The 57671-nt window shown below is 60.3% G+C and carries 44 protein-coding genes and 2 pseudogenes (2 of these 46 running past the window's edge); 23 read left to right on the top strand and 23 right to left on the bottom strand.

The genetic code is table 11. The features are described from left to right. On the top strand, positions 1–379 hold the 3' portion of the coding sequence (gene ahpC, locus AABM54_RS14380) for an alkyl hydroperoxide reductase subunit C (protein WP_347900659.1). 185 nt of this gene lie to the left of the window's left edge; 379 of the gene's 564 nt are visible here — the last part of the coding sequence; the start codon falls outside the window, past its left edge; its stop codon occupies positions 377–379. Between the two features lie 119 nt (positions 380–498). Continuing rightward, on the top strand, positions 499–2061 hold the full coding sequence (gene ahpF / locus AABM54_RS14375) for an alkyl hydroperoxide reductase subunit F (protein ID WP_347900658.1): 1563 nt from the start codon (positions 499–501) through the stop codon (positions 2059–2061). A 168-nt stretch (positions 2062–2229) separates the two neighbouring features. On the opposite strand, the gene gloA is transcribed toward ahpF, so the two are convergent. Then, the gene (gloA, locus tag AABM54_RS14370; RefSeq protein ID WP_347900657.1) at positions 2230–2751 is read right to left on the bottom strand and encodes a lactoylglutathione lyase; all 522 of its coding nucleotides are present in this window, start codon (positions 2749–2751) and stop codon (positions 2230–2232) included. Positions 2752–2947: 196 nt separating this feature from the next. Between gloA and AABM54_RS14365 the strand changes: the two genes are divergently transcribed. Continuing rightward, complete coding sequence (locus AABM54_RS14365) at positions 2948–3469, top strand: DUF4946 domain-containing protein (RefSeq protein ID WP_347900656.1); 522 nt, start codon at positions 2948–2950, stop codon at positions 3467–3469. Between the two features lie 222 nt (positions 3470–3691). Here the strand turns inward: AABM54_RS14365 and AABM54_RS14360 are convergent, their stop codons facing one another. The 3 genes and pseudogenes from AABM54_RS14360 to AABM54_RS14350 form a co-directional block, all read right to left on the bottom strand. Further along, positions 3692–4054, bottom strand: a complete 363-nt coding sequence (locus tag AABM54_RS14360; RefSeq protein WP_347900654.1) for a histone-like nucleoid-structuring protein, MvaT/MvaU family — start codon at positions 4052–4054, stop codon at positions 3692–3694. A 246-nt stretch (positions 4055–4300) separates the two neighbouring features. Next, positions 4301–5840: pseudogene (locus tag AABM54_RS14355) on the bottom strand (EAL domain-containing protein). Between the two features lie 114 nt (positions 5841–5954). Then, entirely contained in the window at positions 5955–6827 is an 873-nt protein-coding gene (locus tag AABM54_RS14350) for a LysR family transcriptional regulator (protein WP_347900653.1), read from the bottom strand. A 78-nt stretch (positions 6828–6905) separates the two neighbouring features. Here AABM54_RS14350 and AABM54_RS14345 point away from each other — a divergent pair, with 78 nt between their 5' ends. Together AABM54_RS14345 and hppD are read left to right on the top strand one after the other, a co-directional pair. Further along, a complete protein-coding gene (locus AABM54_RS14345) occupies positions 6906–7850 on the top strand; it encodes a DMT family transporter (protein WP_347900652.1) in 945 nt (314 codons plus the stop codon). A gap of 261 nt (positions 7851–8111) precedes the next feature. Continuing rightward, the gene (gene hppD / locus AABM54_RS14340; RefSeq protein ID WP_347900651.1) at positions 8112–9188 is read left to right on the top strand and encodes a 4-hydroxyphenylpyruvate dioxygenase; all 1077 of its coding nucleotides are present in this window, start codon (positions 8112–8114) and stop codon (positions 9186–9188) included. A 63-nt stretch (positions 9189–9251) separates the two neighbouring features. Here hppD and rarD read toward each other — a convergent pair whose 3' ends face one another. The 3 genes from rarD to AABM54_RS14325 form a co-directional block, all read right to left on the bottom strand. After that, a complete protein-coding gene (gene rarD / locus AABM54_RS14335) occupies positions 9252–10139 on the bottom strand; it encodes an EamA family transporter RarD (protein ID WP_347900649.1) in 888 nt (295 codons plus the stop codon). Between the two features lie 115 nt (positions 10140–10254). Next, positions 10255–11268: an aldo/keto reductase gene (locus tag AABM54_RS14330; protein ID WP_347900648.1), complete on the bottom strand. Its 1014-nt coding sequence runs from the start codon at positions 11266–11268 to the stop codon at positions 10255–10257. 84 nt (positions 11269–11352) lie between these two features. Beyond that, positions 11353–12252, bottom strand: coding sequence for a LysR family transcriptional regulator (locus AABM54_RS14325; protein ID WP_347900647.1), 900 nt, complete (start codon positions 12250–12252; stop codon positions 11353–11355). A 169-nt stretch (positions 12253–12421) separates the two neighbouring features. On the opposite strand from AABM54_RS14325, the gene AABM54_RS14320 reads away from it, so the two are divergent. Beyond that, entirely contained in the window at positions 12422–12850 is a 429-nt protein-coding gene (locus AABM54_RS14320) for a hypothetical protein (RefSeq protein ID WP_347900646.1), read from the top strand. A 4-nt stretch (positions 12851–12854) separates the two neighbouring features. Here the strand turns inward: AABM54_RS14320 and AABM54_RS14315 are convergent, their stop codons facing one another. Next, entirely contained in the window at positions 12855–14168 is a 1314-nt protein-coding gene (locus AABM54_RS14315; protein WP_347900645.1) for an MFS transporter, read from the bottom strand. Positions 14169–14337: 169 nt separating this feature from the next. On the opposite strand from AABM54_RS14315, the gene AABM54_RS14310 reads away from it, so the two are divergent. From AABM54_RS14310 to AABM54_RS14285, 6 genes are all read left to right on the top strand, one after another. Further along, a complete protein-coding gene (locus tag AABM54_RS14310) occupies positions 14338–15459 on the top strand; it encodes a sugar diacid recognition domain-containing protein (protein ID WP_347900644.1) in 1122 nt (373 codons plus the stop codon). 151 nt (positions 15460–15610) lie between these two features. Continuing rightward, entirely contained in the window at positions 15611–16753 is a 1143-nt protein-coding gene (locus AABM54_RS14305) for a glycerate kinase (protein ID WP_347900643.1), read from the top strand. A 218-nt stretch (positions 16754–16971) separates the two neighbouring features. Continuing rightward, positions 16972–18597, top strand: a complete 1626-nt coding sequence (locus AABM54_RS14300) for a methyl-accepting chemotaxis protein (protein WP_347900642.1) — start codon at positions 16972–16974, stop codon at positions 18595–18597. A 40-nt stretch (positions 18598–18637) separates the two neighbouring features. After that, a complete protein-coding gene (locus AABM54_RS14295) occupies positions 18638–19825 on the top strand; it encodes an aminotransferase class I/II-fold pyridoxal phosphate-dependent enzyme (RefSeq protein WP_347900641.1) in 1188 nt (395 codons plus the stop codon). Between the two features lie 238 nt (positions 19826–20063). Then, positions 20064–21116: a YCF48-related protein gene (locus AABM54_RS14290; protein ID WP_347900639.1), complete on the top strand. Its 1053-nt coding sequence runs from the start codon at positions 20064–20066 to the stop codon at positions 21114–21116. A gap of 15 nt (positions 21117–21131) precedes the next feature. Then, positions 21132–23516: an RND family transporter gene (locus AABM54_RS14285; protein ID WP_347900638.1), complete on the top strand. Its 2385-nt coding sequence runs from the start codon at positions 21132–21134 to the stop codon at positions 23514–23516. Positions 23517–23582: 66 nt separating this feature from the next. Here the strand turns inward: AABM54_RS14285 and AABM54_RS14280 are convergent, their stop codons facing one another. Next, entirely contained in the window at positions 23583–28430 is a 4848-nt protein-coding gene (locus AABM54_RS14280) for a DUF6543 domain-containing protein (RefSeq protein ID WP_347900637.1), read from the bottom strand. 198 nt (positions 28431–28628) lie between these two features. Between AABM54_RS14280 and AABM54_RS14275 the strand changes: the two genes are divergently transcribed. The 6 genes from AABM54_RS14275 to AABM54_RS14250 all read left to right on the top strand — a co-directional run bounded on the left by AABM54_RS14275 (position 28629) and on the right by AABM54_RS14250 (position 31339). After that, the gene (locus AABM54_RS14275) at positions 28629–28922 is read left to right on the top strand and encodes a DUF5629 family protein (protein WP_347900635.1); all 294 of its coding nucleotides are present in this window, start codon (positions 28629–28631) and stop codon (positions 28920–28922) included. Then, positions 28915–30084 carry a lactonase family protein gene (locus tag AABM54_RS14270; RefSeq protein WP_347900633.1) on the top strand — a complete coding sequence of 390 codons (1170 nt, stop codon included), beginning with the start codon at positions 28915–28917 and terminating at the stop codon, positions 30082–30084. Before AABM54_RS14275 ends, AABM54_RS14270 begins: the two co-directional genes overlap by 8 nt. 158 nt (positions 30085–30242) lie before the next feature. Beyond that, a complete protein-coding gene (locus tag AABM54_RS14265; RefSeq protein WP_347900632.1) occupies positions 30243–30422 on the top strand; it encodes a hypothetical protein in 180 nt (59 codons plus the stop codon). A gap of 209 nt (positions 30423–30631) precedes the next feature. After that, a complete protein-coding gene (locus AABM54_RS14260) occupies positions 30632–30757 on the top strand; it encodes a hypothetical protein (protein WP_347900631.1) in 126 nt (41 codons plus the stop codon). Between the two features lie 115 nt (positions 30758–30872). Continuing rightward, positions 30873–31085 (top strand): hypothetical protein, encoded by a 213-nt coding sequence (locus tag AABM54_RS14255; RefSeq protein WP_347900629.1) that lies wholly within the window; start codon positions 30873–30875, stop codon positions 31083–31085. Continuing rightward, on the top strand, positions 31082–31339 hold the full coding sequence (locus AABM54_RS14250) for a hypothetical protein (RefSeq protein WP_347900628.1): 258 nt from the start codon (positions 31082–31084) through the stop codon (positions 31337–31339). Before AABM54_RS14255 ends, AABM54_RS14250 begins: the two co-directional genes overlap by 4 nt. Here AABM54_RS14250 and AABM54_RS14245 read toward each other — a convergent pair whose 3' ends face one another. The 3 genes and pseudogenes from AABM54_RS14245 to AABM54_RS14235 all read right to left on the bottom strand — a co-directional run bounded on the left by AABM54_RS14245 (position 31340) and on the right by AABM54_RS14235 (position 36822). Then, positions 31340–31942, bottom strand: coding sequence for a glutathione S-transferase (locus AABM54_RS14245; RefSeq protein ID WP_347900627.1), 603 nt, complete (start codon positions 31940–31942; stop codon positions 31340–31342). It abuts the gene before it with no gap. After that, a pseudogene (locus AABM54_RS14240) lies at positions 31939–35581 on the bottom strand (AAA family ATPase). The gene AABM54_RS14245 and the pseudogene AABM54_RS14240 overlap by 4 nt, the downstream one beginning before the upstream one ends. Next, positions 35578–36822: an exonuclease SbcCD subunit D C-terminal domain-containing protein gene (locus tag AABM54_RS14235; RefSeq protein ID WP_347900626.1), complete on the bottom strand. Its 1245-nt coding sequence runs from the start codon at positions 36820–36822 to the stop codon at positions 35578–35580. The pseudogene AABM54_RS14240 and the gene AABM54_RS14235 overlap by 4 nt, the downstream one beginning before the upstream one ends. Before the next feature lie 212 nt (positions 36823–37034). On the opposite strand from AABM54_RS14235, the gene AABM54_RS14230 reads away from it, so the two are divergent. After that, on the top strand, positions 37035–39809 hold the full coding sequence (locus AABM54_RS14230) for an RHS repeat-associated core domain-containing protein (protein WP_347900624.1): 2775 nt from the start codon (positions 37035–37037) through the stop codon (positions 39807–39809). An 18-nt stretch (positions 39810–39827) separates the two neighbouring features. Here AABM54_RS14230 and AABM54_RS14225 read toward each other — a convergent pair whose 3' ends face one another. From AABM54_RS14225 to AABM54_RS14195, 7 genes are all read right to left on the bottom strand, one after another. Next, positions 39828–41465 carry a BatD family protein gene (locus AABM54_RS14225; protein WP_347900623.1) on the bottom strand — a complete coding sequence of 546 codons (1638 nt, stop codon included), beginning with the start codon at positions 41463–41465 and terminating at the stop codon, positions 39828–39830. After that, positions 41462–43201, bottom strand: coding sequence for a tetratricopeptide repeat protein (locus tag AABM54_RS14220; protein WP_347900622.1), 1740 nt, complete (start codon positions 43199–43201; stop codon positions 41462–41464). Before AABM54_RS14220 ends, AABM54_RS14225 begins: the two co-directional genes overlap by 4 nt. After that, positions 43198–44283, bottom strand: coding sequence for a VWA domain-containing protein (locus tag AABM54_RS14215; protein ID WP_347900620.1), 1086 nt, complete (start codon positions 44281–44283; stop codon positions 43198–43200). The genes AABM54_RS14220 and AABM54_RS14215 overlap by 4 nt, the downstream gene beginning before the upstream one ends. Further along, on the bottom strand, positions 44276–44770 hold the full coding sequence (locus AABM54_RS14210) for a DUF4381 domain-containing protein (protein WP_347900619.1): 495 nt from the start codon (positions 44768–44770) through the stop codon (positions 44276–44278). Before AABM54_RS14210 ends, AABM54_RS14215 begins: the two co-directional genes overlap by 8 nt. Continuing rightward, complete coding sequence (locus AABM54_RS14205; protein WP_347900617.1) at positions 44767–45711, bottom strand: DUF58 domain-containing protein; 945 nt, start codon at positions 45709–45711, stop codon at positions 44767–44769. Before AABM54_RS14205 ends, AABM54_RS14210 begins: the two co-directional genes overlap by 4 nt. Before the next feature lie 5 nt (positions 45712–45716). After that, entirely contained in the window at positions 45717–46676 is a 960-nt protein-coding gene (locus AABM54_RS14200) for a MoxR family ATPase (protein WP_007925774.1), read from the bottom strand. Between the two features lie 304 nt (positions 46677–46980). Next, positions 46981–47334 carry a hypothetical protein gene (locus tag AABM54_RS14195; protein WP_347900616.1) on the bottom strand — a complete coding sequence of 118 codons (354 nt, stop codon included), beginning with the start codon at positions 47332–47334 and terminating at the stop codon, positions 46981–46983. Positions 47335–47835: 501 nt separating this feature from the next. Between AABM54_RS14195 and AABM54_RS14190 the strand changes: the two genes are divergently transcribed. Continuing rightward, complete coding sequence (locus tag AABM54_RS14190) at positions 47836–52695, top strand: NAD-glutamate dehydrogenase (protein WP_347900615.1); 4860 nt, start codon at positions 47836–47838, stop codon at positions 52693–52695. A gap of 96 nt (positions 52696–52791) precedes the next feature. On the opposite strand, the gene AABM54_RS14185 is transcribed toward AABM54_RS14190, so the two are convergent. The 3 genes from AABM54_RS14185 to AABM54_RS14175 form a co-directional block, all read right to left on the bottom strand. Beyond that, entirely contained in the window at positions 52792–53220 is a 429-nt protein-coding gene (locus AABM54_RS14185) for a cupin domain-containing protein (protein WP_347900614.1), read from the bottom strand. A gap of 89 nt (positions 53221–53309) precedes the next feature. Next, positions 53310–54740, bottom strand: coding sequence for a PLP-dependent aminotransferase family protein (locus AABM54_RS14180; protein ID WP_347900613.1), 1431 nt, complete (start codon positions 54738–54740; stop codon positions 53310–53312). A gap of 154 nt (positions 54741–54894) precedes the next feature. Beyond that, positions 54895–55209 (bottom strand): hypothetical protein, encoded by a 315-nt coding sequence (locus AABM54_RS14175; protein WP_347900612.1) that lies wholly within the window; start codon positions 55207–55209, stop codon positions 54895–54897. Between the two features lie 226 nt (positions 55210–55435). Between AABM54_RS14175 and AABM54_RS14170 the strand changes: the two genes are divergently transcribed. From AABM54_RS14170 to AABM54_RS14160, 3 genes are read left to right on the top strand one after another with little or no spacing between them, the layout of a single operon-like run. Next, entirely contained in the window at positions 55436–56080 is a 645-nt protein-coding gene (locus tag AABM54_RS14170) for an STN domain-containing protein (protein WP_347900610.1), read from the top strand. Continuing rightward, the gene (locus AABM54_RS14165; RefSeq protein ID WP_347900608.1) at positions 56077–56625 is read left to right on the top strand and encodes an RNA polymerase sigma factor; all 549 of its coding nucleotides are present in this window, start codon (positions 56077–56079) and stop codon (positions 56623–56625) included. The genes AABM54_RS14170 and AABM54_RS14165 overlap by 4 nt, the downstream gene beginning before the upstream one ends. Before the next feature lie 34 nt (positions 56626–56659). After that, entirely contained in the window at positions 56660–57610 is a 951-nt protein-coding gene (locus AABM54_RS14160; protein ID WP_347900607.1) for a FecR family protein, read from the top strand. Between the two features lie 16 nt (positions 57611–57626). Here the strand turns inward: AABM54_RS14160 and AABM54_RS14155 are convergent, their stop codons facing one another. Then, positions 57627–57671 carry the end of a type II secretion system protein GspJ gene (locus tag AABM54_RS14155; RefSeq protein WP_347900606.1) on the bottom strand. It continues 567 nt past the right edge of the window, so 45 of the gene's 612 nt are visible here — the last part of the coding sequence; its start codon lies beyond the right edge, outside the window; its stop codon occupies positions 57627–57629.

Below are 57671 nucleotides of genomic sequence, written 5' to 3'. Positions count from 1 at the left end.
GAAGCTGGGCGTTGAAGTCTACAGCGTGTCGACCGACACCCACTTTGCTCACGCGGCATGGCACAACACTTCGCCTGCGATCGGCAAAATCCAGTACACCATGATCGGCGACCCGACCCACGTCATCTCCCGCAACTTCGACGTGCTGATCGAAGAAGTCGGCCTGGCTGACCGTGGCACCTTCGTGATCAACCCTGAAGGCCAGATCAAAATCGTCGAGCTGAACGACGGTGGCGTGGGCCGCGATGCGAACGAACTGCTGCGCAAAATCAAAGCCGCTCAGTACGTCGCTGCTCACCCGGGCGAAGTCTGCCCAGCCAAGTGGAAAGAAGGCGAGGCCACTCTGGCACCGTCTCTGGACCTGGTCGGCAAGATCTAAGTCTGTGAAGTACATCAGGGCGGATTACCGCACCTAAGTAAGCTGCACCGCCCTCAAAAACGCCCGGGCGAGATTCGCTCGGGCGTTTTTTTTACGATCAAAAAAAGGAAATCGCCCGTATGTTGGACGCCAATCTTAAAGCTCAGTTGAAGTCATACCTGGAACGGGTCACCCAGCCGATCGAGATCGTCGCCTCCCTCGACGACGGTGCGAAATCCCAGGAAATGCTCGCGCTACTCAAAGACGTTGCCAGTCTTTCCCATCAAATAACGTTGCTCGACAACGGAACGGATGCGCGCAAGCCATCGTTCTCGTTGAACCGCCCGGGAAGTGATATCAGCCTGCGTTTCGCCGGTATTCCCATGGGCCACGAATTCACTTCGCTGGTGTTGGCCTTGCTGCAAGTCGGCGGTCACCCTTCGAAGGCCAGTCATGAGGTGATTGAGCAGATCCGCTCGCTCAAAGGCGAGTTCAACTTCGAGACGTACTTCTCGCTGTCGTGCCAGAACTGCCCGGACGTGGTCCAGGCGCTGAACCTGATGGCGGTGCTTAACCCGAACATTCGCCACGTTGCCATCGACGGTGCGTTGTTCCAGGCTGAGGTCGAAGATCGCAAGATCATGGCCGTGCCGAGTGTTTACCTTAATGGCGTCAACTTCGGCCAGGGCCGCATGGGCCTGGAAGAAATCATCGCCAAGATCGACACCAGCGCCATTGAGCGCCAGGCCGAGAAAATCAACGCCAAGGACGCCTTTGACGTGCTGGTTGTGGGTGGTGGTCCAGCCGGTGCCTCGGCAGCGATTTATGCGGCCCGCAAAGGCATTCGTACCGGCGTTGCGGCCGAGCGTTTTGGTGGTCAGGTGTTGGACACCATGGCCATCGAGAACTTCATTTCCGTGCAGGAAACCGAAGGGCCGAAACTGGCGGTCGCGCTGGAAGAGCACGTCAAGCAATACGACGTCGACATCATGAACCTGCAACGCGCCGATAAGCTGGTGCCGGGTAAAAACGGCGAGCTGCACGAAATCAGGTTCGCCAGTGGTGCTTCGCTCAAGGCCAGGACCGTGATTCTCGCGACCGGCGCCCGCTGGCGCGAAATGAACGTGCCCGGTGAGCAGGAATACCGCAACAAAGGCGTGGCGTACTGCCCGCACTGCGACGGTCCGTTGTTCAAGGGCAAGCGTGTAGCCGTGATCGGCGGTGGTAACTCGGGTGTCGAGGCGGCCATTGATCTGGCGGGCATCGTCAAGCACGTGACGCTGCTGGAGTTTGATGTGCAGTTGCGCGCCGATGCGGTGTTGCAACGCAAGTTGCACAGTTTGCCGAACGTCACCGTCATCACTAATGCCCAGACCACTGAAGTGACGGGCGATGGCCAGAAGGTCAACGGTTTGCGCTACAAGGATCGTCAGTCGGGTGAAGTGCTGAATGTCGAGCTGGAAGGGATCTTCGTACAGATCGGTTTGCTGCCGAACACGGACTGGCTCAAAGGCACCATCGAGTTGTCACCACGTGGCGAGATCATCGTCGATTCGCGGGGCGAGACGTCAATGCCAGGCGTGTTCGCTGCCGGTGACGTGACCACGGTACCGTACAAGCAGATCGTGATTGCGGTGGGTGAGGGAGCCAAGGCATCGCTGAGTGCTTTCGACCACCTGATTCGCACCTCTGCGCCGGCTTGAGTGATCGATAGCGCAAAAAACAAAACCCCATGAGTCATCATGGGGTTTTTCATTTGTGGCAACGGCTGGTGTAGCCGCGAAGCTTGCTCGCGATCAGCGATGACGGGGCGATCAGGTAGTCGACGGTGTGCCTGTCGTGGGCAAGCCTTGCTCCTGCAAAGGCGGGAGTTACATCGGCGTCGGTTGAATGATCTCGACCCAGTAAGCATCCGGGTCCTTGATGAAGGCCAGGCTCTTCATGCGGCCGTCGTTCAGGCGCTTCTGGAAATCGCAGCCCAGCGCTTCGAAACGCTCGCACGCTGCACGGATATCCGGCACCGAAATGCAGATATGACCGAAGCCACGCGGGTCGGTGTTGCCATTGTGGTAGGCGAAGTCCGGATCGTTCTCGGTGCCGTGGTTGTGGGTCAGTTCGAGAATTCCGGGAATCGACTTCATCCACTCGGTGCGTGCCGCGGCGTCGGCCGGGATCTGGTTTTTGTCGGCCAGTGCCAGGAAGTACAGGCTGAACTCGGCTTCCGGGAAGTCGCGTTTTTCAACCAGGCTGAATCCCAGGATGCGGGTGTAGAAGTCCAGGGACTTGGTGATGTCCTTGACCCGCAACATGGTGTGGTTGAAGACGAAGTTCTGAGTCGAGGTGTCGGGCTTGGCGGTAACGCCGGGGAACGTGTTCAGATCGTGCAGGCTCATGGGCCCTCCAGAGAATAAGTGGGGCAAACGGTGCTCGCGCTGGCGAGCAGTCCCTTGGCTTGCGATTGATGGCGCTTCCTTGCAATGCGCCCATGATACGCAAGCGTTTGCGTCGAGCCAAAGCAAAAGCGTGGCTATTGCCTGACCGAGTGGCCGGGTTCAGACTTTGCTTCTTGTCTTGTGAGTAGTGACTGCAATGATCCGACCCCATCAAACCGCATTCGTGTTGCTCTGCCTGCTGATCGGAGCCACTGGCGCCCAGGCCGCCGACCCGGTCGTCACTTGGCCAGACGGATGGGAAATTGAAGCGCTGGCGCAAGAGGAGCCCGCACAGGTCTTGCGGCAACGTGCCGTGAAAAATGATCAAAGTGGCACGCCGGTCATGGTGATGGAGTTGACCACGACTCAGGTTGAAGCCGGGCATCAGGTCAATTTGCAGGGCGTGTTACTGGAAATGCGCAAGTCGGTGCAAAAAGACTTTGCAGCCAGCGGCTATCAAAGTGTTTGCAACAAGATCCATCCCGGCACGCTGGGTAGACTCGCGGCCCTTGAAACCACTTGCACGATCACACAGAACGGTCGCCACATACTGTCTCAAACGTTGGTTGCCGCGATTGATGCGGACAAGGCGTATGTATTTTCCTGTGCGGGGCAGGCAGAGGCTTACATCGCGAGTCAGAGTGAAGTGCAGAGCACGCGAAACAGTTTGAAACTATAGCTCGGCAGCTGTTAGATCTTGAAGCGAGCCTTGGCCTTATGTGTCGGCTATCCAAAGGCATTAAGTCAAAAGTTATGATGCCGATGGTGGCTTGGCGGTGATGCGGCTGGCAAGTGGTAGTTGGCGGCTGTTTGCCGCGAGAACGCCGAATATCGTCGCGTCAGATGTTTCTCATATACAAAAAAAGCCCTGCGGATGCAGGGCTTTCTTGTGCGGCACTGTTTAAGCGCGCAGCCAGGAATCAACGGTGCTGGCACCGTACTGTTCTTTCCAGGCTTTCAGGCCACGGTGATTGCCACCTTTGGTTTCAATCAGTTCGCCGGTATGCGGGTTCTGATAAACCTTGACCACGCGAGCGCGGCGGGTCTTGGGTGCAGCGGTCTGCTGCAGGCCGGACTTAAGGTTTGGATCAAGGATGGCGATGATGTCGCGCAGGCCTTTACCGTAGGTCTTCATCAGGCCCTGGAGCTTTTCTTCGAACTCGATTTCTTTCTTGAGCCCGGCGTCATTCTTCAGGGATTCCAGCTGTGCGAGCTGTTCTTGAAGGCGCTTTTCAGCGGCACGAAATTCAGCGAGTCTGGACAATGTCTTTACTCCAATAGTGTATTTGGCTGATACCAACCGCAAACAAAGCTATAAGCCTAGTGCTTTGAGGCGACTCGGTGATATTGGCTCACCCGTCGATCTAGTACAGGTATGAAAAAGTGTAGTAGTTAATTCGCCAAGAGTAAATCATGTCTTTTTCATGATGTAACTAGGCGCCGCCATTTGATTCGAAAATGTCCGCGAATCTTGTTGTATCTTGCACGATGAACGTAGGCAAGTGGCCAGTTAATGGCGATTCATCGCATTAACAAAGTCGGCCCCCGGCATGGGGCGAGCGAAGAGGTAGCCTTGTAGAAAGTTCACACTGTGGCTGGCGAGATAGTCCGCTTGCTCAGCTGTTTCTACGCCTTCGGCCACAATGCCCAGGTCGAGCTTGGCCGAGAGTTCGATAATGCTGTCCAGAATGTGCCGCGACAGTGCATCGACACCAATCATCGCGACGAAACTCTGGTCGATTTTCAGGAAGTCCACATTGAACTGACGCAAGTAGCCCAGGCTCGAATGGCCGGTGCCGAAGTCATCGATGGCGATCATCACGCCCAACTCATGCAACTGTTCGAAGAGCTGGTGGGTGATGTCGCTAGGCACGATCAGCTCTCGCTCGGTCAACTCCAGAATCAGTGCGACGCTACCGGGCGGGAAGGCTGCCAGGAACTCGCGGCAATCGCTGACAAGCGCCAGGTCATGACAGTGGTTGGCCGTGATGTTGATGCCGATGTGAAAGCGTTCGTGAAACTGCATCGCATGGGGGGCGAGCAGCGCAGCGGTTTGCTGCATCAGCGAGCGCGTCATTGGCACGATCAGCCCCGAATGCTCGGCAAAGGGGATGAACATGTCTGGCCGCACCAGACCTTCTTTTGGATGTTTCCAGCGCATCAGGACTTCAACGCCTGCCCATTGTTTGCTGTCGCCATGCACGACGGGTTGAAAGTACGGAATGAATTCCGCGGCTTCCAGTGCACGCTGCATTTCGTGACTGGGGGATGACGAACGTTTTTGCAACCAATGACCGATTGCCCCGGCAATGACTCCGAAAAAAATCAGCAGGCTGAACAAGGGCGGGTATTCGCTGGCCATGTAGCGCCAGACTTCCCCTTCGGGAAATCCTGCCTCAACTTCAAAGGCGTAACGGTTCGACAACAGGTGGGTTCGCGCCACCGGTAACGGCGGCAGGAGGCTGTCGTCGTGGACATGTCCGTCAGCCGATAACCAGTTGGGCCCCACTTGCAGTAACAGCAGGGTCTTGCGTCCGATCAGCCGCAATACGTTGCTCAGGTGATAGCCATCGAGTGTCGTCAGCGCCCCTTGCTTGCCTTCGCTGAGCCGGTAGACCAGTAACGCAGTGTTGGGTGTCACGGGATTACCGTTCATGAGCCACAACTTGCCTTGGGTGTAGTCGCCTGGATTGACCTTTTCCTGAAAGTCACCAAACAGCGAACTGCAATAGAGGTTGTTGTCCCATACCAGGTTGGTCGAGCGTACGAAGGGGCGGCGCGTGACCTGCTCGCGCAGGGGCCAGTTTGACGTCGGCGCAGGGCTGGCCCGCCAGCGGCAGCAGTTCCTGGGCGGCGATGGCAGTGTTGTCGAGCATCAAGTCGAATTGGCGAATGGCCTCTTCGGCAGTTTGCCGGGTGCTGTGTTCAAGCCCCCGTTCAGCTTGCATGTACAGGATGGTCAATCCCAACAGCATCGGAAGCAGGCCGCTCAACAGGGTGATTGCAATCCGGATGGCGGGTTTACGGCGTGCTTTGAGAGTCAGGGGCATCTGCGAAACCTGAAAGGGTGGGGTGGGGCTCTCAAATGCAGGCAGGACGACGTTCGCCTCCTCAAAAGCGTTCAGCTACAGGCCATGATAGATCGCACTTCGGGTTTGCGCTTTTCAGGCGTAGTTCAGGCTTTGAGCCAACTGAATGAATGCCAGGGTGGCGGGTGAAGATTGGCGACGGTCCAGCACGGCCAGCCCGATCCGGCGTTTGACGGCGGGCGACAGTGGTTTTTTCACAAAACGGCTGTCAGGGTGATTGGGCAGTGAGCGTTCTGCGACAACCGTCAGCGCATCGCCACGGCCGACAGTGTCGAGTGTGCTGAGCAACTGCGAACAGCGATAGCGAATGTTGGGCGTCAACCGGGCAGCGCTGAACAACCGCGAAACCAGCTCCGAGGAGCCCGCTTCGGTGAGAATGAACGGGTCCTGGCACAAGTCACTCAGGCTCAGGCTGTCGCGCGTGGCGAGAGGGTGTTTAGCAGGCACCAGCGCAACCATCTGGTCTTCAAGCAGCGCGACAGTGTCAAAACGCTCCTCGGGCAGCACCACAAATCCAATGTCGATGCGCCGTTCCTCAAGCCACTGCACGACCTGGCGATCCGGCCCTTCGTCAATGTGGACCTCTATCCCGGGGTGCGCTTCGCGAAACGGCTGCAAGATCTGCGGCAGTAAAGTGATCGACGAGGTCGGCCCGAACGAGCCAATGCGCAACGTGCCGCGTTTCATTCCCCGAGCATCCGCGGCTTCCTGGCGCAGGGTATTGGCCAGTCCGAGCATGGCGCGGGCGCGCATCAACAACTGTTGGCCGATATCGCTGAGTTCAATCTGCGACGGGTGCCGGTTCAGTAACTCGACGCCCAGTTCCTGCTCCAGTGATTTGATGGCGTGGGACACCGCCGATTGGGTGATGCCCAAACGGTTGGCCGCGTTGGTAAAACCGCGCAGTTCGGCCACGAGGGCGAAGATTTCAAGTTGAGTCAGGGTCATGAGTATTTGCTCATTTTACGATGATCATGCATTAGGCAAAGAATAGGTCATCTGCATGACTCACCGCACTGGAGACTTATGAAAACCTGTTACCCAAGCGCCTGCCCTTCGGACAGCGTGGTGTATGTGAAACTGGCCGCCGTCACCATGATTTGGGGCGGGACCTTCGTTGCGGGCCGGTTTCTGGCCGACTCGCTGAGCCCGTTGTTTGCCGCGAGCCTGCGATTTTTGCTGGCGAGCCTGGCCTTGTTGCTGTTCATGCTGTTGACCCGCATCCCGCTGGCTCGCCCAAGCCCGGGGCAGTGCCTGCAATTGGTGGTGTTGGGGTTCTTCGGGATCTTTTTCTACAACCTGTGTTTTTTCTACGGTTTGCAGCACATCAATGCATCACGAGCGTCGTTGATCGTGGCGCTGAACCCCGCAGTGATTGGCCTGGCGTCGTGGTTACTGTTCAAGGAAGCGTTGAGCCGGTTACGGGTGATGGGGATTGCGGTGTGCATCTTGGGCGCGGGGTTGGTGATTGTCAGTGGCAATCGGCAGGTGTTCGACGGTGGCGTCACTGCCTGGCTCGGTGACCTGCTGATAGTGGGCTGCGTGGTGGGGTGGGGCGTTTATTCACTGTGCTCCAAAGGCCTGAATGACACCCTGGGGCCGCTGCAAACGGTGACGTATTCGATTCTGCTGGGCACCGCGATGCTGTGGCTCACCAGCGCGCTGCGCGGGGAGTTGAGCATGGAGGCGTTACGTGGGCTGGACGCTTCGCAGGGCCTGGCGTTGCTTTACCTCGGCGTGCTGGGTTCGGCGCTGGCGTACATTGGTTATTACGACGGCATCCGCAAGATCGGCGCGACGCGCGCCGGGGTGTTCATCGCCTTGAACCCGCTGACGGCGGTGATCCTCGGGGCGTTGCTGCTCGGCGAGCAACTGACTCCCGCCATCTATGCGGGTGGGGGCTTGATCGTGGCGGGCATTTACCTGTGCAACAAACCCTTTGCACGTGAGGCAAAAAGGGGGATTTTATAGAGAAGGCGGACAAACCGTTTTACGCTGTGTAGAATCCGGTTACGCATATAAGAATAACGTCTTCTGGCAGCAGAAGCCTCGCCCGCAATAGCCTTGGGTCGACAATGAAGATATTTGGGTTCCAATTGATCTACGGTGATTTTCTCGCCCGCAGTGTGCGAGGTATCTCCTGCGCGCCGCCCGCCGGTCTCAGCATTGCTCGTAACTAACGATCCGTTCATTCAGCCGTTAATTCCAAAAGCACATGATGAGGCGCCAACCATGGCAGATTTATACGAAAACCCAATGGGCCTGATGGGCTTCGAGTTCATTGAATTCGCATCGCCAACCCCGAACACCCTGGAGCCGATCTTCGAGATCATGGGCTTCACCAAGGTGGCGACCCACCGTTCCAAAGACGTGCACCTGTATCGTCAGGGCCAGATCAACCTGATCCTCAACAACGAACCCCACAGCGTGGCCTCGTACTTCGCCGCTGAACACGGCCCGTCGGTGTGCGGCATGGCGTTTCGCGTCAAGAACGCCCAACAGGCGTTTGCCCGTGCCCTGGAACTCGGCGCCCAGCCGATCCACATCGACACCGGCCCGATGGAGCTCAACCTGCCGGCCATCAAAGGCATCGGCGGCGCGCCGCTGTATTTGATTGACCGTTTCGGTGAAGGCAGCTCGATCTACGACATCGACTTCGTGTTCATCGAAGGCGTTGACCGTAATCCGGAAGGCGCAGGCCTGAAGATCATCGACCACCTGACCCACAACGTGTATCGCGGCCGCATGGCTTACTGGGCGAATTTCTACGAGAAGCTGTTCAACTTCCGCGAGATTCGTTACTTCGATATCAAGGGCGAATACACCGGCCTGACGTCCAAGGCGATGACCGCGCCGGACGGCATGATCCGCATCCCGCTGAACGAGGAATCGTCCAAGGGCGCCGGGCAGATCGAAGAGTTCCTGATGCAGTTCAACGGCGAAGGCATCCAGCACGTGGCGTTCCTCAGCGACAATCTGGTGGACACCTGGGATCGACTGAAGAAAATCGGCATGCGCTTCATGACCGCGCCGCCAGAAACCTACTACGAAATGCTGGAAGGCCGTTTGCCGAACCACGGCGAGCCGGTTGATCAACTGCAATCGCGGGGGATTCTGCTGGACGGTTCGTCCGAAGCAGGGGACAAGCGCCTGCTGCTGCAAATCTTCTCGGAAACCTTGATGGGCCCGGTGTTCTTCGAGTTCATCCAGCGCAAGGGTGACGACGGTTTCGGCGAAGGCAACTTCAAGGCCCTGTTCGAGTCGATTGAACGCGACCAGGTCCGCCGTGGTGTACTCGCTACCGAGTAAGCAACCGCAGGTGTAAAAAAGCCCGGTCAGACACAACGTCTGACCGGGCTTTTTCATGCGCCTCTAAACGGACTTCCTGCGCTGCCGGACCAGATGCTTGAAGCCCTCGAGCACCAGCACCACGACGGCCAGCCAGATCGGGATGTAGGTCAGCCATTCGCCGGCCTTGATGCTTTCCCCCAACAGCAGCGCCACACCCAGCAGCAATACCGGTTCGACATAGCTCAACAGCCCGAACAGGCTGAACGGCAGCAAACGGCTGGCGATGATGTAGACCACCAGCGCCGAGGCACTGATGATGCCCAACAGCGGGATCAGCAGTGACAGCCACGGGTGTTGATTGAACACGCCAAAGCCTTGTTCGCCACTTTGCACGAACCAGAACGCCACCGGCAGCAGCAGGGCCATGTCCAGCCACAAACCACCGAGGTTATCGGCGGCCATGCGCCGACGCAGCACAAAGTAGGTCGGATATCCGATGGCCACCAGCAGGGTTGCCCAGGAAAAACTGCCCACCTGATACAACTCGTTGAGTACGCCCAGAGTGGCGAAAAACGCTGCAACTTTTTGCAGGTACGAGAGGCGTTCGCCATAAACGATGCGCCCGGTCAGGACCATGGTCAGCGGCAGCAGGAAGTAACCCAGCGACACATCCAGGCTGTGACCGTTCAACGGCGCCCACATGAACAGCCACAGCTGCACGCCCAGTAACGCCGAGGAGGCCAGCAGGCCAGGCATCAGCAGCGGTTTGCCGGCCAGCCGTCGAAGGATCTCGATCACCTGTTTCCATTCGCCGGACACCAGCATGAATACGGTCATGCACGGCACCGTGAGCAGCATCCGCCAGCCAAAGATTTCCACGCCGCTCAAGGGTGACAGCAGCGACGTGTAGAAATACATGACGGCAAACAGCACTGAGGCGGTTACCGATAGAGCAATACCTTTAGACAAACTGTCCTCGCGGAATTTTTAGTGGGTATGAAGCGGGCGCAGAGGATACGTGGTTTTCGAGCCAAATATTGTCCGACCGATCAACACCGGCTCCCACACTGGGAAGTGTGTTCATTTAGGTGTTACGCGGCATACGCCCGGACACGAAATGGCTCACATCATTGAACCCGGGGGTCGACGAATGCCCTGGCGTCACCAGCGAGTCGATGAAAGTCTCGTCTTCGGCCGTGATCTTCACCGCCTGAGCCTGGGTGTACGCGTCCCATTGTGCTTCGGTGCGTGGGCCGACGATGGCCGAACTGACCGCGGCGTTGTTCAGCACCCAGGCGATGGCAAATTCGACGATGCCGACGCCGCGTTCCTGCGTGTAGTGCTGAATCTGCTGGGCGATGCGCAGCGACTCCACGCGCCATTCGGTTTCCAGTATGCGTTTGTCCTGCCGCCCGGCGCGGCTGTTGGCGTCGGGGGCAATGTCAGGGGCGTACTTGCCGCTCAGCACGCCACGGGCCAGCGGGCTGTAAGGCACCACGCCGAGGCCGTAAGCCTGGGCGGCGGTGATCTGTTCGGTTTCGGCCTGGCGGTTGACGATGTTGTACAGCGGTTGGCTGATCACCGGCCGGTCGACACCCAACTGATCGGCAATGCGCACCACTTCGGCGATACGCCAGCCACGGTAGTTGGACACGCCCCAGTAGCGGATCTTGCCCTGGCGCAGCAGGTCGCCAATGGCGGAAACCGTCACTTCCAGCGGCGTGTTGTGGTCCTCGCGGTGCAGGTAGTAGATGTCCAGGTAGTCGGTGCCCAGGCGCGTCAGGCTGGCGTCGATGCCGTTGAAAATATGCTTGCGGTTCAAACCGCTGCGGTTGGGCACGCCGTCTGCCGGGCCGAAGCCGACCTTGGAGGCCAGCACCCACTCATGGCGGTTGCCGGCGATGCCCTCGCCAACGATTTCTTCCGAGCGGCCGTCGGTGTAGACGTCGGCGGTGTCGATGAAGTTGATGCCCTGGTCCCAGGCCTTGTTGATGATACGCAGCGAGTCCTCGGTGCTGGTCTGTTCGCCGAACATCATGGTGCCCAGGGTCAGGGTCGACACTTGCAGCCCGGAGTGGCCTAGCGTGCGGTAGCTCATGGACAGAATCCTTTTACCGGTGAAGACCTGAAGTGGTCGCAACGCCCAATCAAATACCAGAACGCGCACGCGGGGCAATCTGAATTATCGACTCAGCGACTGACAGCGCGCCTGCAAAAATGCTTGCAGCACTTTGACCCGTTCCGAGACCTGGACCCGGTGCGGACACAGCAGGTAGAACGGTGCACTTTCCCCCTGCCAGTCGTCGAGCAAGGTCACCAGGCGACCGGCGCGGACATCGGCAGCCACGTCGAGCCAGGCCTTGTAGACGATGCCGTGGCCGCTCAAGGCCCAGCGGCGCGCCACTTCGCCGTCGTCGCTGAGGTAGTCGCCGCGGACCTGGACTTCCTGAACCTCATCGCCACGACTCAAGCGCCAGCTGTTGTAGGGCCGGCCGTTGCGCAAGTAGAGCAGGGCGCTGTGCTCGCTCAACTCGGCGGGCGTGCGGGGCGTACCGCGTCGGGCGAGGTACTGGGGGCTGGCGCAGGCCACACGCTGGTGCTCCGTGAGGATCGGCAGGGCCACCAGGGTCGAGTCGGTCGGCACGCCAAAACGCAGGGCGATGTCGACGGTTTCGCGGAACAGGTCCGCGTGACGGTCACTGAGCAGCAACTGCAATTGAATGTGCGGGTGCTCGTGCTTGAACTCATCCAGCCACGGCAGCAATACGTTGCGCCCGAAATCCGAAGGCGCGGCCAGTTGCAGAATGCCGCTCAGCCCTTGGGTCTGCTGCTTGAGTGCCTGTTCGCCTTCCGCCAGCGCGGCGAGGGCCAGGCGTACGCTTTCCAGATAGCGCCGACCTTCTTCGGTGAGGCGCATGCTGCGGGTCGAGCGCGCGAACAAGCGGATGCCGAGGCGGGTTTCCAGGCGTTTGAGGGCGATACTGGCGGCGGCCGGGGTCAGTTCCAGGGTTCTGGCGGCAGCGGAAATGCTGCCGGAGTCAGCGGTGCGCACGAAGATTTCCAGGTCGAGGATCGAACTCATTAATAAAAATCCTTTAAAGATGCTTCTTTTTTACCGGGATTTTTCCGTGATTGGCAAGCAAGGATGATGAAGTCCTTTCACTTGATACGGTACTTGCCATGAACACGTGCAATGCGTCCTTCCCCCATCAAACCGTAGGGCCGATCAACGTCGATAAGCGGGGTGTGCTGTGAGCTGGCAGTTCGACCATCTGGCATTCAACACCGCCGATGGCGCGGCGCTGCAATCGGCTTTCCAGGCGCTGCTGGGATTGCAGCCGGGCCGTCGGCCGCCGTTTCCGTTTCCCGGTCGCTGGTTGTATCAGGACGGCGAGGCGCTGGTGCATGTGATCGAGCAGCCGGGGTTCGTCGAGAGCGCCCTGAGCCACATCGCTTTTCGCACACAGGAAGACGCTGGGCAGGTGTTGCGGCGGGTTCGCGACAGCGGCTTGCCTCATCAAGTGGCGCAGGTGCCGGAGGACGGCATCTGGCAGATCTTCGTGCAGTTGCCGGCGGGCGTGGTGCTGGAGCTGGACGCGCCGGCAGCGGCCGGGCTGACGATCAGCCATGAGTACGCGAAGGAGGGCGGTGCGCCGGACACGGAGCTATCCGGCGCGTAGTCCTTTACGGGTTGCGCAACTGACGGGTCATGCGCAGGGCTAACAGGCTACCGGCGACAATCACCCCGGCCAGCACGTACAGCGCGGCGTCGGTCGAGCCGCTGGTGTCCTTGACCCAGCCCACCAGGTAGGGGCTCAGGAAGCCGGCCATCTGGCCCATGGAGTTGATCAGCGCCAGGCCACCAGCGGCGGCACCGGTGCTGAGCATGGCCGTCGGCACCGGCCAGAACATCGGCAAACCGGTGAGGGCGCCCATGGTGGCGATGGTCAGGCCCAGAATGGCAATGGCCGGGTTGGCGGCGAAGTTCACCGCGATCAGCAAGCCCACCGCGCCCATCAGCATTGGCACTACCAAATGCCAGCGACGTTCTTTATGCAGGTCGGCGGAACGGCCCACCAGCAACATGAACACCGCTGCCAGCAAGTACGGAATCGCACTCAGCCAGCCAATGACAAGGTTGTCGCTGAACCCCAGGTTCTTGATGATCGACGGCAACCAGAAGTTGATCGCGTAGACGCCACTCTGAATGCAGAAGTAAATCAGCCCGAACGCCCAGATCGCCGGGTTCTTGAACACGGCCAGCAGCGAGTCGGTGGCGGTTTTTGGTTTGTTGGCCAGGTCTTCGGCCTGATCCGCTTCAAGCACCGCACGCTCTTCGGGCTTGAGCCATTTGGCGCTGGCGAAGTTGTCGCTCAGCAGGAAGTACGCCAGTGCACCAAGGATGACCGTGGGAATACCTTGCAGCAAAAACATCCATTGCCAGCCCGCCAAGCCACCCTGGCCTGCCGCGAAGTGGTTGAGGATCCAGCCCGAGAAGGGGCTGCCCAGCAGGCCGGACAACGGAATGGCCGACATGAACAGGGCCATGATGCGGCCACGGCGAAAGGTCGGGAACCACTGCGAGAGGTAAAGCACCACGCCCGGGAAGAACCCGGCTTCGGCGGCGCCCGTGAACAGGCGCAGGGTGTAGAACTCGGTCGGGGTGGTGACGAACAACAGGCAGGTCGACAGCGTGCCCCAGGTCACCATCATCACCGCGATCCAGCGCCGTGGGCCGAATTTGCTCAGTGCCAGGTTGCTCGGCACGCCGCACAGCACGTAGCCGATGAAGAAGATCCCGGCCCCGAGGCCGTACACGGTTTCGCTGAATTTCAGCGCGTCGAGCATCTGCAGTTTGGCAAATCCAACGTTGACCCGGTCGAGGTAGTTGAACAGGTAGCAGATGAAAATGAAGGGGATCAGGCGCAGGGTAATGCGCTTGTAGACGGCGTTTTTATCGTCAGCGGTGGCCAGGGTGGCAGCGGCGCTCTGTGACATGGCGGGTCTCTCTTTATTATGATTTTTTGCGAGGCAAGGGTAACGTTGATCGCCCAGTGAGTCTCGGTCACCCCAGGGCCGCTGTCTTTGTGCCTGAGCACAGGGTTTGCCCGCCGCACCTGTGCGGGTGACCAATCCACCGCACGCCGTTTTCAAGGACCACGCCGCTATGTTCGAACTCGATCACGACCTTGCGCAGGATATCGTCGACCGGGCGATGGCCATCCTGCCTTACAACGTCAATGTCATGGACAGCCAGGGGCTGATTCTGGGCAGCGGCGAGCCGGAACGGATCAACACCCGCCACGAAGGCGCGCAATTGGTGCTGGCCAATGGTCGGGTGGTGGAAATCGACGCGCAAACGGCGATCCATCTCAAAGGCGTGCAGCCGGGGATCAACTTGCCGTTGCTGCTCGATCAGCGGCTGATCGGTGTGTTGGGCATCACCGGTGAGCCGGAGTCGCTGCGCACCTACGCCGAACTGGTGCGCATGACCGCTGAAATGCTCGTCGGCCAGCGCAATCAGCAGGCCGAGCAGCAATGGCGGCGCCAGCGCTGCGATGACCTGCTGGCGTTGCTGCTCAGCGAGGCCGGCGATTCGCCCCGGTTGATCGACGAGGCGCAACAGTTGGGGCTCAAGCCTCAATTGGCACGGGTGCCTTATCTGTTTGAACTGGGTCTTGAGCATGGGCCGGGGCAAACCGTCGAGGCCCTGAGTGCCTGGCTGACCTCGCGTTACCCTGACAGTTGGTGCGTCAGCTCGGCGAAATCATCGCTGTTGTGGTGCCGGCCGGCCGCGCAAACGCTGGAGAACGACCGCCTGCTGGAAAAGCTCGACGGTCAGGGCTGGAACATCCTGCGCATCGCGGTGGGCGGCCAGGCCGATGGTTTGCAAGGGTTGCGCCGCTGTTACCGGCGCGTCGGCGACTTGCTGGCCTACGGGCGCGACGTACTGCCCCAGTCGCGACTGCTGACGCTCAATCGCTATCGGTTGCCGGTGATGCTCTGGCGTCACCGCAACGATGATGCGCTGGATGAATTGCTCAACCCGCTGCGCAAGGTCATTGCCAGGGACGGTAACGGTCAGTTGCTGGCGACATTGCGCAGTTGGTGTGAGCACGACGGTCAGAGCCAGGCGTGCGCCGATGCGCTGGGCATTCACCGCAACAGCCTGCGCTACCGGATGGAGCGCATCGCCGAGCTCAGCGGCGTCGATCCGTTGCGCCTCGACGGCATGCTCGCGCTGTACCTGGGGGTGCAACTGCTGCCGCAGACCGATGCCCATCCATGACAATCAACCCCAACCGCCATAGAACACGACGACGATGATGGAATGATTTTTGTGGAAATGAACAATAAACCTCACGACGACTTGTGCAGCGGACCGGCGTCATTGTTCAGTTCAACTGGCAGCATGGGTGCATTGGAACTGGAGAATTCACATGAAAATCGTCATCGCCCCTGATTCGTTCAAGGACAGCCTGAGTGCCGAAAGAGTGGCCACGGCCATTGCCCAGGGGCTGGCGGAAGTCTGGCCGGAGGCGCAACTGGTCAAGTGCCCGATGGCCGACGGCGGCGAGGGGACGGTCGAATCGGTGCTGGCGGCGTGCGACGGGCAGTTGCGCTGCACGCGGGTGCAGGGGCCGCTAGGTATGGCAGTCGACGCCCATTGGGGCTGGCTGCCCCAGAGCCACACCGCGATTATCGAAATGGCCGAGGCCAGCGGTTTGCAATTGGTGCCGGTGGACAAGCGTGACGCGTGCACCAGCAGCACGGTGGGCACTGGGGAGCTGATCCGCGCCGCGCTCGATGCTGGTGCGCAACGGGTCATTCTGGCGATTGGCGGCAGTGCCACCAACGATGCCGGGGCTGGCGCGCTGCAAGCGTTGGGCCTCCGGCTGCTGGATGCAACCGGTCAGCCACTGAAACCGGGTGGCCTGGCCCTGGCCCAACTGGCGCAGATTGACCTGAGCGAACTTGACCCGCGTCTGGCTCAGGTGCGTTTCGACATTGCCGCCGACGTCAACAATCCCCTGTGTGGCCCTCAGGGCGCCTCGGCGATTTTCGGTCCGCAAAAGGGCGCCTCGCCGGAGCAGGTTCAACAGCTGGACCAGGCCCTCGGGCATTTTGCCGTGCTCTGTGCACGAGTCCTGGAAAAAGACGTCAGCGACGAACCCGGCAGTGGCGCGGCAGGCGGTTTGGGGTTTGCGGCCAAGGCTTTTCTCGGTGCGCAATTTCGTCCGGGTGTCGAGGTGGTCGCAGAGCTGGTCGGCCTCGCCGAAGCTATACGTGGTGCAGACCTGGTGATCACCGGCGAAGGGCGTTTCGATGCCCAGACCTTGCGCGGCAAGACGCCGTTTGGCGTGGCGCGCATTGCCCATCAGCAGGGTGTGCCGGTGATCGTGATTGCAGGCACCCTGGGCGAGGGTTATCAGCACATGTACGAACACGGTGTCGACGCCGCGTTCGCCCTGACGCCCGGCCCAATGAGCCTGGAACAGGCCTGCGCGCAGGCGCCAGGGCTATTGCGTGATCGCGCCCGCGACATCGCCCGGGTCTGGAGGATGGCGGTTCGCCAGGGTTGATCCTCAAAGGCCAGGTGTTTCAGCAGTGAAACACCTGTCATATCCAGAAATATTTTTCTCCGGGACGTGCATAAAAGCTCAAGGTCGGCCGATACCTGTAACAGGCGCACAGATCAATTAAAAAAGCGGCGCCTACCTGTCGGTGGAGCGCGATCTCCTGCCGGGCAGCGTTCACGGCATGGATGCTCGTAGACCTTCACTACCCCGAGAGTCATCCTATGTCCTTACGTAACATGAATATCGCGCCTCGAGCTTTCCTGGGTTTCGCTTTTATTGCGTTGTTGGTCATCGTGCTGGGCGTGTTTGCCGTGGACCGCATGTCGATCATCCGCCAGGCGTCTATCGACATGGAGAGCACTCAACTGCCCAGCGTCGGGTTCCTGGGCAACGTCACGGAAAACGTGTTGCGCCTGCGCATTCTGTCGTTCCGGGTGCTGGTCAACCGTGACCCGGCAGGTTTGCAGGAGGCTGAAACGCGTATCAGCGCCCTTGTCGACAAAGTCCGCCAGGCGCAAGCCAGCTATGCTGCATTGCCGGCCGGTGCAGAAGAAGCGGCGCTGGCCAAAGTGTTTGCCGCCACCCTGGACAGCTACCTGCAAGCTCAAAGCCAGATGATGGAGCTGTCGCGGGCCAACAAGACCGAGGAAATGCGCACCTTGATCAATACCCGTATCAAGGACGGCACCGACCTGATGGGTGAGCAGTTGAACAAACTGATCGCGATCAACGCGGCTGACGCCAAAGCCGCTTCTGCCGACGCGGGCGAGCACTACAGCGGTGCCATCACCGGGATTGTCGTGGTCTCGGTCGTCGCGGCGCTGGCCACCGTGCTGCTGGCGTGGTTGTTGACGCGCAGCATCGTTGCTCCGCTGAACAGGGCGCTGGACGCCGCCGAAACCATCGCAGGCGGCAACCTGACCAAAACCATCGAAATCGACGGCAAGGATGAACCGGCGCGCTTGCTCAGCGCGTTGTCCGCCATGCAAGGCAACTTGCGCAAGACCATCGAACAGATCGCCGGCTCCGCGAACCAGCTCGGCGCGGCGGCCGAAGAACTCAGCGCCGTGACCGAAGAAGCCTCACGCGGCCTGCAGCAGCAGAACGACGAAATCGAACAGGCCGCCACCGCCGTCAATGAAATGACCGCTGCCGTGGAAGAAGTGGCGCGCAACGCGGTGTCGACTTCCGAAGCGTCCAACCAGTCGACCCAGGCTGCTCGCGAGGGCCGCGACCGGGTGGTGGAAACCGTCGGTGCGATCCAGACCATGACGCAGGACGTGCAAGCCACTTCGCTGATGATCGAAGGCCTGGCCACACAGGGCCGTGACATCGGCAAGGTGCTGGACGTGATCCGCGCCATCGCCGAACAAACCAACTTGCTGGCCCTGAACGCAGCCATTGAAGCGGCCCGTGCCGGCGAGGCCGGGCGTGGATTTGCGGTGGTGGCGGACGAAGTTCGGGCGTTGGCCCATCGCACCGCGCAATCGACCCAGGAAATCGAAAAAATGGTCGCCGGGATCCAGAACGGCACCGGCGAAGCGGTCGAATCGATGGCGCAGAGCAACCAGCGCACCCAGAGCACCCTGGAACTGGCCCGCGCGGCCGGCGTGGCACTGGAGCAGATCACCCAGTCGATTCATCAGATCAACGAGCGCAACCTGGTCATCGCCAGTGCGTCCGAAGAGCAGGCGCAGGTCTCGCGTGAAGTCGACCGTAACCTGGTCAACATCCGCGACCTGGCGACCCAGTCCGCCGCGGGTGCCAACCAGACCAGCGCCGCCAGCCACGAACTGTCGCGTCTGGCAGTGGATTTGAACGCGATGGTGGCGCGTTTCGTGATTTGAGATAGGGTTGAGGCTGGAGCTCGCGCGACAGGAGAGTGACATGCGCTATTCAGCCTTGACCCAACGAATTGCCGGCGAAGGTGCCGAAGCCTGGCAGATTCACTACCGAGCGCTGGAATTACGCGAGCAGGGCGTCGACGTGTTGTTGCTGTCGGTCGGCGACCCGGACTTCGACACCCCGAAGCCGATCGTCCAGGCGGCAATCGACAGCCTGCTGGCCGGCGATACCCATTACGCCGAAGTGCGTGGCACCCGGGCGCTGCGTCACAGCATCGCCCGGCGCCATACCCGACGCAGCGGTCAGGTGGTTGAAGCCGAACATGTGGTGCTGTTGCCGGGCGCGCAATGCGCGGTGTACTCCGTTGCTCAATGCTTGCTCGACCCAGGCGACGAAGTCATCGTCGCCGAACCCATGTACGTCACTTATGAAGGGGTATTCGGCGCCTGCGCGGCCAAGGTCGTGCCCGTGGCGGTGCGGCCCGAAAACGGTTTTCGCGTTGTCCCGGCCGACGTGGCCGCACTGATTACCCCCAGGACCCGGGCCATTTTGCTCAACAGTCCGAATAACCCGTCCGGGGCCAGTCTGTCGCTGTCGACCTGGCAGGCACTGGCGCACTTGTGTATCAGTCATGACCTGTGGCTGATCAGTGACGAGGTCTACAGCGACCTGCTCTATGAAGGCCGGCACATCAGCCCGGCCAGCCTGCCGGGCATGGCCGAACGCACGGCGACCCTCAACAGCCTCTCCAAGTCCCACGCCATGAGCGGTTGGCGCGTGGGCTGGGTGATCGGCCCCAAACCGCTGACGGAACACCTGGTGCACCTGTCGCTGTGCATGCTGTTCGGTCTGCCGGAATTCATCCAGAACGCCGCGCAGGTGGCCCTTGATGCGGACTTGCCGGAACTGGAACAGATGCGTGACGAGTATCGCCAGCGTCGCGACCTGGTGTGCGCCAGCCTGAAGGATTGTCCGGGGCTGAGCCCGGTCAGACCCGATGGCGGCATGTTTGTGATGGTCGATGTGCGCCGGACCGGTGTAGGTGCCCAGGTGTTTGCCGAGCGGTTGCTGGAGGGGTACGGCGTCTCGGTGCTGGCCGGCGAGGCCTTCGGACCCAGTGCGGCAGGGCATATCCGCATTGGCCTGGTGGTGGGCCAGGTCCAGTTGGCGGAGGCCTGCCGGCGTATCGCGCACTGTGCGGCAGACCTGCTGGAGGCGCGTGTGCGTTGATGCGCATCCGCCCGACGGGTGCCTGCCGTTCACCTGCGACCGTAATTCTTTGGGTTAACAAAAGATAACGTGGCGTCGATTGTCAGACCTTTCGAAAGCTGGATAGGATAGCCCTGCTTCCAAAGGGGCTCTAGATTGCAGGTTTGCGGACATCGGTCCGCCAGTCGGTCAGTAAAAACGCCCTTTATGGCGCCCTGAAAGGTTGAATGACCTAACAATAATAATGGGGGAAAGGTCTATGAGTGAGCCTGTCATGGGTGTGGGTTCTTGCCGCCCGCTGGCGCTACGCAGATTCGCGTTGCTGGCTACAGCGCTCTCGCTGTTGGGCTCTGCGGTGTTATCAGGGCCTGTCCTGGCCGCCGCTACGCCGGCTGCCGATGCCGTTTATTCCATCGAATCCGATAAATCCGCCAAGGGCCTGATGCTCGATGTGGTGCATGCCGGCAAGCGCCTGGTGGCCGTTGGGGATCGTGGGCACATTCTTTATTCCGATGATCAGGGCCAAACCTGGACCCAGGCAAAAGTGCCCACCCGCCAGCTGCTGACCGCCGTGTTCTTTGTCGACGACAAACACGGCTGGGCCGTCGGCCATGATGCGCAGATCCTCGCCAGTGAGGACGGCGGCATCAACTGGACCAAACAATACGAAGATTTGAAGCGCGAAGCGCCATTGCTCGACGTCTGGTTCAAGGACGCCAGCAACGGCTTCGCCGTGGGCGCTTACGGTGCGTTGGTGGAAACCACCGACGGTGGCAAACACTGGGAAGACGTCAGTGATCGCCTGGATAACGAAGACCAGTACCACCTCAATGCGATTGCCTCCGTCAAGGATTCGGGGCTGTTCATCGTCGGCGAGCAGGGCAGCATGTTTCGCTCCGCTGATTGGGGGCAAACCTGGGAACGCCTGCAAGGCCCGTACGAAGGTTCGCTCTTCGGGGTGATCGGCACCGCCCAGCCAGCGACGCTGCTGGCCTACGGTTTACGCGGCAACCTGTTTCGTTCCACCGATTTCGGCAGCACCTGGGAGCCGGTCGAACTCAAGGCCGCCCGTGGTGATCTGGAGTTCGGCCTGTCCGGCGCAACGCTGCTGGACGACGGCTCGATCGTGATCGTCGGCAACGGCGGCAGCGTGGTACGCAGCAGCGACGATGGTCAGACCTTCAGCGTCGCCAACCGCTCCGACCGCATATCCATCTCAGCGGTCACCGGGGCAGGTAATGGCAACTTGATTCTGGTCGGACAGGGCGGCGTTCGCGCCACTTCGCCAACCGGCACCGAGCTGGGCAAATAATAAGAAGGCGGGGATATGACATCCATGAGCAGTCATCACCAGGACAAGGCGACGTTTCTCGAGCGCCTGATATTCAACAACCGCCCGGCAGTGATTGTCATCTGCCTGTTGGTCAGCCTGTTCCTGTTCTGGCAGGCCACGCTGATCAGGCCTTCCACCAGTTTCGAAAAAATGATCCCGCTCAAGCATCCCTTCATCGAGAAGATGATGGAGCACCGCAACGATCTGGCAAACCTGGGCAACACCGTGCGGATCTCGGTGGAAGCCAAGGACGGCGATATCTTCTCCAGGGAGTACATGGAGACGCTGCGCCAGATCAACGACGAAGTGTTCTACATCTCCGGTGTCGACCGTTCCGGCCTCAAGTCGTTATGGAGCCCGAGTGTTCGCTGGACTGAAGTCACCGAGGAAGGCTTTGCCGGCGGCGAAGTGATCCCGCAGAGCTACAACGGCTCGGCCGACAGCCTGGAACAACTGCGCAACAACGTGCTCAAGTCCGGCCAGGTCGGGCGGTTGGTGGCCAACGACTTCAAGTCGAGCATTGTCGATATTCCATTGCTGGAGTCCTATCCGGACCCGGCGGACCAGGGCAAGTTGCTGGCACTGGACTACCAGAAGTTCTCCCATGAACTGGAAGACAAGATCCGCAACAAGTTCGAAGCCCAGAACCCCAATGTAAAGATCCACATCGTCGGGTTCGCCAAGAAAGTCGGTGACCTGATCGATGGCCTGATCATGGTGGTGATGTTCTTCGGTGTGGCGTTCATCATCACGTTGGTGCTGTTGTACTGGTTCACCTGGTGTATTCGCAGCACCATCGCGGTGTTGATCACCACCCTGGTGGCGGTGGTCTGGCAGCTCGGCCTGATGCACGCATTCGGTTTCGGCCTGGACCCGTACTCGATGCTGGTGCCGTTCCTGATCTTCGCCATCGGCATTTCCCATGGCGTCCAGAAGATCAACGGGATTGCCTTGCAGTCCGGTGAGGCGGACAACGCCCTGACAGCGGCGCGGCGCACGTTCCGTCAACTGTTCCTGCCGGGGATGATCGCGATCCTCGCGGATGCGGTCGGGTTCATCACGCTGCTGATCATCGACATCGGGGTGATTCGTGAACTGGCCATCGGCGCCTCCATCGGGGTAGCGGTGATTGTGTTCACCAACCTGATCCTGCTGCCGGTGGCGATTTCCTACGTCGGCATCAGCAAGCGTGCCATCGAACGCAGCAAGAAAGACGCGACCCGCGAGCATCCGTTCTGGCGCATGTTGTCGAACTTTGCCAGCGCGAAAGTGGCTCCGGTCTCGATTCTCATCGCCCTGATCGCGTTTGGCGGCGGGCTCTGGTACAGCCAGAACCTGAAAATCGGCGACCTCGATCAAGGTGCGCCGGAGCTGCGTCCGGATTCGCGTTACAACAAGGACAACAACTTCATCATCAGTAATTACTCCACCAGCTCCGATGTGCTGGTGGTGATGGTCAAGACCAGGCCCGAAGGCTGCTCGCGCTATGAAGCCATGGCGCCAATCGATGAGCTGATGTGGAAGATGCAGAACACCGAGGGCGTGCAGTCGGCGATTTCCCTGGTGACGGTCTCCAAGCAGATGATCAAGGGCATGAACGAGGGCAACCTGAAGTGGGAAACTCTGTCACGTAACCCGGATGTACTGAACAACTCCATTGCCCGCGCTGATGGCCTGTACAACAACAGTTGCTCCCTGGCGCCGGTGCTGGTGTTCCTCAACGACCACAAGGCTGCAACCCTTGATCGTGCGGTCCACGCAGTGCAGGAGTTCGCCAAGGAAAACAACAAGGAGGGCCTGGAGTTCATCCTGGCCGCCGGTAACGCCGGGATCGAGGCGGCCACCAATGAGGTGATCAAGGAGTCGGAGCTGATCATCCTGATCCTGGTGTACATCTGTGTGGCCACCATGTGCATGATTACTTTCCGCTCCTGGGCCGCGACCTTGTGCATCGTGCTGCCGCTGGTGTTGACCTCGGTGCTGGGCAACGCGCTGATGGCGTTCATGGGCATCGGGGTGAAAGTCGCGACCTTGCCGGTGGTGGCGCTGGGGGTGGGGATTGGCGTGGACTACGGCATCTACATCTACAGCCGCCTCGAAAGCTTCCTGCGTGCCGGCCTGCCGTTGCAGGAGGCGTACTACCAGACGCTCAAGTCCACGGGCAAAGCAGTGTTGTTCACCGGCCTGTGCCTGGCCATTGGTGTGGCGACCTGGATCTTCTCGGCGATCAAGTTCCAGGCTGACATGGGGCTGATGCTGACCTTCATGCTGCTCTGGAACATGTTTGGTGCGTTGTGGTTGCTGCCTGCACTGGCGCGGTTCCTGATCAAACCGGAAAAACTCGCGGGGCAGAAGGGCAATTCGTTGTTTGCTCACTGATAGCCGAGCCACAAATGAAAAGCCGCAGCGTTTGCTGCGGCTTTTCTTTTGGGTCGGGGCGAGCCTTCAATCGTAGAAGAACAGCTTTTTAGCCATGGCCGGTGAAATCTTGCTGCGCCAGATGCGGGTGATTTCCCGGTTGTTTTTGGCCTGGCTCAGTTGCGCCTTGAAACCGACAAAGCGTTGTTCGGGCCGTTTCAAGTGCCCGGCGGTGTAGGCATCGGTTGGGCCGTCAAGATGTGCGTAGTGGAAATGCGCGTACCACAGCACTTCCCTTGAGTGTTTGTCCTTGATAACAAACTCTGTCAGGAAATCCTTGGCCTGGGTCAGCTTGCGCGACGTCACAGGCTCGATGTCTATCGTGTGATGAGTCCAGAGGAAATCAACTTTTTCGGGGGTAGGGGACTGCAACGTGTAGCCGGCGATCCGGTAATCCCGGCCTTTGGTTCGCATGCTCTGGGCAGCACTGGCGAGTTCGACAAGTAACGCGCTCTTCTGCGCCGAAGATTCTGGCGTTTTCCGGAGTTCGCTCACCAGGCCTTCCAGGTCCCCGGCGCTTTGGACCAGCATGGTCTCCCAGTCGGCGGGGGTCTTTTCTTCGCGCAACACGGGGTCTCGCAGTACCTGGGCCATTTCACGGTCAATCAAGGTCTCTAACTTGACTCGTTGCGCCAGCAGCTTGTTGCCGGCCTCTATGATGGTTTTGGTTGACCGGGTCACCGGGGCCGGTTGCAGCGGTTGCTCAACCATCTGGACGTACACATCGTCTTGAGCATGTTTGTGGTAACGCGAAACCATCTGTTTATTGAACGGGTCGTGTACTTCAATGACCTCACCTTCGTCTCCAGGGCGCGGCGCCTGTACTTCTCCGATCAGGGTGCCATGGTTGCGTGTCTTGAATATCCGTTTGGTGGTGGATGGGCGACTCGTCTGCCGGGTGCGCGGAGCAGTGACCGGCAGGTTCTCCTGCTGAAGGATCAGCTCGACCAGCTCGGACTCCGCACCCTGGCGTGCCAGCCTGAGGTCGTCGATAAAGCGCTGTTGATAGCTCGGGCGACTAACCGCCGGGGCGAGTTCCTTCAGCATCAGGCTGGCGTCTTCTGCTTTTTGATATTGCTCGATGATGGTCTCCAGCACTGCCTGGCGTTGCTCGAACGTGAAACCTTCGGTCGTGCGCAACACCAGGTGAGCGGTGGCCGTGTCCTTGAGTCGCTCCAGAGGCGTTTGCATGGAGTAGAGGTCCTCGAACAACAGCTGCGTCTGGACACTGCGCCCGACACTGCGGTCCAGACTCAGTTCGCGTAAGGTATCCAGGTCATGCAGCTTGATAATCAACTCACTGAGCAATTCCGAGCCGCCCACCAGTTTCAGCAGGTTATTACGCTCTCTTGTTCCGGCGTGCGAGTCCGCCTGCAGCTCATCGAGTGTTGATTCAAAGCGCCGGGTCCATTCACGAATATGCTCGTCAAAGGCATAGCTGTCCTCCATTGCCTGGGTGTACTTGCGGTAGGGCTGAGGGTCGCCGGCGTCAAGGGCCGCTCCAACCCGGTTGGCCAGATGATCAAGGGGCTCGCCCTCTGTGCAGCCGAGCAGGTAGTCCTGACTCAGTCTCACGGCATGGTCCTGAACCAGCAGTTGGGTGGAGGCAATCGCGGCAAACAGTTTGGCGCGTTGTAGGGCGGGGGTATTGGTCTTGTTGAGCTCACTCTCCCGGCGGCTGAAGTCGATCAGTTGACGCCGTATCTGTTCCAGTTGGACGGCACCTGCCTGCATCGCTTCCAGCTTGCCCAGGAGTGCTGACCAGGCGTTGGCGGTTTTTTCCAATTCCGTGACCTGGCGCGAGCGCATGGCAGGTTTTTGTAGGTCGTCGGCGTGTTCAAGCAGTTGCCATATCACCTGCTGTCTCTTGATGTGCGGCTTATAGACACTGTGGGCAATATCAACATCACGTGCCGCCTGATGGAAACTTTCGATGCCTTCGAGTTGCGCTTCTTGTACAGGCTGTTTTTCGAGATACAGCGCTTCAAGTCTTCTAATGTTCTCTTCCTGCAAAGCGGCAATCCTTTTCTTGGGGCCGCCCCCCGTCAACTTGAGCCCCTGATCCAGCGTCCAATGGCCTTGCCCGTCGGTTTTCAGCTTGATCCCCGGATGGTCAGGTTTGAGGGGGTGAACGATGTACACCTCAGCGAAGCCCGGAACGATGCTCACCTGGAACAACAACCCGGCGACTGTGGCATGCCATTTGTGGCCGATACGGTACAGGCCTTTGAACGCCCCTATTGGAATGGGCTCCGGGATAACGTCGGGCCATTTGACGTTGACCTCTCTGAGCCTGTTCAGCAAGCGCGTCGCCGACGAATCGCGCGCCTGCGAACGGTCGAAGTCCAGCAGGGTTGTACCGCCTCCGGGCGGTTCGGAGGGCAGGCCAGGGGTGCCTTGCTTGACGTCCGCGTGGGCGTCGAGCGCTGGGTGCGGTGGGCGACGCACCCGGTCCAGTGCAACGCCGATTTTCTCCAACCCCTCCAGAGCCACAGATTCGGCGGGCAATTCGGGCTTTTGGGCGCCGTGCAACAGCAGCATCGAGAGGTTCATCAGGAAATCGACCCATGCGACTTCCCGTGTGGCGGGGGCCTGGCTGTCAAGTTGTGGCAGGTCATTGAGCACACTGCTGACCATCGAGATCATCCAGCCAACGGCCAGAATCGGGCCGCCGAGCGGCAAGGCCAGCAAGGTATTGAACAACGTCCAGCCGCCCTCCAGCAGGATCGCCCAGCGACTTTCAGCGTCGGAAACCGAGTCGCGTTCACCCAGGTCTACCAGGGCGCGGGCCTCGCTGCCGAACAGGTACTGCATCAGCGCTCCGTTGCGCAGTGAGTGCAGCAGCTCATCCGCCCGCTCGCCGTTGGCCAGTGTCGCCGCTTTGGGTTTTTCAGGCAGGCCGAAAGGGTCGAGCGGTGAAAAGTGAGCAATGTGCGGTTCGTTGAACCCACCGTTGTCGTAGACCGAGCGGGCTGTTTCCGGCAACCACGCCAGTACGCTGCTCTGGAGTGCGCCGGGCGAAGCGATGGCGGCCAACAAGGCTTCGCGGGTCGGGTATTCAAGCAACGAGTCTGTATAGACCGGGCGGTAAAGGACATGCGGGCCGACTGGGCTGCCCTCGCACTCAATGATGAACATGTTGCTGGCCACATCGGCTTGCGCATTGGCTTTTCGTGAAAATGCCAGCGGGCGGATCACCACTTCTTGCCCGTCGACCACTCGATCAGCATAGGTAGGGTGCAGGAGGGCGCAGACGAGTTGGTAACCACGTCGAGTCAGGCCGTGCTCACCCTTGATCGAGTGTTCGAGCGCTTTCAACGGCAAAGCCACGTGCAGTTCGGCGGCAAACAGACGCTGGCGCCTGTCGGCGTCAGCGGTCCCGCTCAACAACAGGTTTTTGATCAGCAGCGGATAGGCTTTGCCAATGTCTATCCGGGTGATCAGGCTCATCAGGTACTCGGGCGTTATCCAGTCCGGCAAGGTCCCTTCGCCCGTGTGGCGCACGGTCATGCGACCATTGGGCCTGCCGGCGAGGTTTTTTAGCGCCAGCTCAGTCAAGGTCATTTTCACGAGTTCGATGTAACCGCTGCCCAGATTGCCCACGGGTACGTGAAACGTCAGCTCAAGCTCATCGGCCTTGTAAACCGGTGCATGTGGCTGGTCCTTGAGCATCTGTTGTTGCAGTGCCGTGGCCGCGAATGTCCGGATGTCGGCGATGCCATCGGACCATGACAGACCTTTTGTCGCTTGATTGAGGCTCGCCAGTTCCAGGCTGTGTTTGCGATAGTCCAGTTGATCGACAGTGGATGCCTGCCGCAGCCATTCAGGTAGCGCAGCGTGTACCTGCCGTAACTGAACGGGGCTGGCAGATGCGATACCGCAGAACAGCGGAGCGAGGTCGGTCATTTCATTGAAGCGTTGTTCCAGCTCGCGCGTGTTGAGTCGCGCAGGCAGCTCGAATGCGTCGATGTCCTCCAGTTGTTGGTTCAGCAGCAGGGCGGCCTGAGTGTCGAAAATGTCGTCGCCGGGCTTATAGCGTTTCCAGGTGATGGTCTCGACATTGAACCGCTGGGTGATCATCTTCCCCCAGGCTTCGCCGAATGCCTCCAGGGAGGCATAGGCCTGGATGACTCCCGAGACACTGCACAGCAGCACGCGCGCGCCTCGAACCACAAGAATGTCGGGAGCCAGATAGGTGATGGACTGCGCCGCTTTGGTCACCGTGGTTTGAATGCAGTAGGCGTGCACATCGCCCAAAGGTCCGCTGAGGATGGCGCGCTCCTGAGTGTCGGCGTGGTTTGCCAGCCGGGTGAGTATTTCTCGCGGTTCGATGTCGTCTCCCGCCAGCAGGATAGTTGCACTTCTGAGGGCGTTACGCAGTTGATCGCCCAGCCACTGCCAACGGCTGGCGCCGGTATCGGCGGGTGCATTCCAGTAGTCGGTCAACGCTTGTTGGAAAACGATAGGAACAATTGCAGGCAGACCAAGGAGGATGTTTTCGATGAGCTGCATATCGGGAACCAGCGCACGACCGTCATCAGCGAAGGAGACGTAGCGCACTCGCGTGCCGCGTTCGTTGACGAGATGACAGTCGCGGTCGCTGGCGGTTATCGAAAAATCGGGAGCGTTGCCGCTCGCCATGTAATTGAGGGCGATATCAACCAGCGGATTGAGGTCATAGCCTTGAAGGGCATTGGGCGTGGCGACGCTGATCAGTGCGATATCAGTGTCCAGTGCTGCGGTTTTCTCGGTAATCAGGTCCCCAAGCATGTGCACGACGACCGAGCGCAACGTCGGTCGGGTAGCGAATTGCGCCTGAATGATGCGTGCCTGAATATCGACATACGTGGTTGAGGGGGAGGGCGGGTTTTGCATGCGGGCGTACCTGGGCAGTCGTTGAGCCAAACCTGTGCGCGGGAGTGCCAGCGCTGGCAGGTATCAGCCGGGATTGCCCAAAAATACCCGCCGCGCCAGGCCGTCGGGCGATACCGGGATACCACCCGCGCACGTCCGTTTAGGAGTGGCTCGCAAACTGGCCTATCATTACCCCTTTCTCCCAAGCGATAGATGGTTATGACTGCCGTAAACGAAACCTTGCTGACTGCCCTGCAAACCTGCGACATGCTGGAAATCGACGGGCTGCATGCCTTCGATTTCAGTCTCGATGACACCCAGTTACTGATCGAGTGCATGGACGGTCGTGCGGCCAAGCGCTGGAGCTTCAGCCTGGCTCAGGTGCAATCGGCAACCTTCGACCCGACCCTGCAGAGCTGGAGCATCACCGGTGATTCCGGCGAGCACCGACTGGTGTGCATGAGTGCCTTCAGCGCTGGCGAGGAAGAGGAAGACGAGCATGAGGATGCGTAGTTTATGGCCCTTGCTGATGGCCGCAAGTGTTGGCGCGATGGGCGTGCAGGCCGCGCCCGCCGACACCTATGAGCTGCTGGTGGGCACCTATACCCAGGGCCAGAGCGAAGGGATCTACCGGCTGCAATTCGACAGCCGCAGCGGTCAGCTCGACGCCAAACCGTTACAGGTCATCAAGACGGCCAACCCGTCCTGGCTGACCTTGTCCAAGGATCAGCGTCGCCTGTTCGTGGTCAATGAGAACGGTCCGGGGCAAGCCGACCCGGTGGGTCGGGTCAGCAGTTTTACCGTCGAACCGACATCTCACGCGCTGAGCCCGCTCAGTCAGGTGCAGAGCCTGGGCAATGAGCCGACTCATTCCAGCCTGAGTGGTGACGGCCAGTATCTGTTTGTCAGCAACTATTGCGTGGCCCAAGACCCAGGCGGAAGCCTGGCGGTGCTGCCGGTGAGTGCCGACGGCAAGCTGTCGCCTCCGGTGCAGTTGAGCAGCCATCCGGCGAGCCGGGTCAACCCTGAGCGGCAGAACTCGTCCCACGTGCATGCGACGGTGTCCTCGCCGGACGGTCGGTACGTGTTTTCCAGTGACCTGGGTGCGGACAAAGTCTTCGTTTATCGCTACGACCCCAAGGCCAACCGGGAACTGCCGTTGACCGCTGCCACACCGGCCTCGGTCCAGTTGCCAGCGGGCAGCGGGCCACGGCATCTGCTGTTCAGCGCGGACGGCAAACATGCCTGGCTGAGCATGGAAATGAGCGCGCAGGTGGCGGTGTTCGACTACCACGACGGCACGCTTGAACAACGCCAACTGGTCGATCTGGCGGCCGGTCAGCCTGCATCAGACAAGGCAGGCGCGGCGTTGCACGCTTCAGCAGACGGCAAGTTTCTCTATGTGAGTAACCGTGGCACCGCCAACCAGTTGTTGGCATTCGCCATCGACCCGGTCAGCGGTGAACTCAAGGAGATTCAGCGCCGCTCAGTGGACGGTGATCATCCTCGCGAATTCAGCCTCGACCCCAGCGGCCGGTTTGTGTTGATCGCCAACCAGAAGAGCAACCAGATTGTGGTGGTCGAGCGCGATCCCAAGACGGGTCTTCTGGGTAAAACCGTGCAAAAACTGCCGATTGATTCCCCCAGCGATATCAGGTTCCTGCTGCGTCAATAGACCGCAGGCCCCGGTAGCCGGGGCCTGCATCCTTCTATTAATGAGACTGATATCCGCTAATGCTACAAAGCATTTCAAAGGCGCCAACCCTCGGGCGTAAGTTTGCTTCACGGCCTCCACAGGCAAACAAGCCAACTGAATCTTCGAGGGTTATCATCATGAACTTCAATCTCTTCTCCGTTATCGCGGCTTCCGCCATCTCCGCCAGCGTTGCACTGCCAGCCAGCGCCAGCGTGGAAATCAACGCCAAACGCTCCAGCACCCAGAGCTACACCCAGAAGTACCTGCAACAAAGCGCCAACTTCTACGCCGCGCTGGACCACAAAATCCAGCACTGAGATTCACCTCCCGCAGTCTTTATGCAGGCGCGAAGTCACTTCGGTGGTTCGACATTAACGTCGTCGAACACTGGGAGTGATGTCGCTCCTGCATAACGCGTTTGCGACAGCATTCACCAGCCAGTACATTTTCCCTTGGTAATATCACATAGCCATGTGTTTAAATTTGACGCTAATTAATTGACTCCTCTTTTTCCGGGATCGACAACATGGCTATGCGTCTGGCAGTGGTGCTTCTCTTTCTGTATTCGACCCCGATTCTCTCGGCCGTCCAGCCTGTCGAAGGCGAGCCTGAAGCCTCGCGCGAGCGCTTGATGAGCCTGTTGCAGGATTGAGAGTCGCTGAATTATCGATCAATTAAACTGATAGCTACTATGCATAAAGGTCGCTATTAATAGCCGGTTATTTGATTGATTCTGTGGGCACTGAAACACGCCCACGGAGAGTCTCATGGCCAGCGCAATCCTTTCTTCTGCCAAGCACGGTGCCTACTTTGCAATCGGCGCCTATGTGGCGATGGTCCTCGTCGTCAGCGTCTCGGTTCACTCGCAACGCGTCATCGAAGCCCCGGTTCAGATCGCTCATCCAGCCTTGCAGTTTGAACCACATGCCATGAGCGTCAGCGTTGAGCCGTCAGGCGTTGCGGGAGCGGCGGGGGTATGAAAGGGCGCAAACTCTGGGTCATCGCCTTCCTGGCGTTTCTGACCAACGGGTCTTCACTGCTGGGCATCGGCCAAGGGTCGGCTGGCTCGTTAGCGCGGGCCATCGAGTGCAATCACAGCATCGCCCACAACATCCAGACCGCCAAGGCATTGGGGCTGTTGGCGGGCAATCCACCGGACAAACCCAAAGCCGTTTTTGCGGGGCCGTTTCAGGTTGATTGCTCGGCGCTGAACATGTGCAGCGTGTTGGCGTAATTACTTGCGCATCACTTCGGTAAACAACGCGGACTCAAGAATCCCCTGCAACCACGCCTGAAGCTGCCGATAAGGCGTTTGCGCGAACCAGTCGCGGTCGACATGGGCAAACTGCCGAATGAACGGCGCGAGTGCGATGTCCGCCAGGCTCACATGGTCGGCCAGCAAAAACGCTCGTTGTTGCAGTCGCTCGTCGAGTGCCTGCAAAAAAACCTCGCCCTGCGCACGGTAGTGCTCCATGGGATGTTCCGGGTAGCGCTCGGCGTACTTGTAGCGATTCAAGTGCAGCTTGAACACCTGATCGTTTTCCGCGATCAGCGTTGCACCGAGTTGTTGCGCAGCAGGATCGTCCTTGAGCAGCCAGTCCTGCGGGTCATGGTGTGCCAGCGCCCACTGCATGATCTCCAGACTCTCCTCGATGACGCGCCCCTCAAGGCTCAGCACCGGCACTGTGCCTTTGCTGGACAGGGCGAGCATTTGCGCGGGTTTGGCCTTGAGGCTGACTTCGACAATCTCCAGCGCCACGTTGCTGTAGCGCAGCGCCATGCGAGCCCTCATGGCATAAGGGCAGCGGCGGAAGGAGTAGAGCGTCGGCGTGCTCATTTGACCTCCACGGTGCTCAAGCCATTGCCCTGGCGGTGGACCTGAATCTGCACCGGAATCCGCTCGTGCATTTCCTGGACGTGGGAGATCACTCCCACCTTGCGACCCTGGGCTTGCAGACCGTCGAGCGCGTCCATCGCCAGTTGCAGCGACTCCGGGTCCAGGCTGCCGAAACCTTCGTCGATGAACAGCGATTCGATTTTCAGCGTGCTCGACGCCATCGACGCCAGGGCCGAGAGCAAGGGCCAGCGACACCAGGAATGTCTCGCCACCTGACAACGAATGCACGGAACGCAGTTCATCGCCCATCTCGGTGTCCATCACCAGCAAACCGAGCATGCTGCCACCACGCTTGAGGCGGTAACGGCGCACCAGTTGCCGCAACTGCGCGTTGGCGTGATGCACCAGCAAGTCGAGGTTGTAGGCCTGGGCGATCTTGCGGAAGGTGTCGCCGGTGGCCGAACCGATCAGGGCGTTCAGTCGCGCCCAGCGTTGCCATTCGGTGTAAGCCTCGGCGATGCGTTGCGTCAGCACCTGATTGGCGTCCTGGCGGCGTTGGTCTTCGGCTTGCTGCGCACGCAGTTCGGCGCAGAGCTGTTCGCTGACACCGAACTGGTGTTGCAACTCGCTCAGCGCCGTGGCCAGTTGTCCGGCGTCCAGGTTGCCGTTGTGCTGCGCCTGATGGTTGTGCAGGCGCTGATCGCGTTCTTGCAGCAGCACCTTGGCTTGCTCGATGGCTTTTTCGCTCAGTTGCACCTGTTGGCGCAACTGAGCGACGTGCTCGTCGCTGAACGCCAGCAACTGTTCCAGACCGCCGTCGTCCAGTTCCGGATGAAGGGCGCGCCAGTCCGTGATCTTGTTGTTCAGCTCACGGCTTTCAATCTCCAGGGCTTGCTGGCGTTGTTGCTCGGCCTTGAGTTCGGCGGCCAGTTGAATCTGCTGGCTGCGGACGTCTTGCAAGTCCTGGCTGGCAGCGGTCTCGGCCTGACGAGCCTGTTCGACGGCCTGATCCAGTTGTTGCTGCCAGTGCTCGGCGCTCGGTTGCTCGCCCAGCAGTTGAGCCAGCGCCTGCCCGGCACTGTGTTGCTGTCCGGCCAGTGTCGCGTGGTGCTGCGCGGCCGCATCGGCCTGCTGGGCACGGGTGAGCTGGCGGTCCTGTTCTTTCTCAAGGGTTTGCTGGCGTTGCTGTTGTTCGCCGAGTTCCTCGCGCTGTGCCTCCAGCTGTTCGAGCCGCTGACTGACGTGCTGGTCGAGTTGCATGAACGTGGCGGCGGGCTCGTTGCGCAAACCGTCCAGGGTCGCGGCGGGAAGCAGGGTGTTGAAGGCGGCGAGTTCTTCTTCAAGACGCTGACGGTCGTTGCCCAATTCACGCTGCTGGATTGCCAGTTGCTGGGCGGCCTGTTGACTGGCCTGCTCGGCGGCGTGCACCTGCTGCTGAAGGCGGGCAGCGTCTGTTTGCAGGGTGAGCAGGACGGTTTGCCGTTGTTCGTCCTGGGTGATGCTTTGATTCAACTGCGCGGCTTGCTGACTCAGCCATGCGTCGCGTTTGCCAGCGTCCTGGCTCAGCAACTGGGCGCTGAGCGGATGAGCCTCAAGGCTCGGTGCCAGGCTCTGCTGTTGGGCGGCGAGTTGTTCCTGCTGTTGCAGCAGTTCCTTTTGCTGGGCAATCACGCCGCCGACTTCGGTGCGCAACTCTGTGAGTTTTTCCTTGAGCAGGTCAACGGCGCTTTGCGCATTGGCCTGTTCGCTTTCATCGTGACGCCCCAGGCTTTGCAGCAAGGCTTCGGGCTGATGATAAGGATGCTCGACGCTGCCGCAGACCGGGCACGGCTGATCGTCCTGTAACTTCCCACGCAACTCTTCGACGCTGGCACTGCGCGCCAGGCGCTGGCGTTCCAGCAGTTCCCGGGTGACTGTCAGGGTTTGTTCGGCGACGGTCAGCTCGGCTTTAGCCTGGACGCCTTCGCGGGTCAGGCGTTCGCGCTCCTGCTGGGCGACCTGCTGGCGCTGTTGCAGCTCCAGTGCGCGTTGGTCGAGCGCTTGCTGACTGGCCCACAACCGCGCCAGTTCTTCGATGGCGCGTTGCTGTTTGCGGTTGTCTTGCAGCAGGCTGCCGAGGATTTTGATCTGTTCGGCCACCGCTTGCGGTTCGGCCCCGGCTTCGCTGTACAGCAACTTCAGGCTTTTGCTTTGCTCGCTGAATTGGGCAGCGCTGTGGGCGGCTCGTTGTTCCAGATCGAGCAACTCGACCTGACCTTTTTTCAGGCGATTGCCCACCAGCATCAACTGCTGCAAGCGCTCGCGATAGACGTTCCAGGCCTCACTGACCGGTGCCAGTTGCACGCTTTGTTCCAGTTGCACAGCAATCGTCGCCAACCGTTCCGCGACCCGTTGTTGCTGCTCTTGCATCCGCGCGATGGCTTGCTGGCCTTCAAGACTGGCGTGCTCGGCGCTCTGCTTCAGCTCGGCCGAGGCGCTGATGGCCTGGGTCAGGCGGGCGAGGTTGTTCTGTTCTTCAAAGGCCTGACGCAGCAGCGGCGCGCAGGTGCTTTGTTGGTTCTGGGCCTGGGTTAGCGCGGCTTTTGCCGTGTCGAGGCTGTGTTCGAGCTGAACCTGACGGTTTTGCAGGTCACGTTGTTGTTGGCTGTGCTGCTGAATCAGCGCCGCCAACGGGCTCAACTGCGTGTTCAGTTCTGTATGCCGGGCAAACTGATGCCGTTGCGGGGCCAGTTGCTCCAGGCGTGCCAGGTTCAGCCGTTCGCTGACCTGTGCATCCCACGATTGTTGAGCCTGTTGCAGTTGTTCGGCGGCGGCCAGTTGCTGGTCCTGCAATTGGCTCAGTTCTTTGAGCCAGGTGTGCTGAAGCTCAAGCTGCTTGAGTTGCGCTTGTTGGGTTTTGAGTTGCTGCTGGGCGTCGTCGAAGCGTTGGTCCAGTTCGATGCGGGCTTCGGGCTCCAGGGGCGTGATGCCCGTGGCCTGGTCTTGCAACAGCTTGTGGACTTCGCGGGTTTCCTTGCTTTTGTCGAAGGCCCGTTTGCCCAGGCGCGTGTAGAGCGCAGTGTCGGTGAGTTTTTCCAGCAGCTCGCTGCGGTCGTTGTCGTCAGCCTTGAGGAACGCGCTGAACTCACTCTGGGCCAGCATGACGGCGCGGGTGAACTGTTCGAAATTGAGTCCCAGCACCGCTTCGAGTTGGGTCTTGTACTCGCCTTTCTGGCTGGCCAACAGTTGATCGGTGTCCAGGTCGCGCAGGCTCTGGCGGCTGGCCTGCAACTTGCCGTTGGCCTTTTCGCGGGCCCGGTTGGCTTCCCAGCGTGCGCGGTAACGCCGCCCGTCAGTGCCGACAAAATCCACCTCGGCAAACCCTTCGCCGGTGCCCCGACGCAGCAGGGTGCGCGGGTCGCCGGTGGCGATTTCACCGTCGGCGTCCGGCACCTTGGCGTCGCGCCCGGTGTTGTTGAGGCGCGGCACCGCGCCAAACAGCGCCAGGCACAGTGCATCGAGCAGGGTGCTTTTACCTGCGCCGGTCGGCCCGGTAATTGCGAACAGCCCTGCGCTTGCCAGCGGCTCGGCGGTAAAGTCGATTTCAAAGGGGCCCGCCAGCGAGGCAAGGTTCTTCAGGCGAATCGCGAGGATTTTCATGCTTGCTCCTCCTCGTGCTGGACGTCTTGCAGCAACTGCGCGAAGTCGTTGAGGGTCGGGTCATCGACCTCGTTGCCGTAGTGATCCAGCCAGGCGCGGCGGAACAGCTCCTGCGGTGTCAGTTGGTCCAGTTCAATCAGTGTCGCGCTGTCATCGTCGCCTTCACGGCCGCCACTGCCGGCGTATTCGGCGGCGATTCGCACCAGCCGCACGGCTTTGCCTTGCAACGCGATTTCGATTTGCTGACGCAGGTCCGGTTGCGGCTCGTCCAGGCGTACCCGCACTTCAAGCCAGGGCTGGCGCTGGGTTTCGGCCAGCAGGTCGATGTCCGGCAGCTCGCTCAGTTGGCCGAGGATCTCGGCCAAGGGCGCAGGGCCCAGGCGTTGCAGGTGCACGGCACGGGGGATCAGCCGCGGTTCGACGCTGAGCAGGGTTTCACCGTCAAGCCGCACGTCGAGGATCTGATGTTGATAGTTGATCTCCGAGAACGACAACGGGATCGGTGAGCCGCTGTAGCGAATGCGTTCTTCACCGTTGACCTTTTGCGGCTTGTGCAAATGGCCGAGGGCGACGTAGCTGATGCTCGGGCCAAACAGGCTGGCGGGCAGGGCTTCGGCGTTGCCGATGATCAGGCTGCGCTCGGAGTCCTCGGACACCGAACCGCCCGCCATGTGTGCGTGGCTGATGGCGATCAGTGCCTGACCCGGCTGACGCTTGGCGTCGGCGGCGGCGATCAGCCATTCGTGGACCTGACCGATCCCGCGCAGGTAGTTGTCGCCCAGCTGGGCGCCCGTGACTTCGGCCGGGCGCAAAAACGGCAGCGCCAGGCACCAGGCTGCGATGGCGCCTGAAGCATCGGGCAGCGGAATCAGCAGGCGTTCGGCGTCCAGTTGACCGTCATCGAGCCACAGCACGCGGCCGAGCGCATGAGTGCGCAAGCGGCGCATCAACGGCGCGGGCAGCTCGATGCGTGAACCGGAGTCATGGTTGCCGGCGATCATCACGATGGTCAGCAAAGGTTGCTGCTCATGGGCGCTGACGATGAAATCGTAGAGGCGTTCCTGGGCTTTGACCGGCGGGTTGACGGTGTCGAAGATATCGCCCGCGATCAGCAACACGTCCGGTTGCTCAGCGGCAAGCTGACGTAACAGCCAGTCGAGGAAGCAGGCGTGTTCGAAATCGCGCTCCTGGCCGTGCAGGTTTTGCCCAAGGTGCCAATCGGAGGTGTGAAACAGACGCAAGGTGTACTCCGGGGAAAGTCAGGTGATGGCCGCGAGGAAAATGATGGCGGCTAAAGGGGGGAGAGTTTACTGGCAAACAATCACCAGGGCTCGGTTGATCTTATGGCACCTTGGAAAGGTAGATGATGAGCGGAATGTTTCGGCCTTGCATATTGATCTACCTGTAACTTCTGACAGTAGCCGCTGTATGACACACTGTGTTATTCAAAGCCATGAACAACAACTCTGTAGATCGTGCAACTCCCACCCTGATAGTCGTAGATCCGCGTGGTCTCTATAGTCGGACCGTCGCTTACTGCCGCTCGCAGCTTAGCCAGGTGCCTGACTCACGGATCACCCGGTATGCCTATGATACGGCGGGGCGAGAGATCGCCAGTTGGGATCCGCGCCTGTGGAAGAAGGTTGCAGCGGGAGGTAAGCAAGACCCCAACAGGGTAACGCTTTACACTCTTCACGACTTTGTACTATCAATGCAATGTGTCGACGCTGGGTTGCGTCTGGCATTGCCGGGCGCGGGTGGGCAGTTGCTCCATTCCTGGGACAGTCGTACTAACCAGCAACAGTTTGAATATGATTCGTCGCTGCGCCCGATCACAGTACGTGAACACACGGAAGGTCGGGTATCCAAGGTTGTCGAGCGCTTTACCTATGGCGATTGTGTTGACGACGTTGCGGCCCATAACCAATGCGGTCGGCTGATTCGGCATGATGATCCAGCAGGTACGTTGCGGTTATCCGAATATGGTTTACACGATACGTGCATGGTGGAAACACGGCAGTTCCTCAGCAGTCTGGAGGTGCCGGACTGGCCTCTTGACATTTCACCACGTGATGATCTGTTGGAAGACGGTAAGGGGTTCATCACTGCTCAGGCTTGTACTGCGACAGATGAGATGCGGTCCCAGACCGACGCGATGGGCAACCTCAGGATGTTCGCTTATACGGTGGCTGGCGAACTGAAGGAAACCCGACTGCAACTGGCGGGTGCGGGTGAGCAACCGCGTTTGCTGGTCGGTGCTATTCGCTACAACGCTTTCGGCCAGGTAGATTGTGAAACCGCCGGAAACAAGGTGCAGACCATTGCCGATTACGGGGCTGAAGATGGCCGGCTAACTCGATTGCTATCGAGTGTTCCCGGCAGTCCGGCATTGCAAGAAGTGCACTATCGATACGACCCTGTGGGAAACATCCTCAGTCTTGAAGACAAGTCACGGTTGGTGTGCTACTTCAACAATCAGCGCACCGATCCGATCAACTACTATCGCTACGACAGCCTTTATCAACTGATCGGTGCGAGTGGCCGGGAGGTCATCACTCCTGGCTACGGACCAACACTGCCGGTGCTGCAACCCACGCCGTTGAACCCGAATCAATTGCGCAATTACCTCCAGTCCTTCCTCTACGACGCCGCTGGCAATCTACTCTCCCGCCACCATAGTGGCGCACCGACGTTCAGCATGAGTATCTCCCATTCCAGCAACCGCAGCCTGGCGCAGCGCGAAGATGGGGCACTACCGGGCGAGGAGGAAATTGGCAATGGCTTTGATGGCAATGGCAATCAACAGGAGCTGCAACGTGGTCAGGGCATGAACTGGGACGCTCGAAATCAACTGAGTCTGCTCACACTGGTGAAACACGTTGAGGGGCCGGATGATCATGAGTGCTATGTCTACGACCGCCCCGGTCATCGCCTGCGCAAGGTGCGCCGAACTCAAACCGGTAGTCGGACCTTGTGCGCTGAAGTTCGCTATCTACCAGGACTAGAGATTCATCATGACGCGGTAACAGGCGAAGAACGCCACGTGATCAGTGTCGAAGCAGGACGTAGCTGTGTGCGGGTACTACATTGGAAAACAAAACCGCCCGATGGCATCAGCAATGATCAGGTGCGTTACAGTTTGAGTGATCACCTTGGTTCATGCACGTTAGAGCTGGATGAAAAAGCTGGATTATTGAACCAGGAAGGTTATTACCCGTTTGGTGGCACGGCGTGGTGGGCGGGTAGGAATGCGTTGGAGGGTAAATACAAAACCATTCGTTACTCAGGAAAAGAAAGGGATACGACCGGACTTTACTACTACGGGTATCGGTATTACGCACCATGGTTGTGTCGTTGGATAAGTCCTGATCCGGCAGGTACGGTGTATGGGCAGAATCTGTACAAAATGGTTGAAAATAGACCTACTACGCTCGTCGACATGCATGGTCTGAAACCAGTACCGCGGAGTACTTCAAACCAATCCTTCTGGCAGGCAGGTTTGAGGGCGCAACTTGATGGCCTGGGTGGTTCCAGTCAAGCGACGCAGCGTTTTATAAAGGATAGATTTGAGGTCCACGAACTTAAGCCTGATTCTCATGAAGTCAGGTCAACATTTTTCGATCAGGTGGGCGGTCATCGTACTGAAAGTTGGTTCGTGAACGAATTCCGTGAAGACATCTGGACTTTCAAAGAGAACTATAAAACCAAGCCTGCTCGCAGTGACAATCCTGGTTTCGGTGAGCCTGATAGGTTTTATGCGAGTGACGTTGCCAGATACCAGTATGAATTGGTAGCCAACCATTTTGGCTTTTTTGGCAAGCTACCTTCAGTGATCAAGCGAGAGAACGTCATGAATTACACAACTCTTGCTAATACGGTGAGCAGCGGGAGTGATGCTAAAGACGTGATGAATGTTTTTTTTACTCAGACACCTAATGGAAAAAGTACCATACGGATAATGGAAGATTTCAATCTTGAGCCCATTAGCATGGAAAGAATTAAAGGACCAGGTGGGACGTTTGATTTTCTGATTCATGTACAGCCAAAAACAATCAAATTGCCGGCTCGAAAGGCAAATGAGATGGATAGAGAGACATCTGTCAAAAATCGCCATGAACTACCTTGGAATTCACGTTTTTTCGAGGCGGACTTGTTGAAAGGCTCCATTCGCAGAGGGTCCATAGATATGGAGCGAGTGGAGCGCAGGGGAAGTTATTGGCGATACTGAGAAGACCGCCATTATCCTTTACTTGGGGTAGAGCGGCGGCAAGCCACTGTCGCCAGTCGGGTCCTGGACCCGTTCGGCAGTCGGGATGGCGCGGATGGCGCGCCACAGTTCTTCGCCTTGCCAGTGTTGGCCGGTTTCGCTGTAGAGCGCGCCATTCAGGCCGTCCAGTGCGTCGGATAACGGCACGAAACGCGCGGCCATGTCGGCCAGGGTTTCGGGCTGCTGACGGGCCCAGGCGTCCAGTGCCTGGCGAGTGGCCTGCGGGTCGTTGGCCTGGCTGGCGCGTTTCAGGTCGTCGAGCAGGGTCCGTGGGCTTGGACCGGTTTGTGCGGCCCGCAGAATCGCCGGTTGCCAGCGTGCGCGCCACCAGAGGCCGAAGCCCAGCAGGGTGGTACAGGCGAGGATGAAGGTGCTGAGTTTCCACAGCCAGAGCACTTCGCTGTCTACCGTGACCGGCGTCTGACTGCTGACCGGGGTGTCGACCACCAGGCTTGGGTTGTTGGCCACTTGCAGGGTGCGGGCCGGCAGGCTGGTGTGGTCAAGTTGATCCTCGACGGTGTTCCACCAGACTACGTCCACCGCCGGTAACTCGATTGCGCCGCTGCGATTGGGAACCAGGGCTTCGCGTTCTTCGCGGCTGCCGACCAATCCGCGTTCGTTGTGCTGATTGCTCAGTTGCGGCTGGTCGGGGTAACGCCGCAGGCCGCTGACCTCGGTGGCGGGCAGGGGAGGCAGTTGGGAACTGGCCAGCCCTTCGGCCTTCAGGGTCAGGCTGCGAGTCAGCGAATCGCCGACCTGGCTGTGTTCGGGCTCGGGGCTCCAGCTCTCGCTCAAGGTCAGGCTGCGGGCCGGCAGCCACGGCATGTCAGCCGGGTAGCTGGCGGGTTGAGCCTTGACCGTCAGGGCCAGTTCAGTGGAGCCGACGTGCACCATCTTGCCCGGTTTCGGCCCTTGGGCCGTGGGCTCTTGCACCGCTTGGCTGTCGACCAGGGTGGCGCTGAACTGTTGCGCCGGGATCGTCAACACGCCGCTGTGCTGCGGGTAGATCGCGTAGCGCGATTCGATCACGCCATGGCGCAGGTCATTGATGAGCTTTTCGTAGGTACGCGATTCGCCCAGTTGCTCGATGCGCGCATCGGGCATTTGCAGCGGCGTCAGGCTGCTGTCGTCATACAACGACACCGAGTGATAGACGCGCACGGTCAGGATCGCCTGGGCCTGCACATACACGCTGTCCTGGTCGAGGCTGGTTTCGATGAACACCGGCGCCAGGCTGTTGGTGCTGTCCTGGGCCTGGCTTTGAACCACTTGCAGGCTGATGGGCTGGCTCAGCACATTGCCCAGTTGCAGCGGCGGGATCTGCACCGTGCCGGTCCGTTTGGGCTGCAGGGTGACGATCCAGCGAGTGGTTGCACGCTGGTCGCCGCTCAGCGTGGTGAGCTGGTTGACCTGGCGGGTGCCACGGACTTCGAACAACGCCTCCAGCGGCGCCAGGTCCGGCTTGCCGAACTGCGTGACGTCGTTGGATTCCAGGGTCAGCTCCACCGTTTCCCCGGAGTTCAGGCGGCTGCGGTCGACACTGGCGATCAACCCCGCGGCCTGGGCCTGAAAGCTCCAGAGCAGGAGGGCGAGTAGTAGGGCGGTGACGCGGCTCATCGAGTTTTTCCCTGATCCTGATGTTGTTGCTGTTCGTACCAGAATTTGCGCCGCAGCAATTCGCCCGGGTTGTCCGGAATCTTGCGCAGCCATTGCTCCAGAGCCTGCCGGTGTTCACCTTCGAAGCGCTCTGCCTCGGCGCGGATCGGCGGGGTGGTGAGGTGTTCGTCAGCCAGTTCGCTGCCCGGCACTTCATTGGCGCCGGGTTGCGGCGGTTGTTGTGGCTTGGGCTCGCCGGTCGTCGGCGGGCTGGTGCCGGGCGTTTTCTGCTCGCCGCTGGTCGCGGGTTGAGTCGCGGCTCCGGGGGGCGGGTTTTGAGCATCAGTTTGGGCATTCTCGTCAGCGGTCTTCTCGGGCTCGCTGGGCGGTGGTGCGCTTTTCTGCTTGATCAGGCTTTCCACCAAGGCTTTGTTGGTCAATGCCGGACGCAAATCCGGTTGACGCTCCAGGGCTTGTTCGTAGGCATCGACGGCGGCTTCCAGCTCGCCGCTTTTGGCCAGGGCGTTGCCTCGATTGTAGTGCGCCCGCGCGTCATTGCCTTCGGCAAAGCGCTGGGCGGCTGCGGCGTAATCGCCCGCCTCGTACAGCGCGACGCCTTGCCACTGCGTGTCTTCGAAATGCCGGGCGGCTTCGGCGGGCTGTTTCTTTTTCAGCAGGTGCTGGCCCTGTTGGTCCGGGCGCAACCACAGGTCATTCCACTCAAAGGCATAGCTGGGCTGCGGCAGCATGAACAGCAGCGGCAGGCAAAACAGCCAGCCACGGCGTCCGGCGCAGGCCGCCAGTAGCAACAAGGGCAACAACAGCCAGTAACCCTGATCGGCCCAGGTATCGAGATGCACCGTTTGCCCATCGGTGCGCAGGCCTTGCGGGCCATTGAGTAGCCCGAGTCCGCGCAGGTCGTTCTCGTCCAGCCGCGCCTGGCGGTAACGGCCACCCAATTCATTGGCGAAGGCTTTCAGGCTGGGCCCGTCGAGACGCGGCACGAGGATTGCGCCTTGCTCGTCCTTGAGGAAACTGCCGTCCTCGCTGGCGACCGGCGCGCCTTCGCGGGTGCCGATACCCAGCATCAGGAAGGTCGGTGCCTGGCCGCGCAGCGCCTGACGTATGCCCTGGCGTTCCTGTTCGCTCAACGATGAACCGATCAACAGAATCCGGCCCTGGCCGAGGGCACCACGATCAAGCAGAGTGAGGGCTTTTGCCACCGCCAGGTCAGCGCGCTGGCCAGCCTCGGGCATAATCGACGGCTTGAGCGCTTCGAGCAGATTGCGACTGGTCGACAGGTCGTCCGACAGTGGCACCAGCGTGTGGGCACTGCCGGCGTAGACGACGATGGCGGTCTGCGCATCGCTGCGCTGTTGCAGCAAATCGAGGAGTTTGCGCCGGGCTTGCTCAAGACGCGTGGGCGGCGCATCGGTGGCGAGCATGTGCGGGGTCAGCTCAAGCAACACGACCAAAGGGTCGGCCGGTTTCTGGCTGGTTTGCTCGACGCGCTCCCAGCTCGGGCCGAGCAGGGCCAGCACGGCCAGCACCCAGGCAAATCCCAGGGCAACCCACGGCAGTTTGCTTTCACGGCCATTGCCGCCGCTCAAGAGGGCGGCGTGGAAGGCCGGTGGCAAAATCATCTGCCAGCGCCCGGCGCGTTTTTGCCGGTGCCAGAGTTGCCACAGCAACCAGCCAAGCAGCGGCAACAGCACGATCCACCAGGGGCGGAACCAGTGGGGCCAGAGGGCGATCATCGACGTCTCCGCAAACGCAGGCGTTTAAGGCGCTGACGCCAGTCGGGGTGTTGTTGCAAAAAGTGCTGGGGCCGGGCAAACAGACGTTGCAGCGGGTTGTCCGGCCAGCGTTGGCGGACCACCAGCAGGATGCTCATCAGCAAGGCTGCGGCCAGCGGCCATTGATAGAGCGTTTGGGCGGGACGAGCCTGAGTCGGTTGCTGGGTCACGGGTTCGAGTTGATCGAGGGTTTCCTTGATGGCTTGCAGCTCTTGCCCGTCGCGGGCGCGGAAATAACGGCCGCCCGTGACCTCGGCAATGGCTTTGAGGGCCGGTTCGTCGAGGTCCAGGCTTGGGTTGACCCCGAGAAAACCCAGGGTGCCGCTTTGCTCCGGATCGGCACCGATACCGATCGGGTAGATTTTGACGCCTTCTTCGGCGGCCAGGCGTGCGGCGGTCAGCGGGTCGATTTCGCCACCATTGTTGGCGCCGTCGGTGACCAGGATCAGCACCCGGCTCTGCGCCGGACGCTGGCGCAGGCGCAGGCGTTTGAGCGCCAGGCCAATGGCGTCGCCGATGGCGGTGTTCTTGCCGGCAATGCCGATGCGCGCTTCGTCGAGCCAGATCCGTACGGTGTGCCGGTCGAAGGTCAGCGGTGCTTGCAGGTAAGCCTGGCTGCCGAACAGGATCAGGCCGACGCGGTCACCTTCACGGTGTTCGAGAAAGTCGCCGAGCAGGTGTTTGACCAGGGTCAGGCGACTCACGTCTTCGTCCTGCCACTGCATGTCAGGGAAATCCATGGAGCCGGACACATCGACGGCCACCAGCAAATCACGACCGCTGGCTGCAATGGGCAATGGTTCGCCGAGCCATTGCGGCCGGGCCGCGGCCATCAACAGCAGCAACCACAGCAGAATGAATGGTGTTTGCTGGCGCCAGGCGGGCAGGTTGGCGCGGGCGCGTCTTCGGGCCAGGCCTTCGAGGTCGCTCAGGAAACTGACTTTGAGTGCCGGCTCGCCGCTGTCTGCGACCGGCAGCAGCACGCGCATCAGCCACGGCAGTGGCAGCAGGAGGAAGATCCACGGCCAGGCGAACTCAAACATGTTTGCGGATCCAGGTTTCGACGGCTTGCGTCAGGCCGGCGATGGCCTTGTCGTCGAGTTTGCATTCGGGTTTGTAAGCGCCTTCCACCAGCACCATCCAGCGGGTCAGGCCGGCCGCCGGGCAGCGATTGTCGAGAAAGGCCAGCCATTTGCGCCCGTTGAGCGTGTGGCTCTGGCTGTAGGGGTAGTGGTTGCGACACAGGCGCTTGAGCAGCCCGTTGAGTTGCTGCAACCAGGCGCCGGCCGGTGCGCCGTCATAGGGTTTGGGCAGCAACGCGAGTTCGGCGAGGGCGGCCAGGCGCACCGGGTCCAGCGGTTGTTCGGCGCGGGGCAGGGGCCGCTTGCTGGGGATCAGCTTGCGCAGTTTCCACACCCCGAACACGAGTAGTGGCAGCAGGGTCAGCAACAGCCACCAGCCCGGCGCCAAAGGCCAGAAGCCAATGGGTGCGGGGGACATCAGCGGTTGCAGTTGCTCAAGGCTGCTCATCGGGTTTTCCCCGGGCGCTGCGGGTTCAGGTATTCGCGCAGTTGTTCGACCATTTCACTCTGGGTGCTCAAGGGCATCAACAGCACCCGCAACTTTTGCGCCAGCAGTTCCCAGCGGGCAATGCGCGCTTCGGCCTGGGCGCGGTAAGTCTGGCGCAGGTCGAAGTTCAAGGTGTCGATTTCCAGTTGCGCACCGCGCTCGGCGAAACGCAATAGCCCGGCAGCGGGCAGGGCATGGTCCAGCGGGTCGGACAATGGCAGCAACAGCAGATCGCAATGACGCGACAGCAGGCTCAGCTGTTGCTCGGCGCCGTCGGACAGGGCGCGCTCGTCACAGATCACAATCACCAGGCTGCCAGGGCGCAATACTTCCCGCGCGCGGCGCAGGGCCATGCTCAGGCCATCGCGGTCGGGGGCGCCTTCGGTGTTGAGCGTCTGATTGACGCGCACCAATCGGTTGAGCAGTTGCAGCAAGCTTTGCTTGCTGCGCCGGGGCTTGATTTCATAATGTTCGTTGTCGCCGTAGACCAGGCCGCCGACCCGGTCGTTATGGCCCAGCGCGGCCCAACCGATCAGGCTCGCGGCCTGGGCGGCGAGCACGGATTTGAACATCAGCCCGGAGCCGAAGAACAACCGGCGACTTTGTTCGACCATGATGAAAATCGGTCGCTCGCGTTCTTCATGAAACAGCTTGGTGTGCGGTTCCTGGGTCCGGGCGGTGACGCGCCAATCAATGGTGCGCACGTCGTCACCGGCCTGGTAAACCCGTACCTGATCGAAGTCCACGCCACGCCCGCGCAGCTTGGAATGGTGCAGGCCGATCAACGGGCTGCGCTGGCTAGGGGTCGAAAACAGTTGCACTTCACGCACGCGATGGCGCATCTCGATCAGCTCGGTAAGGCTGATGCGAATGCCCGGCTCAGGCGCTGGTGGTGTGTCCATGGAGGTCAAGCGACAGCTACGACGTCGAGGATCCGCTGGACCACCCGGTCCTGGTCGATGCCCGCAGCTTCGGCTTCAAAAGAAAGAATGATGCGGTGGCGCAGCACATCGAACAGCACGGCCTGAATGTCCTCGGGGCTGACGAAGTCGCGGCCGGCCAACCAAGCGTGGGCGCGTGCGCAGCGGTCCAGGGCAATCGAGCCACGAGGGCTGGCGCCATAGGCGATCCACTCGGCCATTTCCGGGTCGAACTTGGCCGGTGTGCGAGTGGCCATGACCAATTGCACCAGGTATTCCTCCACGGCGTCGGCCATGTACAAACCGAGGATTTCCTTGCGTGCGGCAAAAATTGCCTGCTGGCTGATCCTGCGTTCGGGCTTGGTTTCGCCGTTCAGCGCTTCGCCACGGGCCTGTTGCAGGATTCGCCGCTCGACGGCAGCATCGGGGAAGCCGATTTTGACGTGCATCAGGAAACGGTCGAGTTGCGCTTCGGGCAGCGGATAGGTGCCTTCCTGCTCGATCGGGTTCTGTGTGGCCATCACCAGAAACAACGGCGAGAGCTCATAAGTGCTGCGCCCGACGCTGACCTGGCGCTCGCCCATGGCTTCGAGCAGGGCCGACTGGACCTTGGCCGGGGCGCGGTTGATTTCATCGGCCAGCACCAGGTTGTGGAAGATCGGGCCTTGCTGGAACACGAAGCTGCCGGTTTCCGGGCGATAGATCTCGGTGCCGGTGATGTCGGCTGGCAACAGGTCAGGCGTGAACTGGATGCGATGGAACTGCGCCTCGATGCCTTCGGCCAGCTCTTTGATGGCCTTGGTCTTGGCCAGGCCCGGAGCGCCTTCAACGAGCATGTGGCCATCGGCGAGCAGGGCAATGAGCAATCGCTCAATGAGTTTTTCCTGGCCGAGAATCTGCGTTGAAAGAAAGGTTCGCAGCGCAAGCAGCGCTTCACGATGTTCCATCGATGAGTGTTCCTGGAAAGGCTGAGCGCAGGCGTACGAATAACGCCAGGGCCGGGGGCGTTACTTTAATCCATCGCGGGGGGTGGCGACTAACGGCATTTTGCGCAAAGTGCGGGAATTGCTTGGCGATATTGTTTGAAATTCGTAGTACGGGGGTGGGGTGTAGATCTCTCGGGCCTCATCGCGAGCAAGCTCGTTCCCACAGGGATCTCCTGCGGATGCAAATTTTGCATCCGGCACAATTCCAGTGTGGGAACGAGCTTGCTCGCGATGAGGCCGGTTCAGGCACCGGAGGTTCCGTGGCTTAGAGCTGGCTTATATAGGTGCCAGTACCCTTGAGGATGTTCTGCAGGGTTTCTTCGACTTCAGCCAAGTCCGAGGCATCGGTGTTGTGAATGATTTCCAGCGAATCATCGCCATTGAGCGCATCGGCGTCAGCGGCGGCGATTTCGATCAGCAGGCGGGTAGGGCTGAGGGTGACTTTTACGCCGTCCAGGGTGGACGGCTCGCCATCGAGGGTAATCTCCAGCTCGTCCTCGTCCGGGTAACGCGTCATCAGGAACATGTCGCCCTGCGCGCTGTGACAGCACAGCATGGCCATGTTGTCTTCTTCGTCGTCGCACGGGTTGGCGATCAGGTGGGCGGTGGTCAGTTGCATGGTGAAAATCCTGGCGCTGGGCGCGCTGTTGGCAGGCAAAATGCAATTCTGCCAGTGCGAGGGAATTTCTGCTCGGATGTGTGTCTGAAAGTGTGTGCGAACACAAAGAGGCCTGCTGGTCATTTCTGGTACGAAAGTACTGCAAAACCGGCGATAAAACCGCATTTCTCCTGCGAGACTGCTAGGGTTGTCCGATGCATATCCCGTGAGTTACGTGCCGATGACCGAATATGTCGCAGCATCGCAAGCACCGGCCTTGCCGCACTCGTTAAGCTGCGCAACGGATGGACACCCGCAAAGACCGTGACGCTGCCCGTTTCACCCGTTGTCTTTGCGGATGTCCCCTCAAGGAAGGTGAATGTGACCTGAGTGTCTCGTCCAGCTTCACCACCTTGTCACCCTGTGTCGGCTACCGTAGGCCAGCCAGGGTGACGGGTTGCCCCGCAAGGGGTTTTGCACGCGACGCTTCCATCAATAACAAGCCCAAGCGGAGTACCACAGATGGCGTTCTTCACCGCAGCCAGCAAAGCCGACTTCCAGCACCAACTGCAAGCGGCACTGGCGCAGCACATCAGTGAACAGGCACTGCCACAAGTGGCGCTGTTCGCTGAACAATTCTTCGGCATTATTTCCCTTGATGAACTGACCCAGCGCCGGTTGTCCGACCTCGCCGGCTGCACACTTTCTGCCTGGCGCCTGCTTGAGCGCTTTGACCATGCGCAACCGCAAGTGCGCGTGTACAACCCTGATTACGAACGCCACGGCTGGCAGTCGACGCACACCGCGATCGAAGTGCTGCACCACGATTTGCCGTTCCTGGTGGACTCGGTACGTACCGAGCTGAACCGTCGCGGTTACAGCATCCATACCCTGCAAACCACTGTGCTGAGCGTGCGTCGCGGCAGCAAGGGCGAGCTGCTGGAAATCCTGCCAAAAGGCACCCAGGGCGAAGGCATTCAACAAGAATCGCTGATGTACCTGGAAATCGACCGTTGCGCCAACGCGGCCGAACTCAATGTCCTGAGCAAGGAGCTGGAACAGGTTCTCGGTGAAGTCCGCGTCGCGGTCGCCGATTTCGAGCCGATGAAAGCCAAGGTCCAGGAAATCCTGGCTGGCCTGGACAACAGCAAGTTCGCCGTTGATGGCGATGAAAAAGCCGAGATCAAGAGCTTCCTCGAGTGGCTCGTGGGCAACCACTTCACGTTCCTGGGCTACGAAGAGTTTGTGGTGCGTGATGAAGCCGACGGCGGCCACATCGAGTACGACCAGAAGTCGTTCCTGGGCCTGACCAAATTGCTGCGCGCCGGCCTCACCGCCGACGACCTGCGCATTGAAGACTACGCTGTGAACTACCTGCGCGAACCGACGCTGCTGTCGTTCGCCAAGGCTGCGCACCCAAGTCGCGTACACCGTCCGGCCTACCCGGACTACGTGTCGATCCGTGAAATCGACGCCAACGGCAAAGTCGTCAAGGAATGCCGTTTCATGGGCCTGTACACCTCTTCGGTGTATGGCGAGAGCGTGCGGGTCATTCCGTACATCCGCCGCAAGGTCGAGGAAATCGAACGCCGTTCCGGCTTCCAGGCCAAGGCTCACCTGGGCAAGGAACTGGCGCAGGTGGTTGAAGTGCTGCCGCGTGACGACCTGTTCCAGACCCCGGTCGACGAACTGTTCAGCACCGTGATGTCGATCGTGCAGATCCAGGAGCGCAACAAGATCCGCGTGTTCCTGCGCAAAGACCCGTACGGTCGCTTCTGCTACTGCCTGGCCTACGTGCCGCGCGACATCTACTCCACCGAAGTGCGCCAGAAGATCCAGCAAGTGCTGATGGATCGCCTGAAAGCCAGCGATTGCGAGTTCTGGACGTTCTTCTCCGAGTCCGTGCTGGCCCGTGTGCAACTGATTCTGCGGGTTGACCCGAAGAACCGTCTGGACATCGACCCGCTGCTGCTGGAAAAAGAAGTCGTGCAGGCTTGCCGCAGCTGGCAGGACGACTACGCCAGCCTGGTGGTCGAGAGCTTCGGCGAAGCCCACGGCACCAACGTGCTGGCCGACTTCCCGAAAGGCTTCCCGGCCGGTTACCGCGAGCGTTTCGCTGCGCATTCGGCCGTCGTCGACATGCAGCACCTGCTGAACCTTTCGGAAGCCAATCCGCTGGTCATGAGCTTCTACCAGCCTTTGGCCCAGAGCACCGGTCAGCAACTGCTGCACTGCAAGCTCTATCACGCCGATACCCCGCTGGCGTTGTCCGACGTCCTGCCGATCCTGGAAAACCTCGGCCTGCGCGTGCTGGGCGAGTTCCCGTATCGCCTGCGCCACAGCAATGGCCGCGAATTCTGGATCCATGACTTTGCGTTCACCGCCGCTGAAGGCCTGAACCTGGACATCCAGCAACTCAACGACACCCTGCAGGACGCTTTCGTCCACATCGTTCGCGGCGATGCCGAAAACGATGCGTTCAACCGCCTGGTACTGACCGCCGGCCTGCCATGGCGCGACGTGGCGTTGCTGCGTGCGTACGCCCGTTACCTGAAGCAGATTCGCCTGGGCTTCGACCTGGGCTACATCGCCAGCACCCTGAACAACCACACCGACATCGCTCGCGAACTGACCCGGTTGTTCAAGACCCGCTTCTATCTGGCACGCAAGCTGACCAGCGACGACCTGGACGACAAGCAGCAACGTCTGGAACACGCGATCCTGAGCGCGCTGGACGATGTTCAGGTGCTCAACGAAGACCGGATCCTGCGTCGCTACCTGGACCTGATCAAGGCGACCTTGCGGACCAACTTCTACCAGACCGACGCCAACGGTCATAACAAGTCCTACTTCAGCTTCAAGTTCAACCCGCACTTGATTCCAGAGCTGCCGAAGCCTGTGCCGAAGTTCGAAATCTTCGTTTACTCGCCACGCGTCGAAGGCGTGCACCTGCGCTTCGGCAACGTTGCGCGCGGCGGTCTGCGCTGGTCCGACCGTGAAGAAGACTTCCGTACCGAAGTCCTGGGCCTGGTAAAAGCCCAGCAAGTGAAGAACTCGGTCATCGTGCCGGTGGGCGCCAAGGGCGGCTTCCTGCCGCGTCGTCTGCCACTGGGTGGCAGCCGTGACGAGATCGCGGCCGAGGGCATCGCCTGCTACCGCATCTTCATTTCGGGGCTGTTGGACATTACCGACAACCTGAAAGACGGCGCGCTGGTTCCGCCATTGAACGTGGTTCGCCACGACGATGACGACCCGTACCTGGTGGTGGCAGCGGACAAAGGTACCGCGACCTTCTCCGACATCGCCAACGGCATCGCCATCGACTACGGCTTCTGGCTGGGCGACGCCTTTGCTTCGGGCGGCTCGGCCGGTTACGACCACAAGAAAATGGGCATCACCGCCAAAGGCGCGTGGGTGGGCGTACAGCGTCACTTCCGCGAGCGTGGCATCAACGTCCAGGAAGACAGCATCACTGTCGTGGGCGTCGGCGACATGGCCGGTGACGTGTTCGGCAACGGTTTGCTGATGTCGAACACGCTGCAACTGGTTGCCGCGTTCAACCACCTGCACATTTTCATCGACCCGAACCCGCAGCCTGCCAACAGCTTCGCTGAGCGTCAGCGTCTGTTCGACCTGCCGCGTTCGGCGTGGTCGGATTACGACACCAGCATCATGTCCGAAGGCGGCGGGATCTTCTCCCGTAGCGCGAAAAGCATCGCGATTTCCCCGCAGATGAAAGAGCGCTTCGACATTCAGGCCGACAAGCTGACCCCGACCGAACTGCTGAACGCCTTGCTCAAGGCGCCTGTGGATCTGTTGTGGAACGGCGGTATCGGTACGTACGTCAAGGCCAGCAGCGAAAGCCACGCCGATGTCGGCGACAAGGCCAACGATGCACTGCGCGTGAACGGCAACGAACTGCGCTGCAAAGTCGTGGGCGAGGGCGGTAACCTCGGTATGACCCAACTGGGTCGTGTCGAATTCGGCCTCAATGGTGGCGGTTCCAACACCGACTTCATCGACAACGCCGGTGGTGTGGACTGCTCCGACCACGAAGTAAACATCAAGATCCTGCTGAACGAAGTCGTGCACGCTGGCGACATGACCGACAAGCAACGTAACCAGTTGCTGGCGAGCATGACCGATGAAGTCGGCGGCCTGGTGCTGGGCAACAACTACAAGCAGACCCAGGCCCTGTCCCTGGCGGCTCGCCGTGCCTTCGTGCGGATTGCCGAATACAAACGTCTGATGAACGACCTGGAAGGCCGCGGCAAGCTGGACCGTGCCATCGAGTTCCTGCCGTCGGAAGATCAACTCAACGAGCGCGTTGCGGCAGGCCATGGCCTGACCCGTGCCGAGCTGTCGGTGCTGATCTCCTACAGCAAGATCGACCTCAAGGAAGCACTGCTCAACTCGCAAGTGCCGGACGACGACTACCTGACCCGCGACATGGAAACTGCTTTCCCGCCGATGCTTGTGAGCAAGTTCTCCGAAGCCATGCGTCGTCACCGTCTGAAGCGCGAGATCGTCAGCACCCAGATCGCCAACGACCTGGTCAACCACATGGGCATCACGTTCGTGCAACGACTCAAAGAGTCGACCGGCATGAGCCCGGCGAACGTGGCCGGTGCCTACGTGATCGTGCGTGACATCTTCCACCTCCCGCACTGGTTCCGTCAGATTGAAGCCCTGGACTACCAGGTCTCCGCCGACGTGCAACTGGAGTTGATGGATGAGCTGATGCGCCTGGGCCGTCGTGCCACGCGCTGGTTCCTGCGCAGCCGTCGTAACGAGCAGAACGCTGCCCGCGACGTCGCACACTTCGGTCCACATCTGGCAGCGCTGGGCCTCAAGCTCGACGAACTGCTGGAAGGCCCGACCCGCGAAGGCTGGCAGACCCGTTATCAGGCTTACGTTGCGGCGGGCGTACCCGAGTTGCTGGCGCGCATGGTTGCAGGCACCACTCACCTGTACACCCTGTTGCCGATTATCGAAGCGGCCGACGTTACCGGTCAGAACGCAGCGGACGTGGCCAAGGCGTACTTCGCCGTGGGCAGCGCGCTGGACCTGACCTGGTACCTGCAACAGATCAGCGCCTTGCCGGTGGAAAACAACTGGCAAGCGCTGGCCCGTGAAGCGTTCCGTGATGACATCGACTGGCAGCAACGGGCGATCACCATCTCGGTCCTGCAAATGGGCGAGGGTGAGCAAGACGTAGAAGCGCGTCTGGCGCTGTGGATGGAGCAGAACCAGAACATGGTCGAGCGCTGGCGCGCCATGCTGGTGGACATCCGTGCCGCCAGCGGCACCGACTACGCCATGTACGCGGTGGCCAACCGTGAACTGCTGGACCTGGCGTTGAGCGGTCAATCGGTCGTCTGATTGACTGATTGAGCGGTAAAAAAACAAAGCCCCGTATCGAGAGATACGGGGCTTTTTTTTGCATCTGGGCACCGATGGAGGGTTGATCGTTGATCGCTACTGGTTCAACGGTGTCAGCACTTCATCCTTGTTATCCATCAGCATGAACACCAACAACTTCGCCGGCCTGCTCTGACTGGCGTTCTCCGATACCGGATGTCGGGAGCCGGCCGCTTCGTACCAGGATTCACCGGCCTTAAAGGTGATGGCCTTTTCATCGTTGACCTGGGAGGTTATTTCGCCCTCCAGTACATAGGCCATGGCCGAACCCTCGTGCATGTGAGGGACGGTGGCCTGGCCGGGTGCGTAGTCGACGGTGAGCATCATGACTTTCTTGCCGGGCACGTTGCTCAGTTGATGCTCTTGCAGCACGTTAAGCTTTTCCTTGCCGTAGACCGGGTCGTGGGCAAAGGCGTTGAGTGACGCCAGTAATGCCAGTAATGCCAGACCTGTCAGGGTCGACGTGGCGAACTTGAGTGCATTCATGGGAGGGGCCTTGTGTGATCGGTTTATTCACCCTAAGCCCTGGCGTGAGGTGGACCAATAGCCAATCGGCCGGAAAACCGCCGAACCAATCAGGCGATTTGAGTGAGCAAGTCGCGAACCTTGTCCAGTGCGGGGTCGATGTCCAGGGTTTCGATGGCGCCAAAACCGAAGTACAAACCGTTCTGGACCGGTGTGTCGAAGTAGAACCCGTCCAGCGGATAGAGGCCGACGTCGACGTGCTTCGCCCGCTCGATCAACAACGGCACATCGACCGGGACCTTGCACAGCGCGGCCATGTGGAAACCGGCGATGGTGGGCACCGCTTCAAGCCACGGTGAAAGATCGCCGTGCAGGCGCTTGAGTATTCGTTCGCGGCGCCCGGCGTACACGGTGTGACAGCGGCGAATGTGCTTGAGCAGATAACCCTCGCTGATGAACTTGGCCAGTGCCCATTGCGGCAGGGTCGAGGTGTGGCAATCGGTCAGTTGCTTGGCTTTGATCACCGCATTGCGGATTGCAGGTGGCAGCACGGCGTAGCCCAGGCGCAGTTCCGGCAGCAGGGTTTTGGAGAAGGTGCCGACGTAGGCGACCAGGCCCCGGGTGTCCATGCTTTGCAATGAGTCAGTGGGGCGGCCTTCGTAGCGGAATTCGCTGTCATAGTCGTCTTCGATAACGATTGCGCCCAGGCTCAAGGCACGCGTCAGCAAGGCTTCGCGCCGCGCGGCACTCATCGGCATGCCGAGAGGGAATTGGTGCGACGGGGTGACATAAATCAGCTGCGTGCCTTCGGGAATCAACGCCACCTGAATACCTTCGGCGTCTACCGGGACGCCCACCACGTGCGCGCCCTGGGCGGCGAACAGCAAACGTGCCGGGGTGTAGCCGGGATCTTCCATGGCGACGATACTGCCGGGTTCAATCACCACGCGGGCGATCAGGTCGAGCGCTTGTTGCGCACCGTTGCACACCACGATGTCGTCGTCCTGGCAGACCACGCCACGGGAAAACGCCACGTGCCCGGCAATGGCTGCTCGCAGGGCCGGCAGGCCTTCGGGTTGGCTGTAAAACCCGCCCGTGAGGGCCATACGCCGCAAGGCGTCTTGAGTGCAGCGGCGCCATTGCTCATGGGGGAATGGGTTGCGCGTGGCGCCACCGATGAATTCATAGCGTTGCATGCCTTCCTGCGTCGGGTGGCGCAGGGGCGATGGCAGGGTTTGCCATTTTTCCAGGCTGGCGGCGCAGGCCAGGTCTGCACCGGTCTGCTTGCGTTCAACCTTGGCCGAGCGCGCGTTGACAAAGGTGCCGCGACCAATCTTGCCGACCAGGAAGTTTTCATAGGTCAACAAGGTGTAGGTGTCGGACACGGTCTTGCGTGAAACCCCCAACTGTTCGGCCAGCAGGCGACTGGGCGGCAACTGGGTACCGACCGCCAGCCGCCCGGACTCGATGGCACCCCGCAACTGCTGATAGAGCTGCTCGGCCAGGTCCTTGCGGCCTTTGATGACGACATGAAGTTCCATGCATGAATCCTGAAGGCTGTGGCCTGTTGAAAGTCGTGCAAGGGTACTCGCCCCCGGGTTTTTCGTGGAGTGGATCGATAATTTTGTGGTGCTTTCGGCCGTTGCCATTCAGTGGCGTGGCCACGATCAATGGCCGAGTGCTCAACCGATTGAACTACGGCACTGGCCGTTGGGGTTTGACCGAGCTGCCGAATGTGTTGCCCATGCGGGTACTGGTGGCTGCCGGTGTGGCCAGGCCAACCTGATTCGGCGGCCGTTTGTTGATCGGCACCTGCATCGCCTGCTGATTTTTCTGGCTGGCCGTATTGCCTTCGGCGTTGCCCATCTGCTGACTCAGGCATTTGTAGTCGGGTGCCTTGTAGCCATCGACGCTGACCTCCACACAGCCCTCTTTCGCTTCCTCGGCATGGGCCGAGGGCAGGGCGCTGATCAGCAGCAGGCATGCGGCAAGCGTGCTGAAAGGTTTCATCCGTGACCTCCTGGCCGGCCCGCAGGGTGGGGGCCGCTGGTGCCTGAGTCTAGTGCATGGCGCTTTGATGGCGGGTGATGGTTTTTTTGCAGTGACTGTCATGTCAGGTTCATAAACAGCCCTCAGGATGACGGTTTTCAGGGAAACGTCAGCCGTGCAGCGAGGGCGAGTCGAGGGCGTTTTTGGACGGTTTCATCGGACCCGCCGGTACGGCGCATGGACGCTGATGCTCTGGCTGATGGGCTGGGCCGCGCTGCCCGCAAGGGCGGTGGCGATGATCGAACTGGACATTCCAGCGCAGGAGCTCGCACCGGCGCTTGAAGCCTTCAGCCGTTCGACCGCCATGGCGGTGTTGGTGGATCGCGAATTGACCCGTGGCCGACGCTCGGTGGCGGTCAAGGGTCGCTTTGCCGCTACCGATGCCCTGAAAGTCCTGCTCACCGGCAGCGGTTTGATGGCGCGCTACACCCGTGCGGATGCTTTCACCCTGCAAGTGGCTCAGGTTGAAGATCGGCCTTTGCCCAGCGGATCGACCACCCGCAACAACGAGTGGACGGACAGCAGTTACGCCGCCGCGATCCAGCAGACCATCGAACGCACGTTGTGCCGTTCGCCACTGACCCGCCCCGGCAGCTTTCGGGCCTTGGTGCAGCTGTGGATCGGCCGCGATGGCACGGTTCAGCACAGTCGGTTGATCAGCTCTACCGGTGATGTACAGCGCGATGGCGCGTTGGTGAAAAGTTTGCAGCACTTGAAGGTTCAACGCTCGGCGCCCAGTTCACTGCGTCAGCCGGTCACGTTGCTTCTGCTACCCGACTCATCAGGAAAACGCATGGAATGCACACAACAAGAGGGAACCTGGGGGGCATGAAAACCACCGGACAGAGCGCGATGGTCAGGCTGTTCCTGACGTCCTATGACGATTTCAAGGTGCGCCTGCGAAGACGCCTTGGCTCCGAGGACCTGGCCAATGATGTCCTGCATGAAACCTACCTGCGGGTCGACCGCATGGAAGAACCGCTGAACCTCAGCCAACCCAATGCTTACCTCTATCGCATGGCCTTGAACATTGCGGCCGACCGACGCCAGTCCGATGCGCGATTGCTGACCGGCAGCGAAGTCGAGGAACTGTTGCACGTGGGCGATGACACGCTGGACCCGGCACGGGTGGTCGGCGGCCAGAAGGACATCCAATCCTTGCTCAGTGCGCTGTATGAACTGCCGGCGCGGCGTCGCAAGATCTTCATCGCCGCGCGCCTGGAGGAGGCGCCGCACCTGGAAATCTCCCGGCGTTTCGGGATCTCGACACGGATGGTCGAAAAAGAACTCAAGGCCGCCCTTGGCCACTGCGCCACGCGCCTGGAAAGAAAAGTGATTCAACGGTTCGGTCCCGGTGCGGGAAAACCGTCTTGTTAGCAGAGTCCAGACAAATCCGTGAGTACGTGCGCGCTTGAATATTTTTAGCATTTCCAACCCACGGGCAACGCGCCAGGTTCAGTTGCAGGGCGAAGCCCGGGACTGGTTGATCCTCTTGACCTCGGGCCAGGCCACGGCGGCCGATGCACGAGCGTTGCGCCAATGGTGCGAGCAAAGCCCGGAACACGCCCAGGCATTTGAGGATGGCAAGGCGTTATGGCATTGCTTGAAACCGGCCGCCGAGCAGGTTGAGCCGCGTGCCCGACCACGCTCCTTTGGTCGACGGGCGTTCCTGGGCGGGGCCATTGCAGCCTCGGCCGCGTTCTTTGTGGTGCGCGCCACGGTGCCTGGCGGCTTTGCCGGGCTGGGGGCGGACTACCGCACTGAAGTCGGTGAGCAACGCCGCGTCGATCTGGCCGATGGCGTGAGCCTGGAGCTCAACACCCAGACCCGCATCAGCCGCCGTACGTTGGCCGGTGGCGGTGAAGGGCTGGAGTTGGTCAGTGGCGAGGTCGAGGTGCGGGCGCGCAGTCAGACGCCGCTCAGGGTCGAGGCCGCCGGGGGCTGGTTGAGCGCCGCACACGCACGTTTCAACCTGCGCAACACCGACCAAAATGTCTGCGTGACGTGCATCGAAGGTTCGCTGACGGTGGATGTGCAGGGGCGCAGTGTTCTTCTGGAAAGCGGCAAGCAACTGACGTATGACGCCAATGGCATCGGTGCACCGCAGGCGGTCGACACGTCAGCGGTGATGGCATGGCGCCAACAGGTGCTGGTGTTCAACGATGCGACGCTGGTCACGGTGATCGAAGAGATCAATCGTTACCGGCCGGGGATGTTGTTGTTGCTCAACAAGGACGTGGGCCAGCGCAAGGTTCAGGCTCGCTTTCGGCTTGATCAACTGGCAGGTGTGGCGTTGTTGATTCGTGATGCCTATGGCGTCAAGTGCACCGAGTTGCCGGGCGGGGTGGTGGTGCTGAGTTAGGTCACCACTGAAGGGCTCAGTCCAACGGTCCCAACACTTGCCGATAGTGCTCGACACCTTG

The organism is Pseudomonas purpurea (assembly GCF_039908635.1).
Taxonomy (GTDB): Bacteria; Pseudomonadota; Gammaproteobacteria; order Pseudomonadales; family Pseudomonadaceae; genus Aquipseudomonas; species Aquipseudomonas purpurea.
The sequence above is the reverse complement of the archived record's forward strand: the minus strand, read 5'-3'. Positions and strand labels throughout refer to the sequence as shown.

Excerpts from the sequence above, each read along its gene's own strand:
- AABM54_RS14345 (WP_347900652.1), top strand. The coding sequence starts at position 6,906 with ATGAAAACCTGTTACCCAAGCGCCTGCCCTTCGGACAGCGTGGTGTAT.
- AABM54_RS14165 (WP_347900608.1), top strand. The coding sequence starts at position 56,077 with ATGAAAACCACCGGACAGAGCGCGATGGTCAGGCTGTTCCTGACGTCC.
- AABM54_RS14350 (WP_347900653.1), bottom strand. The coding sequence starts at position 6,827 with ATGACCCTGACTCAACTTGAAATCTTCGCCCTCGTGGCCGAACTGCGC.
- ahpF (WP_347900658.1), top strand. The coding sequence starts at position 499 with ATGTTGGACGCCAATCTTAAAGCTCAGTTGAAGTCATACCTGGAACGG.
- AABM54_RS14260 (WP_347900631.1), top strand. The coding sequence starts at position 30,632 with ATGGCTATGCGTCTGGCAGTGGTGCTTCTCTTTCTGTATTCGACCCCG.
- AABM54_RS14310 (WP_347900644.1), top strand. The coding sequence starts at position 14,338 with ATGTTCGAACTCGATCACGACCTTGCGCAGGATATCGTCGACCGGGCG.
- AABM54_RS14290 (WP_347900639.1), top strand. The coding sequence starts at position 20,064 with ATGAGTGAGCCTGTCATGGGTGTGGGTTCTTGCCGCCCGCTGGCGCTA.
- AABM54_RS14215 (WP_347900620.1), bottom strand. The coding sequence starts at position 44,283 with ATGTTTGAGTTCGCCTGGCCGTGGATCTTCCTCCTGCTGCCACTGCCG.
- AABM54_RS14170 (WP_347900610.1), top strand. The coding sequence starts at position 55,436 with ATGCTCTGGCTGATGGGCTGGGCCGCGCTGCCCGCAAGGGCGGTGGCG.
- AABM54_RS14295 (WP_347900641.1), top strand. The coding sequence starts at position 18,638 with ATGCGCTATTCAGCCTTGACCCAACGAATTGCCGGCGAAGGTGCCGAA.
- AABM54_RS14255 (WP_347900629.1), top strand. The coding sequence starts at position 30,873 with ATGGCCAGCGCAATCCTTTCTTCTGCCAAGCACGGTGCCTACTTTGCA.
- AABM54_RS14205 (WP_347900617.1), bottom strand. The coding sequence starts at position 45,711 with ATGGACACACCACCAGCGCCTGAGCCGGGCATTCGCATCAGCCTTACC.
- AABM54_RS14315 (WP_347900645.1), bottom strand. The coding sequence starts at position 14,168 with ATGTCACAGAGCGCCGCTGCCACCCTGGCCACCGCTGACGATAAAAAC.
- AABM54_RS14185 (WP_347900614.1), bottom strand. The coding sequence starts at position 53,220 with ATGAATGCACTCAAGTTCGCCACGTCGACCCTGACAGGTCTGGCATTA.
- AABM54_RS14195 (WP_347900616.1), bottom strand. The coding sequence starts at position 47,334 with ATGCAACTGACCACCGCCCACCTGATCGCCAACCCGTGCGACGACGAA.
- AABM54_RS14180 (WP_347900613.1), bottom strand. The coding sequence starts at position 54,740 with ATGGAACTTCATGTCGTCATCAAAGGCCGCAAGGACCTGGCCGAGCAG.
- AABM54_RS14250 (WP_347900628.1), top strand. The coding sequence starts at position 31,082 with ATGAAAGGGCGCAAACTCTGGGTCATCGCCTTCCTGGCGTTTCTGACC.
- AABM54_RS14330 (WP_347900648.1), bottom strand. The coding sequence starts at position 11,268 with ATGAGCTACCGCACGCTAGGCCACTCCGGGCTGCAAGTGTCGACCCTG.
- AABM54_RS14210 (WP_347900619.1), bottom strand. The coding sequence starts at position 44,770 with ATGAGCAGCCTTGAGCAACTGCAACCGCTGATGTCCCCCGCACCCATT.
- AABM54_RS14275 (WP_347900635.1), top strand. The coding sequence starts at position 28,629 with ATGACTGCCGTAAACGAAACCTTGCTGACTGCCCTGCAAACCTGCGAC.
- AABM54_RS14220 (WP_347900622.1), bottom strand. The coding sequence starts at position 43,201 with ATGATCGCCCTCTGGCCCCACTGGTTCCGCCCCTGGTGGATCGTGCTG.
- AABM54_RS14175 (WP_347900612.1), bottom strand. The coding sequence starts at position 55,209 with ATGAAACCTTTCAGCACGCTTGCCGCATGCCTGCTGCTGATCAGCGCC.
- AABM54_RS14300 (WP_347900642.1), top strand. The coding sequence starts at position 16,972 with ATGTCCTTACGTAACATGAATATCGCGCCTCGAGCTTTCCTGGGTTTC.
- AABM54_RS14325 (WP_347900647.1), bottom strand. The coding sequence starts at position 12,252 with ATGAGTTCGATCCTCGACCTGGAAATCTTCGTGCGCACCGCTGACTCC.
- AABM54_RS14305 (WP_347900643.1), top strand. The coding sequence starts at position 15,611 with ATGAAAATCGTCATCGCCCCTGATTCGTTCAAGGACAGCCTGAGTGCC.
- AABM54_RS14200 (WP_007925774.1), bottom strand. The coding sequence starts at position 46,676 with ATGGAACATCGTGAAGCGCTGCTTGCGCTGCGAACCTTTCTTTCAACG.
- AABM54_RS14225 (WP_347900623.1), bottom strand. The coding sequence starts at position 41,465 with ATGAGCCGCGTCACCGCCCTACTACTCGCCCTCCTGCTCTGGAGCTTT.
- AABM54_RS14190 (WP_347900615.1), top strand. The coding sequence starts at position 47,836 with ATGGCGTTCTTCACCGCAGCCAGCAAAGCCGACTTCCAGCACCAACTG.
- AABM54_RS14365 (WP_347900656.1), top strand. The coding sequence starts at position 2,948 with ATGATCCGACCCCATCAAACCGCATTCGTGTTGCTCTGCCTGCTGATC.
- AABM54_RS14270 (WP_347900633.1), top strand. The coding sequence starts at position 28,915 with ATGCGTAGTTTATGGCCCTTGCTGATGGCCGCAAGTGTTGGCGCGATG.
- AABM54_RS14285 (WP_347900638.1), top strand. The coding sequence starts at position 21,132 with ATGACATCCATGAGCAGTCATCACCAGGACAAGGCGACGTTTCTCGAG.
- AABM54_RS14265 (WP_347900632.1), top strand. The coding sequence starts at position 30,243 with ATGAACTTCAATCTCTTCTCCGTTATCGCGGCTTCCGCCATCTCCGCC.
- AABM54_RS14230 (WP_347900624.1), top strand. The coding sequence starts at position 37,035 with ATGAACAACAACTCTGTAGATCGTGCAACTCCCACCCTGATAGTCGTA.
- hppD (WP_347900651.1), top strand. The coding sequence starts at position 8,112 with ATGGCAGATTTATACGAAAACCCAATGGGCCTGATGGGCTTCGAGTTC.
- gloA (WP_347900657.1), bottom strand. The coding sequence starts at position 2,751 with ATGAGCCTGCACGATCTGAACACGTTCCCCGGCGTTACCGCCAAGCCC.
- AABM54_RS14280 (WP_347900637.1), bottom strand. The coding sequence starts at position 28,430 with ATGCAAAACCCGCCCTCCCCCTCAACCACGTATGTCGATATTCAGGCA.
- AABM54_RS14245 (WP_347900627.1), bottom strand. The coding sequence starts at position 31,942 with ATGAGCACGCCGACGCTCTACTCCTTCCGCCGCTGCCCTTATGCCATG.